33 protein-coding genes and 1 pseudogene are annotated in these 43,308 nt (G+C 59.6%); 23 read left to right on the forward strand and 11 right to left on the reverse strand.

What is annotated here, in order from left to right; all coding sequences use genetic code 11:
* Nucleotides 1-227: pseudogene (locus ACI77I_RS24015) on the reverse strand (oxidoreductase); the annotation flags it as partial.
* A 511-nt stretch (nt 228-738) separates the two neighbouring features.
* On the opposite strand from ACI77I_RS24015, the gene msrA reads away from it, so the two are divergent.
* From msrA to ACI77I_RS24040, 5 genes are all read left to right on the forward strand, one after another.
* Nucleotides 739-1,245: a peptide-methionine (S)-S-oxide reductase MsrA gene (gene msrA, locus ACI77I_RS24020; protein WP_406979476.1), complete on the forward strand. Its 507-nt coding sequence runs from the start codon at nt 739-741 to the stop codon at nt 1,243-1,245.
* Nucleotides 1,246-1,362: 117 nt separating this feature from the next.
* Nucleotides 1,363-1,845: a GNAT family N-acetyltransferase gene (locus tag ACI77I_RS24025; protein WP_242151391.1), complete on the forward strand. Its 483-nt coding sequence runs from the start codon at nt 1,363-1,365 to the stop codon at nt 1,843-1,845.
* A gap of 55 nt (nt 1,846-1,900) precedes the next feature.
* Nucleotides 1,901-2,380: a hypothetical protein gene (locus ACI77I_RS24030; protein WP_242151387.1), complete on the forward strand. Its 480-nt coding sequence runs from the start codon at nt 1,901-1,903 to the stop codon at nt 2,378-2,380.
* A 12-nt stretch (nt 2,381-2,392) separates the two neighbouring features.
* The gene (locus tag ACI77I_RS24035; RefSeq protein WP_263273637.1) at nt 2,393-2,635 is read left to right on the forward strand and encodes a hypothetical protein; all 243 of its coding nucleotides are present in this window, start codon (nt 2,393-2,395) and stop codon (nt 2,633-2,635) included.
* Between the two features lie 14 nt (nt 2,636-2,649).
* On the forward strand, nt 2,650-2,991 hold the full coding sequence (locus ACI77I_RS24040; RefSeq protein ID WP_263273636.1) for a hypothetical protein: 342 nt from the start codon (nt 2,650-2,652) through the stop codon (nt 2,989-2,991).
* Between the two features lie 118 nt (nt 2,992-3,109).
* On the opposite strand, the gene ACI77I_RS24045 is transcribed toward ACI77I_RS24040, so the two are convergent.
* From ACI77I_RS24045 to ACI77I_RS24055, 3 genes are all read right to left on the reverse strand, one after another.
* A complete protein-coding gene (locus tag ACI77I_RS24045) occupies nt 3,110-3,448 on the reverse strand; it encodes a hypothetical protein (RefSeq protein WP_263273635.1) in 339 nt (112 codons plus the stop codon).
* A 68-nt stretch (nt 3,449-3,516) separates the two neighbouring features.
* Nucleotides 3,517-3,843 carry a hypothetical protein gene (locus ACI77I_RS24050; protein ID WP_242151376.1) on the reverse strand — a complete coding sequence of 109 codons (327 nt, stop codon included), beginning with the start codon at nt 3,841-3,843 and terminating at the stop codon, nt 3,517-3,519.
* Between the two features lie 4 nt (nt 3,844-3,847).
* Nucleotides 3,848-4,312: a hypothetical protein gene (locus ACI77I_RS24055; protein WP_263273633.1), complete on the reverse strand. Its 465-nt coding sequence runs from the start codon at nt 4,310-4,312 to the stop codon at nt 3,848-3,850.
* A 274-nt stretch (nt 4,313-4,586) separates the two neighbouring features.
* Between ACI77I_RS24055 and ACI77I_RS24060 the strand changes: the two genes are divergently transcribed.
* Nucleotides 4,587-5,111, forward strand: a complete 525-nt coding sequence (locus ACI77I_RS24060) for an N-acetyltransferase family protein (protein WP_406998609.1) — start codon at nt 4,587-4,589, stop codon at nt 5,109-5,111.
* 61 nt (nt 5,112-5,172) lie between these two features.
* On the opposite strand, the gene ACI77I_RS24065 is transcribed toward ACI77I_RS24060, so the two are convergent.
* Nucleotides 5,173-5,505 carry a DUF6124 family protein gene (locus ACI77I_RS24065; protein ID WP_406998611.1) on the reverse strand — a complete coding sequence of 111 codons (333 nt, stop codon included), beginning with the start codon at nt 5,503-5,505 and terminating at the stop codon, nt 5,173-5,175.
* A gap of 472 nt (nt 5,506-5,977) precedes the next feature.
* Between ACI77I_RS24065 and ACI77I_RS24070 the strand changes: the two genes are divergently transcribed.
* The 5 genes from ACI77I_RS24070 (at nt 5,978) to ACI77I_RS24090 (ending at nt 23,059) form a co-directional block, all read left to right on the forward strand.
* Nucleotides 5,978-7,699 carry a ShlB/FhaC/HecB family hemolysin secretion/activation protein gene (locus tag ACI77I_RS24070; RefSeq protein ID WP_406998613.1) on the forward strand — a complete coding sequence of 574 codons (1,722 nt, stop codon included), beginning with the start codon at nt 5,978-5,980 and terminating at the stop codon, nt 7,697-7,699.
* 33 nt (nt 7,700-7,732) lie between these two features.
* A complete protein-coding gene (locus ACI77I_RS24075; RefSeq protein WP_406998615.1) occupies nt 7,733-21,310 on the forward strand; it encodes a filamentous hemagglutinin N-terminal domain-containing protein in 13,578 nt (4,525 codons plus the stop codon).
* Complete coding sequence (locus tag ACI77I_RS24080) at nt 21,310-21,573, forward strand: hypothetical protein (RefSeq protein WP_406998617.1); 264 nt, start codon at nt 21,310-21,312, stop codon at nt 21,571-21,573. Before ACI77I_RS24075 ends, ACI77I_RS24080 begins: the two co-directional genes overlap by 1 nt.
* A gap of 487 nt (nt 21,574-22,060) precedes the next feature.
* Nucleotides 22,061-22,579 carry a contact-dependent growth inhibition system immunity protein gene (locus ACI77I_RS24085; RefSeq protein WP_406998619.1) on the forward strand — a complete coding sequence of 173 codons (519 nt, stop codon included), beginning with the start codon at nt 22,061-22,063 and terminating at the stop codon, nt 22,577-22,579.
* A 60-nt stretch (nt 22,580-22,639) separates the two neighbouring features.
* Nucleotides 22,640-23,059, forward strand: a complete 420-nt coding sequence (locus ACI77I_RS24090) for a HEAT repeat domain-containing protein (RefSeq protein WP_406998621.1) — start codon at nt 22,640-22,642, stop codon at nt 23,057-23,059.
* A 205-nt stretch (nt 23,060-23,264) separates the two neighbouring features.
* Here the strand turns inward: ACI77I_RS24090 and ACI77I_RS24095 are convergent, their stop codons facing one another.
* On the reverse strand, nt 23,265-24,503 hold the full coding sequence (locus tag ACI77I_RS24095; protein WP_406998623.1) for an acyl-CoA dehydrogenase family protein: 1,239 nt from the start codon (nt 24,501-24,503) through the stop codon (nt 23,265-23,267).
* Nucleotides 24,504-24,774: 271 nt separating this feature from the next.
* Here ACI77I_RS24095 and ACI77I_RS24100 point away from each other — a divergent pair, with 271 nt between their 5' ends.
* The 3 genes from ACI77I_RS24100 (at nt 24,775) to ACI77I_RS24110 (ending at nt 26,521) form a co-directional block, all read left to right on the forward strand.
* Nucleotides 24,775-25,698: an ABC transporter substrate-binding protein gene (locus ACI77I_RS24100; RefSeq protein ID WP_406998625.1), complete on the forward strand. Its 924-nt coding sequence runs from the start codon at nt 24,775-24,777 to the stop codon at nt 25,696-25,698.
* Between the two features lie 138 nt (nt 25,699-25,836).
* Nucleotides 25,837-26,139, forward strand: coding sequence for a type II toxin-antitoxin system RelE/ParE family toxin (locus ACI77I_RS24105; protein ID WP_406998627.1), 303 nt, complete (start codon nt 25,837-25,839; stop codon nt 26,137-26,139).
* Between the two features lies 1 nt (nt 26,140).
* The gene (locus ACI77I_RS24110; protein ID WP_406998629.1) at nt 26,141-26,521 is read left to right on the forward strand and encodes an addiction module antidote protein; all 381 of its coding nucleotides are present in this window, start codon (nt 26,141-26,143) and stop codon (nt 26,519-26,521) included.
* 157 nt (nt 26,522-26,678) lie between these two features.
* On the opposite strand, the gene gudD is transcribed toward ACI77I_RS24110, so the two are convergent.
* Nucleotides 26,679-28,004 carry a glucarate dehydratase gene (gudD, locus tag ACI77I_RS24115; protein ID WP_406998631.1) on the reverse strand — a complete coding sequence of 442 codons (1,326 nt, stop codon included), beginning with the start codon at nt 28,002-28,004 and terminating at the stop codon, nt 26,679-26,681.
* A gap of 19 nt (nt 28,005-28,023) precedes the next feature.
* A complete protein-coding gene (locus ACI77I_RS24120) occupies nt 28,024-29,385 on the reverse strand; it encodes an MFS transporter (RefSeq protein ID WP_406998633.1) in 1,362 nt (453 codons plus the stop codon).
* Nucleotides 29,386-29,734: 349 nt separating this feature from the next.
* Between ACI77I_RS24120 and ACI77I_RS24125 the strand changes: the two genes are divergently transcribed.
* The 5 genes from ACI77I_RS24125 to ACI77I_RS24145 all read left to right on the forward strand — a co-directional run bounded on the left by ACI77I_RS24125 (nt 29,735) and on the right by ACI77I_RS24145 (nt 33,712).
* The gene (locus ACI77I_RS24125) at nt 29,735-30,445 is read left to right on the forward strand and encodes a FadR/GntR family transcriptional regulator (RefSeq protein WP_083357680.1); all 711 of its coding nucleotides are present in this window, start codon (nt 29,735-29,737) and stop codon (nt 30,443-30,445) included.
* Nucleotides 30,446-30,469: 24 nt separating this feature from the next.
* Nucleotides 30,470-31,165: a tRNA (adenine(22)-N(1))-methyltransferase gene (locus ACI77I_RS24130; RefSeq protein WP_406998636.1), complete on the forward strand. Its 696-nt coding sequence runs from the start codon at nt 30,470-30,472 to the stop codon at nt 31,163-31,165.
* Nucleotides 31,166-31,266: 101 nt separating this feature from the next.
* Entirely contained in the window at nt 31,267-32,490 is a 1,224-nt protein-coding gene (locus tag ACI77I_RS24135; protein ID WP_406998638.1) for a DUF1444 family protein, read from the forward strand.
* Between the two features lie 293 nt (nt 32,491-32,783).
* Complete coding sequence (locus ACI77I_RS24140) at nt 32,784-33,329, forward strand: ATP phosphoribosyltransferase regulatory subunit (RefSeq protein WP_094953262.1); 546 nt, start codon at nt 32,784-32,786, stop codon at nt 33,327-33,329.
* A gap of 92 nt (nt 33,330-33,421) precedes the next feature.
* A complete protein-coding gene (locus tag ACI77I_RS24145) occupies nt 33,422-33,712 on the forward strand; it encodes a DUF3144 domain-containing protein (RefSeq protein ID WP_094953264.1) in 291 nt (96 codons plus the stop codon).
* Here the strand turns inward: ACI77I_RS24145 and ACI77I_RS24150 are convergent.
* A complete protein-coding gene (locus ACI77I_RS24150) occupies nt 33,691-34,242 on the reverse strand; it encodes an RNA 2'-phosphotransferase (RefSeq protein ID WP_406998640.1) in 552 nt (183 codons plus the stop codon). The genes ACI77I_RS24145 and ACI77I_RS24150 overlap by 22 nt on opposite strands.
* Nucleotides 34,243-34,534: 292 nt before the next feature.
* On the opposite strand from ACI77I_RS24150, the gene ACI77I_RS24155 reads away from it, so the two are divergent.
* The 4 genes from ACI77I_RS24155 (at nt 34,535) to ACI77I_RS24170 (ending at nt 40,453) form a co-directional block, all read left to right on the forward strand.
* Nucleotides 34,535-36,592, forward strand: a complete 2,058-nt coding sequence (locus tag ACI77I_RS24155) for a methyl-accepting chemotaxis protein (protein WP_094953268.1) — start codon at nt 34,535-34,537, stop codon at nt 36,590-36,592.
* A gap of 267 nt (nt 36,593-36,859) precedes the next feature.
* Nucleotides 36,860-38,599, forward strand: a complete 1,740-nt coding sequence (locus ACI77I_RS24160) for an OPT family oligopeptide transporter (RefSeq protein ID WP_406998642.1) — start codon at nt 36,860-36,862, stop codon at nt 38,597-38,599.
* A gap of 68 nt (nt 38,600-38,667) precedes the next feature.
* Nucleotides 38,668-39,294, forward strand: coding sequence for a glutathione S-transferase family protein (locus ACI77I_RS24165; RefSeq protein ID WP_094952124.1), 627 nt, complete (start codon nt 38,668-38,670; stop codon nt 39,292-39,294).
* A gap of 298 nt (nt 39,295-39,592) precedes the next feature.
* A complete protein-coding gene (locus ACI77I_RS24170; RefSeq protein WP_406998644.1) occupies nt 39,593-40,453 on the forward strand; it encodes a hypothetical protein in 861 nt (286 codons plus the stop codon).
* Here ACI77I_RS24170 and solA read toward each other — a convergent pair.
* On the reverse strand, nt 40,347-41,510 hold the full coding sequence (gene solA, locus ACI77I_RS24175) for an N-methyl-L-tryptophan oxidase (RefSeq protein WP_406998646.1): 1,164 nt from the start codon (nt 41,508-41,510) through the stop codon (nt 40,347-40,349). The two genes, ACI77I_RS24170 and solA, sit on opposite strands and share 107 nt — an antisense overlap.
* Nucleotides 41,511-41,966: 456 nt before the next feature.
* Nucleotides 41,967-43,217 (reverse strand): hypothetical protein, encoded by a 1,251-nt coding sequence (locus ACI77I_RS24180; RefSeq protein WP_094952125.1) that lies wholly within the window; start codon nt 43,215-43,217, stop codon nt 41,967-41,969.
* Nucleotides 43,218-43,308: the final 91 nt, after the last annotated feature.

Consider the following 43,308-nt stretch of genomic DNA (forward strand, 5'->3'; position numbering starts at 1 on the left):
CCTAGCCACTTGTGCGCCTCATAGACGCGATCCAGGCCGCCAAACAGACTCTCAATTACGCCCCAGCGACTGGCCAGCAGGCAGGCAGCTGCCATGTAAACCAGTGCGCTAGTCCCGAGAATCAAGCTAAGCGTTGCTGACGTCAGCCAAGTATCGACAGGTATGTCTATCAGCAGCAGTGCCGCTGTAATCAGCAAGATTGCGAGTATGCAGTGCGAGGCTTTCAACGCGAATGCTCCAATTATCAATCCGGTGTTAAAAGACTGAAATCTCACCTTCCTTGGAATTTTCAGGGGCTTCAGACCCTAGCAGAACGCTGAAACAGGGCTATGACCTCAGTCATGATCAGGGCGAAAATCCAAATGAGTCCGCTCGTACACACCACCACTCTGCATACTGGGCATCCCGACGTGTTTCCTGAACACTTAGACCAACATGTCCTCTTTGCTTTTTTATTGGGCAATGGGTTCATCGCCCTATGGGCCAAGTGCGCTAGGCGGGGAAAACGCATCGGTTGACGCGTTTCTCGATGCGGCGGCTTCTTGAGCAGCGGCCAGCACGCGACCTGCCCAGGCGGACGCAGGGGTATCGAACGTATGGCAGCGCTGTGCAGCCATTTTGTTGGCTAGGAAGTTTTATGAGTGAGGCGAGCACGACCTTCAACCCGACGTTCAACCTTGCTATTGCCCAACACAGCCCCATAACTACCCCTGTACCCATTCAGCACAAGGACAAACCATGACCAACCAAACCGAAACCGCCATCCTCGCCGGCGGCTGCTTCTGGGGCATGCAAGACCTGTTGCGACGCTACCCTGGCGTGCTGAGCACGCGAGTCGGCTACACCGGTGGCGATGTGCCGAATGCCACCTACCGCAACCATGGCAACCATGCCGAAGCGATTGAGATTGTCTTTGATCCTGCGGTGATCACTTACCGGCAGATTCTTGAGTTCTTTTTTCAGATACACGACCCCAGCACGCCTAACCGGCAGGGCAATGACCTGGGGCCAGGCTACCGTTCAGCGATTTATTACCTGAGTGAACAACAACGGGACATTGCCGAAGACACCGCTGCCGACGTGGATGCCTCCAAGTTATGGCCGGGCCGGGTGGTCACTGAAATAGAGCCGGCGGGGCCGTTTTGGGAGGCAGAGCCGGAGCATCAGGATTACCTGGAGAGGATACCGAATGGCTATACCTGTCACTTCATTCGGCCGAATTGGAAGTTACCGAAGCGTGCCTGAGGGTGAGTAGTACCAGAGAAAAATGGGGCAGACCACGATCCGGGAAACCGTATAAACGTGGTCTGGCCCCGGCCTCCCACACTGGTCATCCCAGGATGGGGACGTAGAGCGAAGAATATGCCCATCACACTCAAGTTAGTCCTCGCTCAACCAAGCGACGTAGACGATCTAGTCGCCATTCGAATTGAGGCTATGCGCGAAAGTTTGGAGCGTGTCGGGCGATTTGACCCAGTGCGGGCGCGCGAGCGGTTTGTGAGCGGCTTTGAAGCCCACAACACCCGTTTCATTGAAGTGGCTGGAAACAAGGTTGGCTTTGTGGTGGTCAAGCATCACCCCAATGAACTCGTGCTCGACCATTTATACGTGCGACCGAGCGCGCAAGGATCAGGAATAGGCGCTGCGGTGCTCACTCAGATTTTCAACGAGGCAGATGCGGCGGCACTGCCTATTAAAGTAGGTGCCCTCAAAGAAAGCGCCTCTAATCGTTTTTACACTCGCCATGGCTTCCAGTTCGTCGAAAGCAGCGAATTCGACAATTATTATGTCCGTCAGAACGTTACGACGGGCAACGCAGCTTGCCGGCAGGGTGAAATGCATTGAATCCCACGCCCTCCTTGTAGAGAATCGCCGTCTTTGGCTCGAAAGGATGCGCGCGATGAAGTTCGAAGGGACTTTCCAATACATAGGCAATCACGGGATCGTTTTCAACGTATCGCAGATCATCCTCACCGACAACGAACGCGGACGCCTGCGCGAGCTGCATTTTGGCGAAGCGAAAGCCGCCCACTACGAGGTCAACAGCAAGGTCGTCGAGGTGTACGACAAAATGTTGGCCAAGGGCCTGCCGTGCATGATGATGGTCGGCATCTCCAAGCCGCTGACCCGGCAACAGGGCGATGTGCTCAATGCGCAACGCACCAAGGTCGCTAACCTTGCCGCCGCGGCCTTCGCTTCCGCCACCTCTTATGTTGCTACCCCTTACGTGGGTGCGCCTGTCGGGGCCGGCGTGCGCATGTATGCCAATCAAATCCTGCCCACCTACCACGCAGGCGACGTACTGGTCAGCATCGAGGCGCAGGTCAACGGCGGTATCGGCCCGCAACGCACCGCCTCGACACTGATCATCAAGACCTGACGGGAAAAACCCATGTCCGAAATTACCCAGTTGGTCATTGCCCTGGTGCTGTTCTTTTTGTTGGATCGGTTTCTTAAGTCGTATCCGCTGCGCAAGTGGCTGGGGGTGTTGCTGGTGCTGTGCGGTGCGGTCGGTTGCGTTGCTGCGAGCCAGCTGCGCTTGGTAGGGTTTGATCTAGGATTGTTGTCGATCTTTGCCGTGGCGGTCGGGGTGGGGTTGTTCCTGAAGCGTCGGCGGTTTGAGCAGATTGGCTGAAGGCGGGCCGGCACATGGATAGACTTGAGCGCTTGAACGAACTGCTGCGAGAGCATGACTGTGTCATCGCCATCGACATACAGTTCGAAGACTTCAAATACGACCTGGCGTTGACGCTATCCGTCGATACAACAGACTGGAATGCCGTGACGATACATTTTCAGGATGTCAGCGCGCTCAACCTCAGCGAGTTTGGCGGCGGAATTACCCAATTTATGCGCCTCAATGTGACGCGCATAGATGATGGGCTCGACAGAATTCGGTATGAGCTCAGAGATGTCAGGCACGAGAAGATAACGTTCAGGTTCTTCACCTTCGGTGGGCCGATGTTTGACGGGGCCGCAGGCGAAGCTTGATAACAGTGGTCGCCGTGGAAATGCGGGTGGAGTATTTCGGCGTTAGCGATATTCAAGGCAGAAGGGCGCAGTGATGCAGTCGGAACAGGCCAGGCTGTTGGCACTGGGCTCTGCTTTCTCACCACAGCAATGCTTCAACTTCGTCATATTTGTCAGCCACTTTAAGAAAAGTGTTCGCCCAACCACTGCTGAGACTGAGTTCCTGGAGTGGGCCGGTTACTGCGAATAGCACAGAGACGTCCAACTTTCTGGGAAGCTTTCCCGATCTGAGCACGCTGACCAAAACCATCAGCTCGGCCTTTGCCTGATCCTCGTCTTCCCAGCTGGACCAGCAGAACTCATTGTCGGGAAGCGAAATCAGCTCAATAGCGGCTTCCAGCACATGGATGAGACTTCCAACCGGGTCGTCACGATTGATCTCCCCATGAATCAACTGCCTTACACGGTCATGGTTCATAAAGGGCTGCCGTCTCACTGTGCTCACGCGGGCACTGCTGGAGGGTTTGATTATCGAAATAGGCGTGCCTATCGGGAGAGGTGTTGAGGAAACAGCGCTTCATACGGAGGCGACGAAATACCCAGAACGTTGACCTCGATAACATCCTCGAAGTCCTTCTCCGAGTAATCCAGGATGGCGACGCCTGAACAATCAATCACCAGGCCTTCCTCGGTTTGAACAGACAGTAACAAAGCGGACTGATCGCGGTGATTGTTGCGGCATTCACTGTGGATCAATCGATAGCCATCGGCGGGCTCGAAGGCGCCGAAGGCAACACCCATCGAAGGGTCACCCTGTTCAAGCGCTGAATAGCCGACCAAAATCGATCCGCTGTAAATTGAGAAGCGCGCCATGTGATTACTCCTTCATTAGCCGTGCGGCATTGATTATGGTCGCTTCATAGGCATGCTTTTCGAAGGCAAAGGGCCCAACGCCATCGATGATGACGGGCTCTTCATACCCGTTCTCGTAAGCAAAGGCGTACCACGTAAAGCCGTCATCACTCTGGCTGACCTGCACTGAGTAAGCGCCACAACTGATATCGCCGCACTCGGGGCAAACGTACAGCAGGACACGGCCGCTTTCCGTTCCGGCGGGTTCGCGCAAAAGCAAACGAGCGCAAGACAGGTCGTTTGCCTCAGGAAAGCCTTTGACGAAACAGCTCATATAGTCTGAGTGGTCACCGCCAGCGGTGACGAGCGTATTGAGCAACGAACATTGGTTAATCAGAAAATCAATTGAACACCGTTCGGCCACCGCGCAACCGTTCAAGTCGCTTCCCGGGCGAAGCAGTGGTTGAAGTGTGAGGGGGCTGATGTCCATTTTTGCGAGCCTGTATGCGCTGCGAATGTGTGAGGTTACCTAAATAACCGAAGGATGGAAGACGTCAGGTAACGGCTATTAACCTGTAGTTCAACCTTGGTGTGGGCCCGCATGGTTTCATAGCTAAGCCCGTATCAATTGTGGGTACAGCCCATCACCAGCCAACCTCTAAGTTCCTCAGGCTCACCGTGCATAGAAAATCTAATCGCATCGCCAAATCGTAATCGAGGCTGGCTTACGCTTACCGCTCGATGTCCGGACAAGGAATGCCTCGATGATTCGCCACGCCTCACCCGCAGACGCCAGGGCCATTGCCCAAGTGCACATCAGCAGTTGGCAGCAAGCCTATCGCGACCTGATGCCCGCCGACTACTTGAACTCATTGGGTGCGACGCTGGCCAGGCGGGAGTCGTTTTGGATTAGTTCGATTGAATCCGGCGAATCCAATGTATGGGTCGCGCAGGTGAACAAACAGGTGGTCGGCTGGATATCCGTCGGCGCCAGTCGTGATGAAGATGCCCATGCGGATAACACCGGTGAAGTCATGGCCATCTACGTTGAAGCAGAGCATTGGCAAACCGGCGTTGGGCTGGCGTTGTGGAACGCAGGCTTACAGTTTTTGACTGAGCAAGGGTTTCAACACTTGACGCTCTGGGTCTTGGCGCGCAATGAACGGGCGATCCGGTTTTATCGCAGGGCAGGCTGCGTTGAGGATGCGGGGAGTGAGCGCACGCTTGAGCGCGGTGGTGTGAAGCTGGTCGAGGTGAGGTATCGGTTGCCGTGTATTCGGTTGGGTTAGGCGAGATGGGAGGCAGGCCACTCTTTTAAATGTGGCCTGCGCCCGGTCATACCGTTGAACGCTAAGTACCCGCTACAGCCGCCTCCCGCTCCATCAACCTATCCATCAACAAAACCCCCAACTCACTCAACTGGTGAATCGCCAGCGCCACATCGCGCTGTTTCCCGGTCAGGTCCTCCGACAGGTCAAGCAGCAAGGCGGTCACCGAGGAAAAGGTTTCGTAGCTGTTGGTGATCAGTGTTTCGTTGCTGGCGTCGGCGGCAACGCTGAACAAACCCGGCGGTGGTGAAGGTGGGTCAGATTCTGAGTTGAGATAGCGATCAATCGCGCGATGCGCAGCCTGATTGAGTTTCAGGTCCGGCTCGTTTGTAGGGTTAGGCGTTATTTTGAACATGATGTAATTCCTGAATGGGGCCGCCACCCTTTCGCTACTACACAAGAAGGGTGGCAGCTGTACGCAGGTTAGTAGACCGGGGAATTACACAAAGCCGGCGCACCCGAAGGCGCCCTACGCACAGCCACCATCAGGCACAGACAGGAACGTCTGATAGATGAAGCTCATGCACTAAGTGTAATTGACCCTAGGGCTACTAAACCCGATCACTGAGTTTTCAGCGACCGAGCAACCTTAGAGACGCCCACCCAAGCGCACAAGCCAGCGGATTCTGACTTAACCGTAGGCAACGGAGCAAGGCGCTGTCGCCTCGGACTTTCCTCTTTCAGGGCTTGTTGTAGGACATGTCCTTATTGCCCTTTATCCCTGCATCAGTCCTGACACATTTTTATACGTTTAATTGACGCCAGCATTTCGCCATCCTATTATCGCCGCCAATTAGTGGCTCAGTGCCATATAGAGGGATCTAGAAATGTGGCGTTTGGAACGCCGGACCAGGCTTGGCCTGCTGTCCGCTTTTTTTTGCCTGGGCTTTCCCGGAGTCGCACACGCCGCGCCGCCGCAGAATACCCCGGGCATCACCGATCTGATTCGCGACCGCCAGGACCGCCTGCTCGAAGAGCAGCAGCGGCGGCTCGAAGAACTCAAAGACCTGCCCGGCAAATCCGCCGCGCCTGCAACGCCGAACACGCCCGTGGATACCCGTTGCTTCCCGATCAAAACCATCGAACTCTCCGGCGCCGACGCGCTGCCCGAAGGCGAGCGCGCCGCGCTGATCAAGCCCTATATCGGCCAATGCCTGGGCGTGCCGCAGCTCAATGAAGTGCTCAAGGTCATCACCGACCGCTACTTGGCCAGAGGTTGGGTCACCAGCCGCGCCTACCTGCCACAGCAGGACCTCTCCAGCGGCAACCTCAAGATCCAGGTGGTCGAAGGTAAGCTCGAAAGTTTGAAAGGTGCCGAGGGCAGCGGCATCACCGACCGCCAGTTGGCGATGAGTTTCCCCGGCAAAACCGGCGAGTTGCTCAACCTGCGCGAAATCGAGCAGATGGTCGACCAACTCAACCGCCTGCCGTCGAACCAGGCGCAGATGGAACTGGCGCCGGGCAAGGCCGTGGGCGGCAGTGATGTGCTGGTCAAAAACACCGCGCAGAAGCCCTGGCGCGTCGGGCTGTCGCGCCACAACGGCGGTCAGCGCAGCACCGGCGAACAGCAGTGGGGCGCCAGTCTGGATTGGGATAATCCTCTCGGCCTGGCCGACCAACTGTCGCTGCGCGGCGGTCACGATGCCGTCAGCGATCACCAGAAAACCTCACGCAATTCGATGCTCAATTACAGCCTGCCGTTCGGCTGGTGGACCCTCACCTACAGCTACAACGAGAGCGAATACCGCTCCCAGGCCCAGGCGAATAATTTCACGTTCAAGCAGACCGGCGACAGCCAGAACCACCAGTTGCGCCTGGAGCGCGTCATCCATCGTGACGCCCTGAGTAAAACCTCCCTGAGCACCGGCGTGGCTTATCTGCGCACCAACAACTTCATCGAAGACAGCAAGCTGGCGCTGAGCAGCAACCGCCTCAGCGAAGCGCAGTTCGGCATCAACCACGGTCGCCGGATTGGCAGCTCGTTCCTCAACATCGACCTCGGTATGCAAAACGGCATCGGCGCGTTTGACGCTCAAGCCAATCACGACCCCAAGCCCGGCCAGGCCGATGCGCGCTATCGCAAATACACCGCCACGGTCAGCTACCTGTACCCGTTCAAGCTGTGGGGCGAGTCGCTCAGTTTCAGCAGCTTGATGACCGGCCAGCACAGCGAAGACGTGCTGTTCAGCCCGCAGCGCATGAGCCTGGGTGGGCAGTCGTCGATTCGCGGCTACAAAGACCAGATGCTCGCCGGCGACAGCGGCGGCTACTGGCGCAACGACTTGCGCTGGAGCCGCCCGGTGACCTGGGCCTGGCTGCAACCAGTATTCAGCGAATACGGCACCAGCCTCGGTTACGACCAGGGCGTGATCAGCCACGGCCGCTACAACGCCGAGCAGCATGGGCGCATGAGCAGCAACTCGCTGGACCTGTTCGCACGCGGCAAGAACGTCGCGGCCACGGTGACCTTTGCCCACTCTTTGGAACGACCGGCTGCTATCACGGAACGTGAAGCGCCGATCTATTTCCGTATGGATTTTTTCCTTTAAATTTTTTACCGCCCTCGGGCATCGAGTAATGACATGGACGTCCGCCAGTTCGCCTTCCTCGCGCGCCAGCCTTCTGCTGCCGTAAAAAGCCGTTCCCACTTCCTGGGGCTGCCTAAACGTGGGTTAGCGTTGATCCTGGCCAACGCCATGTTCTGGCAGCCGCTGCTGGCCCAGGCCGACGGCATCGTGGTGAGCGCACCGGGCACGGGCCTGGCGCAAGCGGGCAATGGCGTGCCCATCGTCAACATCGCTGCGCCGAACGCGAATGGGCTGTCGCACAACCAATTCCATGACTACAACGTCGGTGCCAACGGCGTCATTCTCAACAACGCCACCGACCGCACCCAGGCCACCCAGCTGGGCGGCATCATCGTTGGCAACCCGAATTTCAAAGGCACTGCCGCCAATATCATCCTCAACGAAGTCAACGGCGGCAGCCCCAGCCAACTGCGCGGCTACACCGAAGTGGCAGGGCAGTCGGCGCATGTGATCGTCGCCAACCCGTACGGCATCAGTTGCAACGGCTGCGGCTTTATCAATACGCCACAAGCCACGCTCACCACCGGTAAAGCGGTGATCGAAAACGGCCAAATCAGTCGCTACCAAGTCGACCAAGGCAGCGTCGCCATCGAAGGCGCCGGCTTGAATGCCACCAACGTCGACCAGTTCGAAATCATCACTCGCGCCACGACCATCAACGCGCAGATCCAGGCGAAAAAACTCACCATCGTCGCCGGTCGCAACGACGTCGACGCGCGCACCTTGAACGCCACCGCACGCGCGGCGGATGGCAGCCAGGCGCCGGATCTGGCGATTGACTCGTCGGCGCTGGGCGGCATGTATGTGGGCGCGGTCAAGCTGGTGGGCACTGAGGCCGGTGTGGGTGTGCGCTTGTCGGGTGACATGGTTGCCGGCGGTGATATCCAGATCGATGCCGCAGGCAATGTGGTCATGGGCCAGACTTCGGCAGGCACAGCCATTAACGTCAAGGCGCAGAGCGCCGAAACCAAAGGTGCGGTCTACGCCGGTACCGACTTATCGGTGAAAACCCAAGGCGCACTGACCAACCAACAAACCCTCGCCGCCAAGGACAGCATCACCCTGGACGCCGCTGGCCGGTTGACCAACAACGGCATTATCGAAGCCGGCGTCAACGCCGATAACAGCCGCAATGCCCAAGGCGATGTGCGCCTGACCGCGCAGGCCCTCGACAACACCGGCAAGACCGTGATCGCCAGCCGCGACCTCAGCATTAACACCGGCGAGCTGGCCAACCAGCGCGGCACATTGAGCGCCCAGCGCGCTGCGCAACTGACCGCCACTCAAATCGACAACCAAAACCAAGGCCGAATCCTCAGCGCAGGCAGCCTTGGCATAAACGCCACCCAACTGCTCAACAGCCAAGGTGGCCTCGTCACCAGCACCGGTAACCTGACGGCGGGCATCGGGCAACTGATCAACCGCAACGGCGAGCTGTCGAGCCAGGCGCAAACCACGCTGCAACTGGCAGCGCTGGACAACGTGGCAGGCCTGGTCTCAGCCGGGCAGCTGTTGAGCCTGACGGCCACAGGCCCGGTCATTAACCAGCACGGCACCGTGCGCGGCGACGTGCGCCTGGACTTGAAAGCCGGCCACGTGGACAACAGCGCGGGCGGGCGCATCAGTGGCGGGCAGGTGCTCACTGCGAGTGTCGCCAGCCTTGATCAGCACGAGGATGGTCGGCTCTTCGGCCAGGGCGAGGTCAGCCTCGACCTCAATGGCGGCCACCTGAATAACCAGGGCGGTGTGATCAATGCCCCGGGGCGCTTGTTGCTCAGTAACCTCAACAGCGTCGACAACCAGGGCGGTGAAATCTCCAGCAGCCAGGCATTTGCCCTGGCTGCCAACACCTTGAACAACCGCAACGCCAAGCTTTTGAGCGAACAGGCACTGACCGTACGCATCGCCCAGGCGCTCGACAACACCCAAGGCCTGGTCTCGGCCAACGCCCTGGATATCCATGCCGGCAGCCTGGATAACAATGGCGGCACACTCAGCGCCGGTGACGGGTTGCTCGCACAGATCGACGCGGCGCTGGATAACCGCAACGGCAAAGTGTTGGCACGCACGGCAGTGGTCAGCAGTGCGACCCTGGACAATCGCCAAGGCCTGGTGCAAGGCGATGCCACCCTCAACCTCACCAGCCAGGGCCTGCTCGATAACCGCCAGGGCACGCTGTTCGCTGGGCAAGGGTTGGCTGTCAGTGCCGGCAGCCTCGACAACAGTGGCAAGGGCAACCTCTACAGCCAGGCAGGCGTCAGCCTTAACCTCAATGGCGGCCACTTGAATAACCAAAGCGGCGTGATCCACGCGCCCGGTGTGCTGCTGCTGAGCAACCTGAACAGTGTCGATAACCAAGGCGGGGAAATCTCCAGCGCCCAAGCGCTAGGCTTCACCGCCGACAGCCTCGACAACCGTGGCGGCCAATTGCTCAGCGAGCAAGGGCTGCTGGTGCGCATCGCCAAGGCGCTGGACAACACCAAGGGCTTGATTGCCGCCACCAGCCTGGACCTGCAGGCCAACAGCCTGATCAACGCCGAAGGCGAACTCAAAATACGCGATGACGCAAAGGTGCTCGTCACCACTGCGCTGGATAACCGCCAAGGCAAAATAGTCGCTGCGGCCACCACCTTGGGCAGCCAGACGCTGGATAACAGCCAAGGCCTGCTGCAGGGCGACCGTTTGCTGACCGTCACCCATGCCGGGGTCGCGATCAACCGTGGTGGTCACTTCATCAGCGGCCAATACCTGAACCTGAATATCGACCAGTTCGACAACCAGGGCGGTGAGGTTTCCAGCGTCAGCGACTTGTCCTTGCACGGCAAACAGTTCGACAACCGTAACGGCGGGCGCCTGCTGGCCAACGGCGCGGTGCAACTGAACCTCGATGACCTGAACAACCAACAAGGCACCGTGCGCAGCGATGGCACCTTCACGCTGCACGCCCGCACGCTGAACAACGACAGCGGCCGCCTCAGCAGCGGCGCGGCGCAGCAATTGACCACCCGCGGCGCCATCAGCAACCGCAACGGCGAATTGCTCAGTGCCATGGCGCTGACCCTCAACAGCGCCAGCCTTGATAACCGTGGCGGCAAGCTGATCGGCGACGGCGCCGTGCGCGTCACCACCGCCAGCTTGAACAACCAGAACAGCGGGCGCCTCTCCAGCGCCGAGGGCCTGGACCTGACGGCGGGGCAGGTGGATAACCGCTTTGACGGCCAGATCGCCAGCAACCAAGCCCTTAGCGCCAGCATCACCGGCCTTGACCAGCGCAGCGGCGGCAAGCTCTACAGCCTCAGCGACCTGAGCCTGGACATGAACAATGGCCACCTCAATAACGCCGGCGGCCTGATCCATGCGCCAGGGCAATTGCTGCTTAAAAACCTGTCCACGGTCGCCAACCAGGGCGGCGAAATCTCCAGCGAACATGCCTTCACCCTGGCCGCAAATAGCCTGGATAACAGTGACGGCAAGCTGCTCAGTGACCAAGCGCTGAGCCTCAAGCTCGACCAGGCACTGATCAACATCAAAGGCCAGATCTCCGCCGCCGGGCTCAACACCCAGGCAGCGCGCATGGACAACAGCAGCGGCGTGTTCGGCAGCTCTAAAGACCTGGCGCTTAACCTCAGTGCTGACCTGCTCAACGATGACGGTGAGGTCTCAAGCGCGGGCGCGAGTGTGGTCAACGCGATGACGTTGAACAACCGCAACGACGGCCATGTGACGGGCGACGCCAGCCTCGACCTGACCACCACCGGCGCGCTGTTCAACCAAGGCGGCACCTTGGGCAGTGGCCAGCGCTTGAACGTGACCGCGGCCAGCCTGGATAACCGCCAGTCCGGCAGCTTGGTCAGCAATGGCAGCTTGAGCGTGAAGGTCGATGGCCTGCTGGACAACCAAGCCAAAGGCAGTGTGTTGGCCAAAGGCGTCGTGGATATTCAAGCCGGCAGCGTGGACAACCGCGCAGGCCGCCTGTCTGGGCAAAACCTGCTGACCCTGCGCAGCGCCAGCCTGGATAACCGTGGCGGCGCGGTGCGGGCCAATCAGGACCTGAACCTGCAAGTCGGCCAGCTGGATAACCGTCAAGGCGTGCTCAACAGCAAGCAGGCGCTGGCGATCACCGGGCAATCCCTGAGTAACCAGAACGGCCTGGCCAGCGCCATCGGCCCGGTGCGGCTGACGCTCGACAGCGTCGACAACACCAAGGGCCGCATTGCCAGCCAGGCTGATCTGGACGCTACGGTCGGGATCTTCAACCAGCAGGGCGGTCAGTTGGTCGCTCAGGGCAACTTGAGCCTCAACGCCGACACCCTGGATAACCGCGACGGCGGCGTCCTCGGTGCGAAAAAAGCGCTGAAGCTCACGATCAACAGCGTCGACAACCGCGCGGGTGAAATCTCCAGCCAGCAGAACATCGACCTCAGCGGCCAGCGCCTCGACAACAGTGGCGGCAAGCTGTTGGCCGGGACTGCGCTGGAGCTGGCGATGCACGCGGTGATCAACCAGGCCAAAGGCTTGGTCTTCGCCCAGGACACGCGCTTCACCGGCACCCGCCTGGATAACACCGAAGGCACCTTTGGCGCCAAGCGCTCCCTGGCGTTGCAATTGGCGGCTGGGCTGGACAACACGGGTGGCAAATTCACCAGCGAAGGTTCGATGGACCTGGCGGCCCAGCGCATCGATAACACCGGCGGCAGCCTCTCCAGCGCCGGCCCGCTGACGATCGCCAGCGCCACGGCGTTGATTAACCAAGACGGCACCGTCGAGAGCGCGCAAAGCCTCAAGCTGACCAGTGCCAGCCTCGATAACACTCACGGCCTGATCAAAAGCCAGGGCGCCGCAAGCCTCGCGACCGGCGCGTTCAAAAACGCTGTTGAGGGGCATGTCACCAGTGCCGACAGCCTTGACCTCACGGCCACCCAGGTCACCAACAGCGGGCAAATCCGCAGCGTTGGCAGCCTGACTGCCAACCTCACTGGCCTCACGCAAATGGGCGGCGCCGAGCTGCTCAGCACCACGCAACTGAACCTCGACCTGCACAACGGCGAGCTGGTCAACGCGGGCGTGATCAACGCACCGATCCTGGTGCTCAACAACCTCGCCAACCTCAACAACCAGCACGGCGAAATCTCCAGCCAGAACGCCTTCACCTTGGCGGCCAACAACCTCGACAACAGCCACGGCAAGCTCATCAGCAACCAAGGGCTGACCTTGCGCGTTGAGCAACTGCTGGCCAACGTCAAAGGCCATATCAACGCCGTTGGCCTCGACGCGCGCAGCACCCGTTTGGACAACACCGACGGCCTGCTCAGTGGCCGCGGTGATGTCGCAATCCATGCCACCGAGCGCATGGATAACCAACGCGGCAGCGTGATTGCCGACGGCGACTTACTGCTGACCGGCGCCGGCCTGGATAACCGCAATGGCGAGATCGCCGGCAAGGCGCAGGTGACGGCCAACATCGAGCAATTCGACAACCAGAACGGCAAGCTGATCAGCACCGCAGGCTTGCAGTTGCGCGGCGCCAATCTGGATAACCGTAACGGTCTGGTAGGCGCCACAAAAGCGCTGAAACTCGACGTGGGTTTGATCGACAACCGCGCCGGTGAGCTGACCGGCAACGCCGACGTCAGCGTCACCGGCCAGCAGTTGAACAACAGCGACAAAGGCGTGGTGTTTGCGCGCGGCGGCTTGAACCTGGCGGTGGACCAGGTCATCAACCGCGCCCTCGGTGAATTGAACGGCCAGCGCCTGAGCCTCACCGGCACCTCGCTGGACAACACGGGCGGCAAGCTGCTCAGCGAACAACCGTTGGTGCTGGAACTGGCCGGCGACCTGGACAACAGCCAAGGCGTGCTGAGCAGTGAAGACGCACTGAGCGTCAAGGCGCGAAGCCTGATTAACAACAAAGGCAGCCTTTCCAGTGCCCAAGGTTTGAGCGTCGCCGTGACCGGCAACCTGGATAACCAGGACGGCAAGTTGGTCACCGATGACAGCCTCATGTTGCACAGCGCGAGTCTGGGCAACCAGCAAGGCATCATCAGCGGCAAGGGTCCGGTCGTCGTCAGCACGGGCGCGCTGAACAACCAAGGCGGGCACCTCAACAGCAGCGCCACCTTGGCGTTGACCACCGCACAGTTGAACAACGGTGGCAGCATCGGCGGCGAGCAGGGCATGACGGCCAGCGTCACCGGGCTCGATCAACAAGGTGGCAAGCTGTTCAGCAACGCCGGTTTGAGTCTGGACCTGAACAACGGCGCGTTGAACAACACCGGGGGCTTCCTCAATGCCAAGGGCCCGTTGCTACTCAATAACCTCAACACCGTCACCAACCAGAACGGCGAAATCTCCAGTGGCCAGGCCTTCACCCTGGCTGCGCAAAGCCTGGATAACAGCAACGGCAAACTGCTGAGCGACCAAGGCCTGACCTTGCGCATCAACCAGGCGCTGACCAACCTCAAAGGCATGATCGGCGCTGCCAGCCTCGATGCCCGCACGGCGGCGTTGGACAACCGTGGTGGCCGCGTGAACAGCCGCGGCGACCTGCTATTGAGCAGCGACGGCCAGCTGAATAACCAAGACCAGGGCCTGATCAATAGCCTCGGCACCCTGAACCTCACGGCTGCCGGCCTGAACACCGGCAACGGTGGCGAAGTCTCGGCCAAAGGTGCGCTGGCCGTGGGCGTCAATGCCCTGGCAGCGGCGGGCGGCCGCATTGTCGGCGAGCAGGGCGTGACCCTCGACCTGAACAACAGCGACTTGGATAACCGCAACGGCCTGCTGCTTGCCAATGGCCCGCTGACCCTGAAAAACCTGCGTGACCTCAATAACCAGGGCGGTGAAATCTCCAGCCAGCAAGGCTTCTCCGTGACCGCGCGGAGCCTGGACAACACCGGCGGCAAGCTGATCAGCAGCCAGACCCTGAGCGTCAACGCGGGCACGCTGATGAACTCCGCGAAGGGCTTGCTGAGCGGCTGGCAAGGCCTGAGCGTCAGTGGCGGCAACCTCGACAACCGCGACCACGGCACGCTCTCCAGCCGCAGCGGCGCGATTGATGTGCGCCTGAGCGGCGCGCTGCAAAACAACACCGAAGGCGCACTCGTCAGCCACGGGCGTTTGGACGTCAGCGCTGCCAGCCTGGATAACCGCGGCAGTGGCGTGCTTTCCAGCGGCACCGGGCAAGCGCTGGCAGTGACCGGCGCGTTGGTGAACGGCGACGGCGGCTTGATCGAAAGCGGCGCCGAGCTGGATGTGCAAGCGGCCACCCTGGCCAACCAAGGCACCATCAACGTGCAGCAGGGGTTTTCCTTTACCGGCACCGACCTGAGCAACAACGGTGGCAGCCTGATCAGCAACGCTCAGATGACCCTCGACCTGCTCGGCAACCTCAATAACAGCGGCGGCAAACTGGCCAGCGCCGGGCCGTTGCTGCTCAAACGCGCCAACCAGGTCTACAACAACGCCGACGGCAAGATCATCAGCCAGAGCCTGTTGACCCTGCTCACCGGCGGCTTGAATAACAGTGAGCGCGGCACCCTTGCCGGCAAAGAGCGGGTGGTCATCACCAGCAGCGGCGTCGTGCAAAACCAAACCGACGGCTTGATCTACAGCCAAGACGCCGACGTGCAACTGAACGCCGCAAGCCTGAACAACGCCAAGGGCAAGGTGCAGGGCCAGACCGGCCTGGGCTTGACCGTCAGCGGCGACGTCAATAATCAGGGCGGCAAACTGGTCAGCGCCCGGGGCCTGGACCTGCGCGCTAACCGCATCGACAACCAGAGCGGGCGCATCGCTGCGCAGACCGGCGATGCAGTGGTCAACGCCAATTATTTCGCCAACGCCAACGGCGGTTTGTACGCCAAGGGCCTGGTGCGCGTGGGCGGGCAAACCCTAGACAACAGCAGCGGCCAGATTGGCGCGGGCACGATCGACCTGGGGCTCAGCGGCGCGTTACGCAACCAGGCGGGGATTATCGAAAGCGACACCACGCTGAACCTGCTGGCCGGGGATGTCGATAACGTCGGCGGCCAACTGCGCGCCCTTGGCAGCAGCGGCAAAACCACCGTCCAAGTTGGCGGGCAGATCGACAACCGCAATGGCCAGCTGGAAACCTCCAACAGCGACTTCACGCTGACCGGCAGCCTGCAGAACCAAGGCGGCAGTGTGCTGCACGGCGGCACCGGGACCTTTGATATCGCCACCGCCAACCTTACCCGTGCGGGCGGCAATGTGGTGACGCGCGGCGGTTTGACCCTGACCGCAGATAACTGGACCAACAGCAGTGTGATCCAGGCAGGCCGTTTGACGGTGAACGTCAACACCCTGAACCAGACGGCGGGCGGGCAATTGCTGGCGTCGCAAAGCTTGGTCGGCAACGGCGGTAATTGGAACAACGATGGCTTGATTGCCAGCGACGGCAGTGTGGCTGTGCAATTGGCTGGCGGTTATGAAGGCAACGGGCGCATCAGCAGTGTCGGTACGCTGAACCTTAGCGCCGCGCAAATGACCCTCAAGGAGCCCGGCAGCCTGGCAGGCGGGGGCGCCAGCCACGTGAGCGTCGGCGGCCAGTTGAGCAACCGTGGGCGCCTGACCTCCGGCAGCGGCCTGCGTATCGACGCCGGCAGCGTGGTCAACACCGGCACGCTGGGGGCTGCGCAGAACCTTGACCTGACGGCCCAAAGCCTGCTCAACGACCACGTTGCGGGCGACATCAATGCGCGCGGCTTTGTGTTCAGTGGCCAGGACGCCACGTTCAACGTGGGCAGCCTGACCAACAATTATTCGGACATCTACAGCCTCGGCAACCTGACGATGGCAGGTGTTGCCGGCGGGACAGCCGCACAGAGTATCCGCAACATTTCCGCCAGCATCGAAAGCATGGGCGACCTCCGGCTCTCGGCCAATGACGTGGTCAACGAGCGCGAGAAATTCCAGCTCAACCAACGCTTGACGTCGGTGGGCGTCAGCATTCGTTGCACGCAACATTGCAGCGGTGGCTGGAGCGACAGAAGGCCTGCGGTCACCCTGAGCCGCACGGTTGAAAGTGTGGTGGAGGCCAACTCACCGTCGGCCACCCTCAGCGCCGGGCGCAACATGGTGATTGCCGGCCAGAACTTCACCAACCGCTACAGCGTGGTGTCGGCCGCCAATGACCTGTCGATTACCGGCGAGAATATCCAGAACCTGGCGGCCACCGGTGGCTCCGGCACTCGAAGCCAGGAATACGGCGGTGTTACCAAAATCGGCAAGGGCCAGTACAACCAGATGGTCGCGGCGGTGCAGGCCTACAACCGCGCGCACCCTCAAGGCTCGCCGGTGGATGAGGCGGCCTTTGCGGCATTGATGACGAAGTTCAGCCCGTCGCTGTTTTCAGGGATCAATGCGCCCATACCGGTGGCAGGCGGCACGCAAGTGGTGGCCCCGGCCATCATCCAGGCCGGCGGCAACGCTCAACTCATCGCCAGTAAAAACATCAGCAACATCACGGTGCTCAAGACCGCGCTTGGGGTTGGCGGCCGCGCGCTGGATACCGGTGTGGGCGCCAACAAAACCCAGGTGGTGGTGCTGAATGCACAATTGCCGCCTGACCTGGCCCAACAGCAAGTCAACCCCTTGACCCTGCCGGGCTTCGGTTTGCCCAGCGGGCAGAACGGCTTGTTCCGCTTAAGCGGCCAAGGTGGCACCAGCGGGCAGGCGACCGGCAATCAGGGCGGCGCTCAGACGTGGACACTGGGCAGCGCCAGCATTGACCCGGCCACGCGTGATCAAGCGCGACCTGAAAACCAGGGCCGTACGATCCAGGTGGAAGGGGCTGCCCTTGTCACCGCCAGTACCCATCAAATCGCCCTGGCCGCTCGCGAAGCCGGCGCTATCGACGCCGTGGCCAGCGCTATCAACATTGACGCTGTCGGCAGCGCCGACGTGCAGACCCTACAGCCTGGCCGCTCCAGCGGTGGCGACATCACTCATGTAGCCGGCATTGATGCGCATAACCCGGCGCAGGGTGCCGGGCCAGCGGTCGGCGCAACGGACTTGTCCGGTCTGGCTGCAGCCGATCGCGACGCCCGCGCGGTGCACACCGCGCTCACTGAGTCGGACGGCGCTCGCCCCGACCTGAGTGACCGTGGCACCAACGTGGCTGCCATTGCGCCACAGACGGCCGTGGGGCAACCGACCCCGTTGACCAGTCAAACCTTCACCCGCGTCCAAGGCCTGCCCGACAGCCGCGCCGCCTCGCAGCCGCACAAGTACCTGATCGAGACCAACCCGGTACTCACCGACCTCAAGCAATTCATGAGCTCGGACTACCTGCTGCAAGGCCTGGGCTACAACCCCGACCAGAGCTGGAAACGCCTCGGCGATGGCCTCTACGAACAGCGCCTGGTGCAGCAAGCGGTACAAGCGCGCACCGGCCAACGCTTTATCGACGGCCAGAACACCGACGAGAAGCTGTTCAAGTACCTGATGGACAACGCCATCAGCAGCAAGCAGCAACTGAACCTGTCGATGGGCGTGAGCCTCACCTCGCAACAGGTTGCGGCCTTGACCCACGACATCGTGTGGCTGGAACAACACGAAGTGAACGGTGAAAAGGTCCTGGTGCCAGTGCTCTACCTGGCCCAGGCCAACAACCGCCTGGCGCCGAATGGTGCCTTGATCGCCGGTAACGACCTGAACCTGATCGCCGGCGAAAACTTGGTCAACGCCGGCACCCTGCGCGCGAACAACAACCTGTCGGCCAAGGCGGGTAACGACCTGACCAACAGCGGGCTGATCGAAGCGGGCAATCGCCTGGACCTGCTGGCCGGTAACAATATCGTCAACAAAGCCGGCGGCATCATTGCCGGGCGCGATGTGACGATGACCGCGATCAATGGCGATGTGATCAACGAGCGCAGCGTGACCGGGTGGGACGACAGCGGGCGTGGGTATTCGCAGCACCGTGACTACGTTGACAGTGCGGCGAGGGTGGAGGCGGCCAATGACCTGGATATCAGCGCCGGCAAAGACGTTGCCAGCGTCGGCGGCGTTTTGCACAGCGGTCGTGACACGACAATCGTGGCGGGTCGCGATGCCAGCCTGGCCTCTGCCGAAGAGCGCAATGCGACCGACATGGGGCGCCGCCTGCAATCGAGCAATGCCACGCAATACGGTTCCAGCGTAGAGGCAGGTCGCGACATCAACGTCAAAGCCGGCCGAGACATCACGGCTATCGCCAGCCAGATCGATGCCAAGCGCGACATCAACATGAGCGCTGGCGGCGATATGTTCCTGGCCTCGGCTGCGGACGAGCAACACTCCTCCAGTAAAAGTAAAAAGGAAAAGCGTCAGGAAGATCATGTCAGCCAGGTGTCGACCGCGCTGAGTGCCGGTGGGGACGTCTCGCTCAGTGCAGGTAAGGACCTGGGCCTGATTGCCAGCCGTATCAGTGCAGGCGATGAAGCGTACCTGGTGGCGGGTGGCAACCTGGCGTTGCTGTCGGCCGAAGACAGTGATTATTCGCTGTACGACATGAAGAAGAAGGGCAGTTGGGGCAGCAAGAAAACCCAGCGGGATGAAGTGACTAAAGTCACCCACATCGGTAGCGAAATCAAAACCGGTGGTGACCTGACGATTCAGAGTCAGGGCGACCAGAAATACCAGGCTGCCAAGTTGGACAGTGGCAATGACCTGACCATCGCCAGCGGTGGTAGCGTGACCTTCGAGGGCGTCAAAGACCTCGACCAGGAGAGCCACGCCAAGAGCAAAAGCAGCCTTGCCTGGAACAGCATGAGCGGCAAAGGCAACACCGACGAGACCCTCAGGCAGACCCAAATGGTTGCCAAGGGGGAAATCGCGATCAAGGCCGTTGATGGTCTGCATATCGATGTCAAACAAGTCAACCAACAGACCGTCAGCCAGGCGATCGACGCGATGGTGAAGGCAGATCCACAGATGGCTTGGCTGAAGGACGCGGAGAAACGTGGAGATGTTGATTGGAAACTGATCAAGGAAACGCACGACTCGTATAAGTACAGCAACTCCAGCCTCGGGCAGGGAGCGATGCTGGCGATCATTATTATCGTGACCGTGCTGACGGCAGGCACTGCAAGTGCCGGTGTGGCTTCTCTGGCCGGTGCAGCACCGGGCTCGGCGATGGCGGCTGGCGCGGCTGCGACCACGGCGACTGCGGCAACCGCAACCACGGCGGCGACGGCTGCTACAGCGGCGACGGCTGCGGGTTGGGCTAACGTCGCCATTACTTCTGTCATCACGTCTGCGGCCAGTGGGGCGGCGATCAGTACGATCAACAACAAAGGCAATCTGGGCCTCGTGCTGAAGGATGTGACATCAGCCGACAGTTTGAAAAACTATGTCGCTGCTGGCGTAAGCGGTGGTATCGGCGGGGCAAATGTTGGTGTTCGATTGGCTGTAAACGCTGCACTGAAAACCGCAACAAACGGTGGTAAGTTTGTAGACAACCTTGGTCAGGCGGCGATTGGTCTCGCGGCAGATGCGCTGAGTGGGGCTATCTACGACAAGGTTGGTGACAGCTTAGTAGGCACAGGCTTACCAACGAAAGTTGCGGTGCATGCCATCGTAGGTGGCCTTATTGGTGAGGTCGCAGGAGGAGATTTCGTCACTTCGGCGTTAGCAGCAGGTGCGAACAAGGCATTGATTCAGCAATACGGTGATCAGATTTTCCCCGGTATGAGTCACGATCAGCTGTTGGCAATGACATCTCAACTTTTGGGGATGACAGTCGCTGCAATCGCGGGGGGAAGTGAAAAGGACCAGCAGGTTGCCGGATGGGTTTCCCAGCAGGCGACTATCAATAACTATCTGGAACATCAAGAGGTGGAAAAACTTGCTGATGAGCTCGTTGGCTGCCGAAGCGCCGCCAGTCCGGCGACCTGCCGCACTGATTTGCAAGCTAAGTATCAAGGGCTGAATGACAGTAAAACCGGAGTGGCGTTGTATGGTTGCAAGGGCGGTGGGGAGGCCACATGCAAGAAGCAGCTAGATGCAGTTGAATTAGGCTCTAAGGCGCTAGATCGATTGTTTGGTCTTTCCACGTTGACTGAGGATGAACGTAATATCGTTGAGCACTTCCAGAGCGCTAATCACGACGACGAACGGGTAGCCTATGATCCTTGGAGAAAATCATTTTTTGAGGAGTCAGGTGTAACGGGTGGTGTGCTGAGTGGCGTAACTGCGGGTATCGGTGCTGCCCAGCGTGCAGCTGCGGCTGCTGCCTTCGCCGAGCAAAAGCTTGTAGCTGAACTGACTCACTCAGCTACTCAGCCATTCAAGGCAGGTCAAACTATCACCGAGGCTGGAAGGGCCGTGACCAAACACCCGGAATATTTTGGGTTTGATAATATTTCAGACTTGCGCAAAGTCTATAAGGGTGATGCAGCAGTCAATGACATTGCAGAACAAGCTATTAGCAACCTGTTGCGCGGAGGCGTTAAGACAACTGGCGTGAGTGGGCGGTACCCGAGTGGATGGATTACCTATACATTACCGAATGGACGAGCTGCTAGCTGGGGGCTTGACGGGAAATTTATCGGCTTTCGTGGGGTTAGGTAATGATTGAGTTGGAGTTCGAAAAGGTTGGGGATATCAATACTGCCTTTCCTTACCTTTGTGTTTATTTCAAAGGCGAGAAAGAGCCATTTATGGATGTCGGTATTACGGGTGCGGGGTCTATTGAATACATTTTTTATCCTCATCCTAAGAACTTGATATTAAGTTCTGAGAATTGGAACGCAATATTATTGCGAGCACAAATTTTCCTTGAGACTGAATTAAGCAACAAGAAGTTTGAGGATGAGTGGGACGCATCTGTTTGAGCAGGGCGGGTGAATAGCTTGAATGGGTTTAAGAGTTTTCAAGAGGGGACAGGCCACGCTAAAAAGGGGACCGCTAAAAAGGGGACAAAAAGGGGACAGATTTGAATGGCGCTTACTTAACAGCTAACTAGTTGATTCAGCTGTAAAAAAATGAAAAAGTCCGTCCTTGGTCTACGGTGATAGTTGCGAGCACACACCACGAGAACAAGGATAGCCCGCGTGAATCGTAGACGCCAAATCGTCAGGCATCAACAGCAACGCATTCAGCAGCACACCAAAAACAGCAATGCCCATGCGTTCTTTAAGCTGCTAGCCGATCCGAAGTAGAAAGGGGACAGATTTATTTGGTTTTCCAAACTGCTGTGTCGCTAAAAATAAAACTGCCCCCTTTATGTCCCCTTTTTTCATAAGATTGGATCAAATCAATAGCGCCATTGAGTAGGGCCTGGCAAAGGCGTTACGGTAGATGTCACTAAGGTGGATTAAGATGACCGACGTCGTAAAAACAGCTTGGGCAGATGCGAAAATAAATACAGATTTTATTTTCGTAAACACTTTTTCTGGCCATCGAAGTAGCCGAGCGGACCCGCAAGGAGTGGAGCATTTTTTCAGCCCTGACGCTGCCGATAATGAGCTAGGCTTTGCACTGCTTGACGCCTTGGCGCATAGTCGGTTTGTGCTTTCCGAGCCGCGGAAGGATGTTTGGATTCATCCTGAAGCTACTTTTGATAGGGCGTTATATGACTACAGCTTGACCAATCAACGATATGATCAGTGGGTTGGCAGCACGTTGAAGCGCTATGGCTACAAGACTAAGCGTGCATTATTTAAATGCAGTATCGAAAGTAAGAAGGACCAGATAATCATTCGTCCTAGCCATCATGAAAAGCTAGAAGTCTGGAGTGGCAAGGGACTAAGTGAGAGTGATTATGTCATTATCCCCAGCGGTAGTAGCCCTGCTGCTGTAGGTGCAGCCTTACGCTTGGCTTTTAGTCGATGTACTTAATGGGGGGAATGGGACCAGACCCTGAGGAATCTCCCATTTTTAACATTCAATAGGTGGCTGATGTTTGAAACGTACAAAACATTACTGACCTCAGCTCTTTCTGAAGACTATTGGTCGGATGTAGGCATCGATATTGCCAGCGCTCACGTCTCTCAATTTGATCATGCAGACTGGCGCGCGCTTGAGGCTGTGTTTTTACTGAAGCCCGAGAGGTGGCGAGGTCGATGTGCTGAATCTCTAAGCGATACGCGTGATGAGCGAGCCCTGAGGGTGTTGTTGAAATTGGTTGAAGCTAAAGAGGAATCCGTCGTCATTCATGCGCTCGAGTCACTCGATGCGCTTTTTTTTGCAGGCTATATTCATGACGCGCGGCCGATAGTGGTGGCTTTAGGTGAAGGATTTGAGCCCTCGACACGCACTATAAAATTAATGGCGGCGACATTAGTCAGGAAATGCGGGCAGCCAAACAACTCAGGCTGAATGGGGCGGCATCGACTGCGATGCGGGTGTTGTGGTCTGGCAGGTGCACCGCGGTGATCTCTTCGCAGCCTCGCTGAAGCTCGACAGCTCCCACATTTGGCCTTGGGGGGCTCGATCATTGTGTTGTCAGCCACTCGGCCGAGGCCGTAAACGCCCGCTCGGACCCCAATCCCCGACTCGGCAACACTGTTCCAGTGTTGTTTCATCAAGCTTTGGCCACACCCACCCGCCACTGCGCCGGCGGCAGCAAGCCATTCACCAGGTAATTGCCGACGATCCGCGACTTGTACACCCGTGGATTATGGTTCGCCAACGTGCGCGCATTGCGCCATAGCCGGTCCAGCGCTTTATTGCTGGCCGTGGCACTGGCGCCCAGCGCATCAAACAGCGCGGTGGTCGCCGCGAGTGTCGCATCCACCACCGGGTTCACCGCCAGGCACACTTCCAACTCCGCCAATGCCACCTGCGGGTCGTCGTCATGCAGCGGCTGGTCGTGGGCGATCACATACTGCGCCGTGTGCTCCAGGCGCTGCGCCGCTTGTTGGGTGATGGCGTGTGCGGCGTAGGCCTGGCTGGCGACGTCGCCGATGACTTGCAGCAGTTGCACGTCTTGCGCGGCGGTGTCGGCGTTGCCGGTGGTGAAGGTCCGGGCGCGTTGGCTGAGCTCTTGCGCACCACTCAGCGCCGCGCGGCGGGCGATGCCGGCGAGGGTGCTGAGGTGGTAGATCTGGTAGAAGGATTGACCGTAGGCGAAGCGTTGGTGGGTGGGGCGCAGGTCGTCTTCCACCGGGGCGTTATCGAAGAGGCAAGTGCCGCTGGCGGTGAGGCGTTGGCCGAAGCCGTTCCAGTCATCGATGATCTGCACGCCGGGCGCCTTGAGGTCGACGACCACGCTGTAGACCGTGCCGTCTTCTCCGGTGGCGACGGTGTTGATCAGGTCGCTGTAGAGCGCGCCTGTGGTGTAGAACTTTTTGCCGCTGATGCGCAGGGTGCCGTCCGCATCGCGGTGCAGGCGGGTTTCGAAGTCGCCGCGCGTCTGGGTGCCGACTTCGGTGCTACCTGGGGAGAGCAGGGCGCCTTGGCCGAGTCGGTCCAGCCACTTGGCGCGCCAGTCGAGGTCTTTGGCGCAGAGCACGTCCTCGCAAAAACCAAAATGCCCGCGCAGGGCCTGGGTGATGTTGGAGTCGGCGGCGGACAGCTCTGTGAGCAGCGCGAGCAGTTCAGCGAAGGTTGCGTCCTGGCCGCCGTAACTGGTGGGCAAGCGCCAGCGCGGCAAGCCCAGCGCGTTCAGTTGCTGGATGACGGGCGCCAGGCTGGCACGAGTCTGATCAGCCTCAGCGGCGTGCGCAAGGATGTGGGCAAAGAGTGGGCGAAACGGTGCGGCCAGTTGTTCATAACGGGCCGAGGGCGCAGCGCCCCAGATATTCAACGCGGGAATCGACATGCAATGGACCTTGCAGAAAGTGGCTCAGGTGCTGGGGTCCAGTGGTCTGGTGACGCCACCCTAACCCACGGGTGGCAAAGTTTTTAATACGAAAAATAGCTATCGAACTGCGCAGCGGTTCTATCGATAGTGCGCAACAGTATTAAACCCCGCGCTTTTATTGCGTTAGCTTCTACGGGCGCCACGCTCGGCGACCTTCAAACCTCTTCTCTCATCACCAGACTGCATGCACACAGATGGTTGAGTCAGCCATAAATTGTGTGGATTCCTCATGATCAATCGTCGAAATGTACTCGCCCTGCTGGGTCTGGCTTCTCTTGCACTGCATGGCAATTCGGTAGGGGCGGCAGAGCCGCTGACCCTGGTGGTGGGCGACCAGTTCTTCTCCAACCGCATCGTCCTGGAACTGTCGGGTGAGTTGAAAGACTTGCCGTATAAAATCGATTTCAAACGCTTCAACACCGGCTCCCCGGTGGCCTCGGCGGTCGCCAGCGGCGCGCTGGACGTGGGCATTGTCGGCGACACGCCGGTGATCAGCCTGGCCGCCAATGGCGCGCCTGTGAAGGTGGTCGCCAGCACTCAGACCAGCCTCGACGGCGTAGGTATTGTGGCGCGCAAAGGCATCCAGTCGGTGGCCGATCTCAAAGGCAAAACCGTGGCGATCTGGAACGGTTCGTGGAGCCAGCAATTGGCGTACAAAGCCCTGGACGAAGCCGGCGTGCCGCGCAGCAGCGTGACCTTCAAATACCTGCTGCCGGCCGAAGCCAGCCTGGCGCTGACCCAGGGCGACATCGATGCCTTCGGCACCTGGGAACCCTACGTGTCGCTGCAGGAGAAAGAGGGCAGCACGCTGATTCGCAACGCCAAGGGCCTGATGAGCGCGCCGACCTACATCGTTGCGTATGAACCGGCGCTGGCGCAAAAAGGCGCAATCATCAAAGACTTTGTCGCGCGTCTCACCCGCGCTCGCGTGTGGAGCAACAGCCATGTCGATGAGTACGCCGAGGCGTGGTCGAAGGCCAACCAGTCGGCGCCGGAGATTGCCAAGGTGTGGTTCAAGCGTGACGCGATCAAGGTGCTGCCGATCTCGCCGACGATCGTCAGCGAGGCCCAGGCCACGGCGGATTTCCTGGTGGATGCGCAGATGTTGAAGCAGCGGTATGACGTGACGCCGTTGTTTGATCGGGCGCTTTAAACGTGAAGGAAACAAGCGCTAATAGTATCGACAGCTTGATTATGCGGGGGCTGGGCTAGGGGTTTTGTTCCGGATCGCGCCGGAACAAAAAATTAACTAGCATCGGCAAGGAGTAGCCAGTAGGCTACATGTGAATCTGTGACTAACTTGATCGGCAGGACGCCGGAGTTCGATACAGGGCTCGACGGTATGAAGGATATTTGGGGCAAAACGGCTGTGTTGGCGCGTTTGGACCGCGCCGAAGACAACAACTTTGGTGATTGCGAGCCCGTCGGCGAAGGCCTGAGTGAAATGCGTGTTTTTGTCGGGCCCGGCTACAGGATGTACTTTGTGCGCACTGGTATCACCGCTTACCTGATGCTTTGGGGCAGCGATAAAACCGACCAGAAGCGAGGAATCAATCGGGCAAAAGAGATCCTCGATGCCCTGAGAGGTCAATGAAATGAGCGAATCGAAATTCAAACCCGAGGACATGCCGATCCTCGACCTTGATACATCCGGCACCAGTGTCTATGAAGCCTCGCGCTTTCTCGACAGCCCTGAAACCATCAGCGCTTACCTGGCGCACAGCATGAAGTCGCAAGACCCGCAGGTGCTCATGAAGGCGCTTGCCGAGGTCGTTAAAGCCCAAGGTGTGAACAAGGTTGCCGAGGCGGCGGGGGTTAATCGGGAGAGCCTGTACAAGACGCTCAAAGGCGGCTCGAAAACGCGCTATGAGACGGTCCAGAAGCTGATGCTGGCGTTAGGGGTTGAGCTCACTGTGCAGCCGTTGGCTGTCAATCAGGCGGCAAGGGCTAAGCCAGCAGCCGTCGGTAAGCCCTGATCAGCGATAACAACGCCGATCAAATGTGGGAGCTGTCGAGCTTTAGCGAGGCTGCGAAGACGGCGGCAGAGCCAATAGATATATCGCCTGAACCACTGCTTTCGCAGCCTCGCTAAAGCTCGACAGCTCCCACATTGACCTACGTTGCCCTTAAGCCTTAGCGCACCAGGCACGGCTGCTTGTTATTGAAGCGCCACCCCGGAACCAAGAACTGCATCGCCACGCTGTCATCCCGCGCCCCAAGGCCCATGCCTTTGTAGACTTCATGGGCTTTCGCCACGGCGTCCATATCGATCTCAACGCCCAGCCCAGGCTTGGTGGGCACCTTGACGTAGCCGCCTTCGATTTTCAGCGGCTCTTTGGTCAGGTGCTGGCCGTCCTGCCAGATCCAGTGGGTGTCGATGGCGGTGATTTCCCCCGGTGCGGCGGCCGCGACCTGGGTAAACATCGCCAGGGAAATATCGAAGTGGTTATTGGAGTGCGAGCCCCAGGTCAGGCCCCATTCATTGCACATCTGCGCAACGCGCACCGAGCCTTGCATCGTCCAGAAGTGTGGGTCGGCCAGCGGAATGTCCACCGATTGCAGTTGGATCGCGTGGCCCATTTCGCGCCAGTCGGTGGCGATCATGTTGGTCGCGGTTTTCAGGCCCGTGGCCCGGCGAAATTCAGCCATGACTTCGCGGCCCGAGTAGCCGTTTTCTGCGCCACACGGGTCTTCGGCATAGGCGAGTACGTGGTGTTGGTCGCGGCACAGGCGGATGGCTTCTTTGAGTGACCACGCGCCGTTCGGGTCGAGGGTGATGCGCGCATCCGGGAAGCGTTCGGCCAGGGCGGTGACCGCTTCGATTTCTTCATCGCCACTCAAGACGCCGCCTTTGAGCTTGAAGTCGTTGAAGCCATATTTGGCCTTGGCGGCTTCGGCCAGACGCACCACGGATTCGGCAGTCATGGTTTGCTCATGACGCAAGCGGAACCAGTCGTCATCGGCGTCAGCCTCGTTGCGATAGGCCAGGTCAGTGGCCGTGCGGTCGCCGACGTAGAACAGGTAACCGAGCATTTTCACCGCATCGCGCTGCTGCCCTTCGCCGAGCAGGGCCGCCACCGGCACGTCGAGGAATTGCCCCAGCAGGTCGAGCAGGGCGGCTTCCATGGCGGTGACGGCATGAATGGTGATGCGCAGGTCAAAGGTTTGCAGGCCTCGCCCGGCGGCGTCGCGAGAGGCAAAGGTGCTGCGCATCTGATTGAGGATGCGCTGGTACTGGCCGATAGGCTGGCCGACCACCAGGCTACGCGCGTCTTCCAGGGTTTCGCGGATGCGTTCACCGCCGGGTACTTCGCCCACGCCGGTATTGCCGCTGCTGTCCTTGAGAATCACGATATTGCGGGTAAAGAATGGCCCATGGGCGCCGCTCAGGTTGAGCAGCATGCTGTCGTGGCCCGCCACCGGGATGACGTGGAAATGGGTGACTACGGGAGTGTTCATGGCAAGTTCCTAAATAGGCTCAAAGAGGTTTGCTGATGGCGGCGCCCGTCGGCACAGCGCTTGGCGAGGCCAGCACGGCAGCGGGCGAAGTCTTGGCAAAGAACACCAGGATCGCCGCCAGCACCGAGGTGCCGGCCAGGCCGTAGAGGCCGCCCTGGATCGAACCGGTGGTCTGTTCCAGGAAGCCAAAGGTGGTCGGCGCGACGAAGCCGCCCAGGTTGCCGATGGAGTTGATCAACGCGATCACGGCGGCGGCGATGCGCACATCCAGGTAGCCCTGGGGGATTGGCCAAAACAGTGACGAGGCGGACTTGAAACCGATGGCTGCAAAGCAGATCGCCACAAAGGCGAAAATCGGCCCGCCGGTGGTGGACATGAACATGCCCGCGGCGGCAATCAACAGCGCGGCGGCGACCCAGGCCTGTTGGAACTTGAACTTGCCCGACAGTGATGCGAAGGCGTACATGGCGATGATCGAGATCAGCCATGGGATCGAGTTGAAGAACCCGACCTGCACGTCGCTCAGGTCGCCCATCTTTTTGATGATGCTCGGCAGCCAGAACGTCGCGGCGTAAATCGTCAGCTGGATGCAGAAGTACAGGGCGCAGAACAGCAGGATCTGGCGGTCTTTGAGTAGCTTGCCGATGGTCGGTTTGACCGTGGTCAGCGCTTCCCGCTCGCGCTGTTCCTGGTCGATGGCGCCGACCAAAGTGTCCTGTTCTTCGCGGGTCAGCCATTTGGCGTCGTGGGGTTTGGAGTCGAGCCAAAACCACACAAAGAACCCCAGCGCCACGGAGGCCAGGCCCTCGATGGCGAACATCCATTGCCAGCCGTGGAAGCCGAAGCCTTCGATCTGCAACAGCACGCCCGACAATGGGCCGGAAATCAGTGACGCGACCGCCGAACCACTCAGGAAGATCGCAATGGCTTTACCGCGCTCCACGCCAGGCAACCAGCGGGTGAAGTAATAGATCACACCCGGGAAGAACCCGGCTTCGGCCACGCCGAGCAGGAAGCGCAGGACGTAGAACTGGGTTTCGTTCTGGATGAACGCCATCAAGGTCGCGACGATGCCCCAGGTGAACATGATGCGGGTCAGCCAGATACGCGCGCCGACCTTTTGCAGCAGCATGTTGGAGGGCACTTCGAACAGCGCGTAGCCAATGAAGAACAGCCCGGCACCCAGGCCGTAGGCCGCCGCGCCGATGCCCAGGTCATGCTCCATGTGCGTGCGCACAAAGCCGATGTTGACCCGGTCGATGTAGTTGAGGATGAACATGATTACGAACAGTGGGAGCACATGGCCCTTCACTTTGCTCACGGCACGCGCGAGGACTGAATCACTGTGTGGAGCGACAGATGCATGGCTTGAATTGTTCACAATTCAAAACTCCCCCTGATTATTTTTATGCGGGTTTGCGTGTTTTGTTAATAGACATCATACAAGTGGTTTTTTGTGCTGCGCAATGTGGGGCGGTGTGTATTTGTTCTTATAAGCACGATGGTTGAATAGCTAGTTTGGTTATTTACTCAGTGTTTGCTTGGTTTTGTTAATGTTTAAGGCGTGTTGAGGGAACCTGCATATCCCCGCCAGAGCGATCACGGCATGCAGTGGGTGGAGGGTTGCTCAGGTTGGTTGTCATACAAGTAGAGCGTTTTTTCAATCAACCCAACGTCGCCGCCAAGCGCGGTGTTAAGCTCCCTCCAGCCCAACCCCGTGGACCCTCGCGATGCCCATTGAAAACGGAACCCTTGTCCGTCGACGTTCCAACAACCTGGCCCAAGGCGTGGTCGATACGCTGACCCAGCGCATCCTGCTCGGCCAGCTCAAACCCGGTGAAAAACTGCCGTCCGAATCCACCATCGTGCTTGAGCACGGCGTGAGCCGGACGGTGGTGCGCGAAGCCATCTCCAAGTTGCAGGCGTCAGGTTTGGTCGAGACGCGCCACGGCATCGGCACCTTTGTGCTGGCGCAACACGCCCAGCAAGGCTTGCGCTTGCATGTGGACACGGTCGCCAGCGTGCGCAACATGCTCGAGCTGCGCCTGGGCCTGGAAGTACAAGCCGTGGCGCTGGCCGCCTTGCGCAGGTCTGAGGAACAACTGGCGCGCATGCGCGAAGCGCTGGACGACTACCAAGCTTCGCTGGCCAACAACGACAGCTGCGTGGAAGAAGACCAGCGCTTTCATCAGCTGATCGCCGAGGCCACCGGTAATACCTTCTTTACCGAAATCATGCTGCACCTGGGCAGTGCGATGATCCCGCGCACCCAGGTCAAAGGCGCCGAACGCGGCGGCGCGGACTTCGCCAAACTGGGGCAATTGGCGAACCTGGAGCATGAGGCGATCTTCAATGCGATCAAGCGCCAGGACCCGGACGCCGCACGGGCGGCCATGGTGTTGCACCTGACCAACAGCCGGGATCGTTTTTCGGGTGAGTAATGTTGTGCTGATAAGGAACAAACGGTGAACGAACACACATTGTCCATGCGCCTGGAGCGTGTGGCGGCGCATGTGCCGGCCGATGCGCGCCTTGCCGATATCGGCTCGGACCACGGCTACCTGCCCGTGGCATTGATGCGCCGTGGCGTGATCGCTGCGGCGGTGGCGGGGGAGGTGGCGACCACGCCCTTTCACGCGGCCGAACGCACCGTGCGTGACAACGGCCTGGAGCAGCACATCAGCGTGCGCCTGGCGGATGGGCTGGCGGCGATCAAGCCTTGTGATGGGATCACCGCGATCAGCCTCTGCGGTATGGGCGGCGAGACCATCCGCGAGATCCTCGACAGCGGCAAAGCGCACCTGAGCGGCCAGGAACGCCTGATCCTGCAACCCAACGGCGACGAGCAACCGCTGCGCCAATGGTTAATGGAAAACGGCTACCGCATCCTGCTTGAAGAGCTGCTGCAGGAGAATCGCTTCTATTACGAAATCATCGTCGCCGAGCGTGCTACGCCTGTGACCTACACCGATGAGGAACTGTACTTCGGCCCGCTGCAAATGCAGGCGCGCAGCCCGGTATTCCTGGCCAAATGGCAACGCATGCTGCGTCAGAAGCACAAGACCCTGGCCAGCTTCGAGCAGGCGCGCCAGGCAGTGCCGCAGGCGAAGGTGCAAGAGATTGAACAGCAGGCGCGGTGGATTACGCAGTTGCTGGCTTGAACCGGTAACAGTGAACGGGGTCACACAACCCAGACCGGCGCTTTACCCGGTCTCGTGCACCGCCCATGATGGACGGCTCGCACTCATGGAGGACTTTGCGCATGTTTGGCTCCCTGTTGAACACACTCTTCAATCGCCCCCTGACCGAAGACGCATTCGCTGAGAAAGTCATCAAGGCTGCTCGTGATGCCGGTTTCAGCGAACCTCTTGAGTACGTGCCCAAAGAGTTCCGCCTCAAACATGGCGACGGCAGCTACTTCAACCTGCATAACGCATTCAATGACTATCAGAGTGCCGACAAGGCGCACAAATCTGAGGTGTTGAAGGGTTATGTATCGACACTGCTCGGCTACAAAAAGGAAGCGCCGCAAAGCTTTGAAGACGTCAAGCCGATGTTACGTCCGGTGATTCGTAACCTGGCGATGCTTGAAGAAGTGCGCCTGCATCACGTGCGCACCGAAGGCTGGGACGCGCCTTACACCGCTGTTCACCAGGCCTTGGGCAAAGACTGCGTGACCTTGCTGGCAGTGGACTACCCCGAGACCACCTCCACCCTCACCGAGGGGCCGAAGGAAAACTGGGGCGTGAGCCTGGGCGAGGCGCTCGCAGTGGCGGTGAGCAACCTGCGCGAAGCAACCCAGGAGGCGTTTGATGAAATTGTGCCCGGCCTCTACGTCGGCCGCTGGAATGACGGCTACGACACCAGCCGCGTGCTGCTGCCGGATGTCCTGCAGCGTGCGGCCATCAAAGGCCGCCCGGTGTTCATGATCCCGACCCGCGACATCCTCATGGTGACCGGTGACAAGGATGAAGAAGGCATTCGGCATATGGTCGAGGTCAGCTTCAAGGCCATGGAAAGCGGGCGCTCCGTTTCCAGCCAGGTCTACACCTACGACGATCAACGGATCGTGTCTTTTATCAGCCAGGACGAAGCGCTCCTTGAGCGTGTGGCGAGCCTCGAACACATGCTGCTGCAAGGCAATTACCACGCGCAGAAAGAGCAGCTCGACACGATCCATGAAGAGCAGAAGATCGACGTGTTTGTAGCGACCTACAAGCTGTTCGAGTTGAAGGACAGCAACGGCAAGACATTCTCGATGTGCAGTTGGACAGAAACCGTCGACACCTTGCTGCCCAAGACCGACCGCGTGGCGTTGGTGCAGATCCAGCCTGACGGCACCGCCCAGACCCAAGTGGTCGAATGGGATGAGCTTCAAGCCAAGCTGGGTGATTTGCTGGCACCGGCGAGCCTGTACCCAATGCGCTATCGTACGCTGGGTTTTCCGACGGCTGCACAGTTGAGCCAGTTGACGCCGTTGTTTTAACGGCGGCTTGTAATGCTTCGTCTGACTGTGCAAGGATCGCCCATGACTCAATTTTCGCAAAGCAACCGCCACCACCACCACGGACCTTGCCCAAGGTGCCGCGGTTGCTTGCGCTCACTGATTGACCAGAACCTCTGATCACTCAATGAACCATCACCCAAGGCGCCCACGGCGCCTTTTTTATTGCCTGTAAATAATGGAGATACAACACATGACTATGCTACGTGGAACCCGAATAGTGACGGGTAAAGAAGCCGCAGCGATGCGTGAGATAGAGGGCCGTTTTCGGAGCTATCTTCATCGAAGCGGGCGCTGAAGAAGCCATCGTGCCGGCCCTGTGGGGCCAGGATACGTTTATCGAAAAAGCCGGCGGCAGTGAAATCATCGGGCAGATGTGGGCCTTTGATGACAAGGCGGGCCGACCCTGCTGCCTGATCCCGGAAGCCACTGCGCTGTTCCAGGAGCGCAACGCGCAGTTACTGGGCGGGCGAGAGGAGGCGATGTTTTTCTACGTGGCGCGGTGTTACCGGTATGAGCGGCCGCAAGCCGGTCGTTATCGTGAATTCACCCAGTTGGGGGTCGAGATTCTCAGCCCTGACCCGGTGTCGGCGTTGCAGCGCAGCCAGGCGCTGTGCAGCGGTTTTCTGGACACGCTGGGGCTCGATTACGAGCTCAACCTGGCGGTGAAACGCGGGCTGAGTTACTACCTGGAGGGCAATGGCTTCGAGGTGCGTTGCCCCGCGTTAGGTGCGCAGCAGCAAGTGGTTGGCGGCGGCGCTTACCGAGAAGGCGCGGGGTTCGGCATCGGGCTTGAGCGGGTGGTGCTCGCACTGGCTTGATGTTCAAGGCGCCTCCACCCGGGGGCGTCTCCTCTACGGCGGCCGGATATGCTCCAATAGCCGCCATTATTCGATCACCCAGGAACCCCACCATGGCCGAAGCCACCGACCAAGCCTTCTACGACCGTGCGGATGCACACATCGAACTGTCGAACGAGCAGCTCAAGACCTGTGAAAACCTCGGCGAGGTCAGCGCCTCGATGATGTTCGGCACCACGCGCTTTAACGCCTGGGCCAGTGCGCGCAACTTCAAGTCCGGCGCCGAAATGGCCGATGCGCGGGAAGCGATGCTGAAGTATTTCTGTGACCAGTACCGGATGATGCTTGAGGATAATCTGGATGATCACATTAATAATTTCAGTCAGTACATGCTCGTCAAATAGTTCGCCGGCACCGACGCCACCAACCACACCCCATTGTCCGCTTGATAAAACGCTATTCCCGCCTGGCTCATACCCAGCGCATCAACCGTAAGCAGCACAGGCTGCCCATAGCGTTTGCCAACGGCCAGCGCTGTTTCTGGGTTGTCCGTAAGGTGTACATGGTGCCGACTGCCAGGGATCAATCCCTGCGAGTCGATAGAAGCCATGAAGCGACTGGCGGTGCCATGGTAGAGCAGGGCGGGCGGCGCCTTCTCGATGTGCTGCACCTGGACCTGCGCGGTGCTGTGCCCTTGTGCGGCGCGGATACGCTGGCCGTCGCCTGAGAGCGTGAAGCGCTTTTTTTCGTTGGTCTCGACCACGTCGAGCAGCGCTTGGCGATCCAGCGTGTGGCCGTGTTGGTTGGCGTTGAGGATCAAGCCGTCAACATCGGTCCAGCCATCGCCGTCCAGGACGACACCAATGGACTCGGGCGCGTGGCGCAGTATGTAGCTGAGGAGCTTGCTGATGTCGTCGCGTTGTTGCTTGTTCACGGGTATTGGATGTCCATGGCGATTTTAGATGTCCTTGCAGGGTAAGTCGGGCGGGCCAGTGCGGGTGGAACTCTAGGGCAACCACGCATCTCTGGAAAGCCGGTTACCATTCAACTCTACGCACTGAGTGCTTTTGCCCCATTTTCGCGCATGCCACTGCGCTTTCAAGTCGCCAAGCCGCCTATTTCGCGGCCCGGTACCAACGGCCCGTATCTTGCTAGTGCCTTCCCAATCAATGACATGGCATTTTGCTTCTAGTCATATCCAGGTTGTTTGGGGGAGTGGGTCGGCCATGCACAGTCTTTTATCACCGGGTATCCGCCTGCTTGGCCGTTTCGGTTTTGCGCGCAAGTTCCAGATCCTGTTTTTCCTGTTCATGCTGCCCCTGGCCGGGAGCCTGTGGCTGATCGGCCAGGACTATCGCGACAAATTAGCGGTGATTTCCAGCGAGCAGTCCGGCGTTCACCAACTGTTGGCCTTGGACACGCTGGATGGCCAATTGACGGCGCAGCGCAACCAGGCGGCGCGCTGGAAAGCGCTGGATATCCTGCACACTCCAACCGCTGCGGCCCAAGCGGCGATGGACAAGGTCGATGCCGGCAGCCCAATCATCGTGCACAGCCTGCAAGCCCTGGGCGATGCGCTCAAGACCCAGAACGCCAGCGCCGACACCTTGGCGCGTTTTGAAGCATTGCAGGCGACGGTCAAGGGCATGGACACCCAGTCACTGCGCACGGTGGGTTGGTGGCCGGACGGTTACGACCGCTTCACCGCCGCCTTGACCGCCATGCAAACCCTGCGCGAGCAGATCACCCAGGACGCTGGGCTGATCCTCGACCCGTGGCTGGAAACCTACTTGTTGATGCAGATCTCCACCCAGCACACGCCGGACCTGATCGAGCGCATCGGCCGCACGGCCAGCGTTGGGCAGTCGTCGATTGCGTCGGGCCAGTTCACTTTGCAAAGTCGTTTGCAGATGCGCGACCTGCGCGGCCGTATCGGCGATGCGCGGGAGCAGTTGGTCAAGGCCGCCGCTTCGCTCAAAGCCAAGCAGTACCCCGGAATTGAACCGTGGGCGGCGCAATACGACACCAGCCTGCAATTGCTCGACAGTGAACTCAAAACCCTGGACGACGGCGTATTTGGCGGCACCATCAAGCTCGACACCACAGCGTTTGATCGCAGTGTCGACAGCATCCTCGGTGCATTGGGCGCGTTGCGCAGCCAGTCGCTGCATTCGCTGGACGAGCGCTTGAGTTATTACCGCGACCGCTCGCTTAAACAGTTTATTCCGGTGGTGGCGACGTTCAGCCTGCTGGCGCTCGCGGCACTGTACTTGTTCATCTGCCTGCAAGCCTCGATCCGCCGCAGTGCCAGTGGCATCACCACGCTTGCCGAGTCCCTGCGCGACGGCAACCTGTGCGTCGAAGTGGCGGTGGAAGGCCGCGATGAACTCGCGGCGATCAGCACGGCACTCAACGTCGCCGTGGTGCAGTTGCGCACCAGCTTGTTGGGCGTTAACCACGAGACCCAGCAGCTCGGCTCGGCGGTGCACACCCTCAACGCGCAATCGGGCAGCACCCTGACCGAAGTCGAAGACCAGCAATACCAAATCAGCCAGATTGCCGCCGCCGCCACGCAACTGGCCGCCACTTCGATGGGCGTCGCCAAAAGCTGTGAGCAGGCCTCGGGCAGTGCGCAGCAAACCCGGCGCATCGCCGAAGACAGCAGCCGTGACAGCCAGCGCACCACGGCGAGTATTCAGCAACTCAACCAGCGCCTGACCGACACCGCCAATGCCCTGGAGCAAGTGAGCCAGCAAGGGCAGCAGATTCAGTCGGTGGTCGACACCATTCGCGGCATTGCCGAACAGACCAACCTGCTGGCGCTCAACGCCGCCATCGAAGCCGCCCGCGCAGGCGAGCAGGGCCGTGGGTTTGCTGTGGTCGCGGACGAAGTGCGCAGCCTGTCGCAACGCACCCAGGCCTCCACGGCGCAAATCGCCAGCACGGTGGACAGCCTGCGTGCGACGGTCAGCCAGGCGGTCACGCTGATGGGCGCCGCGTGTGACCAGGCGCTGACCGATGCCGAGTCCGTCACCGGCCTGGGCACACGCCTGGGCGAGATTGCCGGCGCGGTGCAAAACGTCACCGACACCCTGGCGCAGATTGCGGCGGCGGTGGAGGAACAGGCGACGACGGCGGATGAGGTCAGCGGCAATATCCAGCAGGTCGATCAGGCCGCAGGGCGCTTGCTCGACGGCGCGCGCGCGGTGAACCAGGCGGCGGATACGTTGAGCAAAGGCAGCCGGGCATTGAGCGAAAACACTGCGCGTTTTCGGCTGGGCTGATCCATTTTCTCAGTTGAACTGCTCATACTTCCTTGGGGCGAGCGGGCATTCAAATGTGGGAGCGGGCTTGCCCGCGAAGACGTCGGCACAGCAAACATTGATGTTGACTGACCCACCGCTTTCGCGGGCAAGCCCGCTCCCACAGAGGTTGCACTACCTTTCGAAGCCAGCGGACGTTGAGTGAAAACACCGCGCGGTTGATGAACCTTCAGCCCCAACAGCGCTCACTTATCAAGTCGCCCTGTTTCGTTGCCGAAAGGAATCCGCATGCCTTCAACCCCGCCAACACCCGACCTGACCGCCCCAGTGGAACGCGAACTCAGCCTGCGCGCGGTGATTACCGGGGTCGTGCTGGGTATCCTGCTGACACCTTCCAATGTGTACGCGGGGCTCAAGATCGGCTGGTCGTTCAACATGTCGATCATTGCCTTGCTGGTCGGCTACGCCATCTGGCAAGGCCTGGCCAAGCGCAGCCCCGGGCAACTGCCGTGGACACTGCACGAAAGCAACATCAACCAAACCGTCGCCTCGGCCGCTGCCTCGATTATCTCCGGTGGGCTGGTGGCGCCGATCCCGGCCTACACCTTGTTGACCGGCAACACGCTGGACGCGCTGCCGATGATCGCCTGGGTGTTCTCGGTGAGTTTCCTCGGGATCTGGATCGCCTGGTACCTGCGGCCCTCACTGCTCAACGACAAGACGCTGAAATTTCCTGAAGGCATGGCCACCCTCGAAACCCTACTTCACATCTACAACCACGGCCGCGAAGCCGCCACGCGCTTGAAGGTGCTGCTCGGCGCTGCGTTGCTGTCCGGGTTGGTCAAGTGGGTGGATACGTTCCTGTGGGCCTTCCCGCGCTGGTCACCCACCGCGCAGTTGGAGCGCCTGACCTTTACCGCCGACCCTTCGCTGCTGTTGCTGGGGTTCGGCGGCATCATCGGCATTCGCGTGGGCCTGACCCTGCTGCTCGGCGCCTTGCTCGCGTGGGGCGGGCTGGGGCCGTGGCTGTTGGCGCAAGGCCTGGTGACCTTGCCAGCAGGCAGCAGCGGCCCGCAATTCGCCGCGCTGGTGGCGTGGTTGTTGTGGCCCGGTGTGAGCCTGATGGTGTGCTCGACGCTGGCCTCGCTGGCGATTCGTTTGTGGGCCTTGCACACGACCACCAAGGCCGGCGGCGGCCTGCCTTGGGCCGTCCCGAACGCTTGGCCTGCCGCCGGGTTTGCACTGGCGATTGTCTTGGTAGTGAGCCTGCAGTCGGTGTTGTTTGGCATCAACCTGTGGATGGCCTTGTTGACCATTCCCCTGGCGATTTGCCTGGCCGCCGTGGCCGCCCGCGTGGTGGGCGCCACTGGCATTCCGCCTATCGGCGCCATCGGGCAATTGTCCCAGTTGAGCTTCGGCATCGTCGCGCCGGGGCAGGTGCCGATCAACCTGATGAGCGCCAACACCGCCGGTGGCTCGGCCGGGCAATGCACGGATTTGATGAATGATTTCAAGGTCGGCAAGGCGATTGGCGCCACGCCGCGCAAGCAAGTGATCGCGCAGATCCTGGGGATTTTTGTTGGCAGCATCGTCGGCGTGTTTGCCTACCTGGCGTTGATACCCGATCCGCAGAGCATGCTGCTCACCGAAGAGTGGCCGGCGCCTGCGGTCGCCACCTGGAAAGCCGTGGCGCAAACCCTGACCCATGGGCTGGATTCATTGTCGATGAGCATTCGCTGGGCAATTGCTCTGGCAGGCGCGGTCGGCGTGCTGCTGGGGATTCTCGACAGCACCTTGCCCGCCCAACGCGCCCGGTACTTGCCCAGCGCCGCCGCCTTGGGCCTGGCCTTCGTGCTGCCGGCCTCGGTGTCGCTGATGATGGCCCTCGGCGCAGTGCTGACGTGGCTGGTGAGCTGCCGTTGGCCGAGTGTCACCGAGCGCTTTGCGATTACCGCCGCCGCCGGGTTGATTGCCGGGGAGAGCATCACCGGCGTCGGCGCGTCGCTGTGGGCGATGGTTGCGAATTAATCCATGGCACTCCAGCGCGACAGCGTAGTCTCTTACCTTAATACCCACTCGTGTACAGCGGAGCCCTTATGATCACCGTCCACCACCTCAATAACTCGCGTTCGCAACGCATCCTATGGCTGCTCGAAGAACTCGGCCTGCCTTACGAGATCAAGCGCTACCAGCGCGACCCGAAAACCAACCTTGCTCCGCCTGAACTCAAGGCCATCAACCCACTGGGCAAATCCCCGGTGATCGAAGACGGCGCGCTGGTGCTGATCGAATCCGCCGCAATCATCGACTACCTGATCCGCCGTCACGGCCAAGGCCGCCTGCAACCCGATCCGGCCACGGCCACCTACGACAAATACGTGCAATGGCTGCACTTCGCCGAAGGCTCGGCCATGCTGCCGCTGATGCTCAACCTCTACGTCGGGCGCCTCGGTGAAGCGGGCGCGCCGTTGCATCCGCGTATCGAATCGGAAGTGGCTAACTACCTGGGCTACCTGAACGATGTGCTGGCGGATACGCCGTACCTGATGGGTGACGAACTCAGCGGTGCGGATATCCAGCTGAGCTTCATCGGCGAAATCGCCAAGGCCCAAGGCAAGTTGCAGGCCTACCCGAACCTTGCCGCATGGGTGCAACGCTTCCAGGCGCGGCCGGCTTATCGCAAGGCGGTGGAGCAGGGCGGCGAGTACGCGTTCGCCAAGTAACGAATTAGCCTGTAGGGGTAGGCCGTGAGTGTTGACGACGTGGTCTACTCCTCATTTCACTTGCGGGCTTGTGGAAATGTTGTCATTCCTGAACAATCACCAGCAGTGATGGCACTTTGCCGTGCTCGCCCCGTTTTTTTAAACATCAAGGACGATGCGTGTCGCAAGATCGTAATCTCTTTCCTTGTGGGCATTCGCTATTTCGATGCGACAGTTGATGGGATCCTTTGGCTAAATAGGCCCACGTCGCATTTAAACTAAAATACGCAATGCAATCATGCTGGAAAAGATAAGTATCATGAGTTATAAAAAATTTGCAGGTTTGGTATTCACGACGCCTACGCTTTGGTTGAATATTAGTACGCTGGTGATAGGTTTGTTTTACTGGAAAGGCCTTTCCACTTCTAACAGTAATAGCTTGTATTTAGGCACGGTGATATTTTTTGCTGTCTTGAATATTGCTATCAGCTTTTGGCTCTATTTTTCGGAAGATAGAGAGGTGCAAAAGTTTCTAAAAGATCAAAAAATAAGGCCGTTCTTTACCACCCCGAAAGAAATCCTCAAGCTTATTGAGAATCCTAAAAAGGCATACTCGTACGCTACTCGAACTCGCAAGAAGTATCAGGTAGGCCTGACTTGCTCGGCTTTCTGGGCGGTTTTGTGGTTTGGGCTTTCCTTGGCGGGGCCGGCAGAAGATACCATCAGCGGGTTTGCCCCTGTTGCCATGCCTTGGATAGGCGCTGTAGTAAGTCTTATTCTTTGCATCGCACTCACGGTGTCTATCTATCAAATGAAAAGACTGGCGGATAATAAGTGGTTTAGCCTCAAAAAATTTCCTCCGCTTCAGTCGGATGCGCCTGATGGAACATTAAAAGAGGCCGTGCTGATGTGGTCCCCGGTTAAGTTAGCCCAGTGGCGCGATACCCACTATCAGGTGATTAACCTTAACCAATTGCAGGGGACGCATATGCCGACGCAACCGCCTATCCGAGATGAAATCTTGTGGACGTTCTTGCCAGATGACGCCGCGCTGCGCAAGCAGGTCATACCTGCTATTGCCCCTCAAACCGTTTCAACGAAAACGACGACAAATCCAAATCACTCGTCCCCCGTATGCACCACTGCGCAAACGCCTCACCCAGCGCCGCCGAATGCTTGAAACCATGCCCCGAACACGGCGACACCACCAGCGTGTGCTGCAGCGAAGGGTGTTCATCGATGATGAAATGGTGGTCCGGCGTCACCGTGTAGGCGCACACCGCTGACTTCACCACATTGGCCGTCACTCCCGTGATACGGCCCTGCACCTGTCGTTCAAACATCTCCTGCGCTTGCGCCGCCGAGACCGTGCGGTCCAGCGTCTCGGGCGTAGAGGTGGTGTCATATTGCGCCGTGGCCAGCTTCAGGCTGCCTTCGCCGGGCAACGCCGGGAACCCATAGTGGGTCTGATCCTGGCCATGCGTGAGGATATAGGTGGGGGATTTCCCCACCAGATCGGCACCCGGTTCAAGCTCGAACCAAAACAACTGCTGGCGATAAACACTGAGCAATTGATCAAGCGGCGCGCCGAGCAAACCGCCCGCCCAGTTGCCTGCACTCACCACCAGCTTGTCAGCCTGCAATGTGCGCCGGTCGGTGGTCACCGTCACGCCGCCCGCGTCCGAACTGATGTGGGTCACGGTTTCGCCCTTGTACAGCGTAGCGCCGTGTTGCTCGGCCAACTTGAGCTGCACGTCAATGCAACGCTCCGGGCGCACAAAGCCGCCGCCGGGCTCGTAGTAGCCAATGGCACTGTCCGCCACGTGGGCAAATTGGGGAAAGCGCTGGCGAATCTGCGTGGCATCCAGCAATTCATGTTCGATGCCATAGGCCTGCGCCAGACCAATCGTGCGCAAGGTAAAGTCGGTTTCATCGCAGGGGTCAAAGCCATCGTGTGAGGTCAACACCAGCAACCCCGACTGCTCGAACAACGCCTCCCCGGACAACGCTTCCAGCTCACGCCAGATACGGTGCGAGTTACGCACGATGGGCACGTACTGAGCCCCTTCACCCACCGACAGCCGCGTGATGCGCGTATCGCCGTGGCTTGAGCCGAAGGTGTGAGGCGGGTGATGGCGGTCGATGCCAGCGACTTTTACCCCGACTTTCGCCAGTTGATACACCGTGGCGGCCCCCATGGCGCCTAGGCCGATGACCAGCGATTCATAGCGTTCCATGGTGGGTACTCGCGTGTGAGGGGTAGGGGGGAGTTGAGGTGACGGCGTGGAAAAAACAATCGACACCGCCAAGAGGAGTGTGTGGGAGTTTGACAGTTGTGTGCGTTATAGATAAGGGGGCTCAAGTTTGCCCGTACCATTCGCAATGGATTTCGGCTCCTCGGGTTGGTTGAGTCTTTTCGTGCTCCCCCAATACGCCGAGGAAATTCATTCCAGCATCGTAGTTTTCTGGAATTTTTTCGGAAAGGTAGCGCCCCTGTTGATGATGTTGAGAGCATTTTGTGGGCGAGTGATAGGGATAAGGGATATCACGTTGTGCACTCATTTTTTCGGCTAAAGGTGCTCGCGTGTTACGCGGTCGCTGGTTTTGGGGCTGCTGCGCAACCCAACGCGGGGCAAGCCCGCTCGCCACAGGAAGCGCGCTAGCCACAAGGGCACGCAGTGCTGGCTAACCGACTAGCGCACCACTTCTAATGCCGTTATCTCATTCACATAATGCGATTCGCTCGAGGTCAACTCCAGCGTCAGCGCCACGCCCAGGTCTTCGATAAATACGCGGGAGGTTTTATAGTCGCCCTGGTCGCACGCCAGCTTGATGGCGTCGCCGGTCAAGGCGGCAAACACCTGCCGTGCCGGGATGCGCTCACCGACCTTGCAGGTCAACGAAGTTTCGTAGGGTTTGTCGGTCGGTTGGGCAGGCACATTCAGCATCTTCATGCGTGCGCTCAGCGTTTGGCCAGGGGCCCAGCTGTTCGGCAGCTTCAGCTCGACTTCGCGGGTTTGCAGCACGCGACCATCGCCTACGCCATTCATCTTCGACTTCAACTGGATCAGGTCGGCTTGCGTCAGGCGATCAACGTTGAAGGTATTGCCGTAGGCCTCGTTCTTCACCAGCAAACCACCCTCGGCCTTGAAGGTGACTGAGGTTGGAACGTCCTTGCTGCCATCGCCTTTTTTGGACAGGTAGCTGTAGTTCAGCGTCTTGAACTTCGGTTGCAGCAGGGGCGAGTCGAGGCGCTGGAGCACGTTGGCAGGCACGTCGACATCGCTGAAGTTGGTTTCGATCTGGGTGCGCGGGTAGTCGACCGGCGCGATGTCGGGACGCAACAGCGCCAGCAGCCCGGCATTCACGCCGCCTTGTACCGAGCAGCTGACACGCGATTGTGTGCCTTGCTTGCCTTGCGGCTCCACGATCAGCACCCGTTCCACCTGGCGCGTGCCCGGCGCCTTGCCCGGCTGGGGTTTGATTGCCTGCCAGCCGTTGCCGACCTTGAGCTCGCTGCGCGTGTATTCCTTGTCGCCTTTTTGCAGCGACCCGGGTTGTTCCAACAGCGGCGCGAGGCGCTGGGCAACCTCATCGACACCGCCGTCCACAATGAAGCCCCAGTAATAGTAGCGCCCCAACGGGCCGAGGTCGGCGACCTCATCGGCATACGACAACAGCTTCAAACCCGCAATGGGCGGCGCGCTGACCGGCACTTGGTCGGCCTTGCGGTCGGCGCGGTTTTTGACCGCGATCCAGGTGAAGTTCTTTTCCTGCTTGAGCGGAGCGTAGGCCTGCCAGGCGTCACGGTGCGTGTTGAGGCTGGAGAAGAAGCTCGCGTCGCAGCGTGTGAAAGCCTTGAGTGTGTCGGTCAAGGCGGCGTCGTCGGCATGGGCGAGGGACGGCAACACGGCAGCAGCCAGGAGGAGGGCGGGCAACTTCATTACGGGGGATGTCCTTATCGGAGAAAGGCGAGGCGGCATTATCCAGTAGATGGGGGGCGGCTTCTAGGAAAACACGGCAAGCCCTAATGCC

This window comes from Pseudomonas sp. D47 (assembly GCF_045447305.1).
Lineage (GTDB): Bacteria > Pseudomonadota > Gammaproteobacteria > Pseudomonadales > Pseudomonadaceae > Aquipseudomonas.

Bases quoted from the DNA above. Each gene is read 5' to 3' on its own strand.
- ACI77I_RS24180 (WP_094952125.1), bottom strand. From the start codon at position 43,217: ATGAAGTTGCCCGCCCTCCTCCTGGCTGCTGCCGTGTTGCCGTCCCTC.
- ACI77I_RS24145 (WP_094953264.1), top strand. From the start codon at position 33,422: ATGGCCGAAGCCACCGACCAAGCCTTCTACGACCGTGCGGATGCACAC.
- ACI77I_RS24160 (WP_406998642.1), top strand. From the start codon at position 36,860: ATGCCTTCAACCCCGCCAACACCCGACCTGACCGCCCCAGTGGAACGC.
- ACI77I_RS24095 (WP_406998623.1), bottom strand. From the start codon at position 24,503: ATGTCGATTCCCGCGTTGAATATCTGGGGCGCTGCGCCCTCGGCCCGT.
- ACI77I_RS24075 (WP_406998615.1), top strand. From the start codon at position 7,733: ATGGACGTCCGCCAGTTCGCCTTCCTCGCGCGCCAGCCTTCTGCTGCC.
- ACI77I_RS24045 (WP_263273635.1), bottom strand. From the start codon at position 3,448: ATGAACCATGACCGTGTAAGGCAGTTGATTCATGGGGAGATCAATCGT.
- ACI77I_RS24065 (WP_406998611.1), bottom strand. From the start codon at position 5,505: ATGTTCAAAATAACGCCTAACCCTACAAACGAGCCGGACCTGAAACTC.
- ACI77I_RS24035 (WP_263273637.1), top strand. From the start codon at position 2,393: ATGTCCGAAATTACCCAGTTGGTCATTGCCCTGGTGCTGTTCTTTTTG.
- ACI77I_RS24060 (WP_406998609.1), top strand. From the start codon at position 4,587: ATGATTCGCCACGCCTCACCCGCAGACGCCAGGGCCATTGCCCAAGTG.
- ACI77I_RS24100 (WP_406998625.1), top strand. From the start codon at position 24,775: ATGATCAATCGTCGAAATGTACTCGCCCTGCTGGGTCTGGCTTCTCTT.
- ACI77I_RS24135 (WP_406998638.1), top strand. From the start codon at position 31,267: ATGTTTGGCTCCCTGTTGAACACACTCTTCAATCGCCCCCTGACCGAA.
- ACI77I_RS24070 (WP_406998613.1), top strand. From the start codon at position 5,978: ATGTGGCGTTTGGAACGCCGGACCAGGCTTGGCCTGCTGTCCGCTTTT.
- ACI77I_RS24110 (WP_406998629.1), top strand. From the start codon at position 26,141: ATGAGCGAATCGAAATTCAAACCCGAGGACATGCCGATCCTCGACCTT.
- ACI77I_RS24050 (WP_242151376.1), bottom strand. From the start codon at position 3,843: ATGGCGCGCTTCTCAATTTACAGCGGATCGATTTTGGTCGGCTATTCA.
- msrA (WP_406979476.1), top strand. From the start codon at position 739: ATGACCAACCAAACCGAAACCGCCATCCTCGCCGGCGGCTGCTTCTGG.
- gudD (WP_406998631.1), bottom strand. From the start codon at position 28,004: ATGAACACTCCCGTAGTCACCCATTTCCACGTCATCCCGGTGGCGGGC.
- solA (WP_406998646.1), bottom strand. From the start codon at position 41,510: ATGGAACGCTATGAATCGCTGGTCATCGGCCTAGGCGCCATGGGGGCC.
- ACI77I_RS24125 (WP_083357680.1), top strand. From the start codon at position 29,735: ATGCCCATTGAAAACGGAACCCTTGTCCGTCGACGTTCCAACAACCTG.
- ACI77I_RS24030 (WP_242151387.1), top strand. From the start codon at position 1,901: ATGAAGTTCGAAGGGACTTTCCAATACATAGGCAATCACGGGATCGTT.
- ACI77I_RS24155 (WP_094953268.1), top strand. From the start codon at position 34,535: ATGCACAGTCTTTTATCACCGGGTATCCGCCTGCTTGGCCGTTTCGGT.
- ACI77I_RS24165 (WP_094952124.1), top strand. From the start codon at position 38,668: ATGATCACCGTCCACCACCTCAATAACTCGCGTTCGCAACGCATCCTA.
- ACI77I_RS24055 (WP_263273633.1), bottom strand. From the start codon at position 4,312: ATGGACATCAGCCCCCTCACACTTCAACCACTGCTTCGCCCGGGAAGC.
- ACI77I_RS24170 (WP_406998644.1), top strand. From the start codon at position 39,593: ATGAGTTATAAAAAATTTGCAGGTTTGGTATTCACGACGCCTACGCTT.
- ACI77I_RS24090 (WP_406998621.1), top strand. From the start codon at position 22,640: ATGTTTGAAACGTACAAAACATTACTGACCTCAGCTCTTTCTGAAGAC.
- ACI77I_RS24085 (WP_406998619.1), top strand. From the start codon at position 22,061: ATGACCGACGTCGTAAAAACAGCTTGGGCAGATGCGAAAATAAATACA.
- ACI77I_RS24080 (WP_406998617.1), top strand. From the start codon at position 21,310: ATGATTGAGTTGGAGTTCGAAAAGGTTGGGGATATCAATACTGCCTTT.
- ACI77I_RS24025 (WP_242151391.1), top strand. From the start codon at position 1,363: ATGCCCATCACACTCAAGTTAGTCCTCGCTCAACCAAGCGACGTAGAC.
- ACI77I_RS24040 (WP_263273636.1), top strand. From the start codon at position 2,650: ATGGATAGACTTGAGCGCTTGAACGAACTGCTGCGAGAGCATGACTGT.